Origin of the sequence: Streptomyces sp. CC228A, assembly GCF_021390935.1 — a bacterium.
Taxonomy (GTDB): domain Bacteria; phylum Actinomycetota; class Actinomycetes; order Streptomycetales; family Streptomycetaceae; genus Streptomyces.
In genome coordinates this window covers 575351-633021 of the sequence record NZ_JAJPUI010000002.1, presented here as the reverse complement: position 1 = coordinate 633021, position 57671 = coordinate 575351, and the positions used below count along the sequence as shown (strand labels likewise).

Genomic DNA, 57671 nt, shown 5'->3' with positions numbered 1-57671 from the left:
CCCCCGGCGCACGCCGGCGCGTGCACCCCGCCACCGTCCCCGACTACCTCGCCTTCGCCGACCGGCTCGAACGCGCCCTGCGCCCCCTGTCGCTCGACTGGTACGACCCCGCCGACGGGCTCGGCGCCGCCGACCTCTGCCACGCCGCCTCGGGCGGCACGGCAGCCCTGCCCGGGCTGGTGGCCAAACGCTTCTTCGGGACTCCACTGCTGGTCACCGAGTACGGCGTGCAGCTGCGCGCGCACTACCTGTCGGCCGCCGACGCCCGGCTCAGCCCGCCCGTACGCGCCCTGCTCGCCGCGTTCCAGCGCCGCCTCGCCACCGAGGTCTACCGCCGGGCCGACGCCGTCACCCCGGGCAGCAGCCACGCCCGGCGCTGGCAGGAGCGGTGCGGCGCGGACCGCTCCAAGATCCGCACCATCCACCCCGGCCTCGAAGCGGAACGGTTCGCCGCCGTCGGTGAGGCCGCACCCTCCGCGGGCGACGACCGCACCCTCGTGTGGGTCGGCCGCGTCGAACCCGGCAAGGACCTCGTCGGGCTCCTCCACGCCTTCGCCCAGGTCCACCGGGAGCTCCCGCACACCCGGCTGCGCGTCATCGCCGCGCCCGTACGGGACGCCGGGGCCCGCGGCTACCTCACCCACTGCGCGGCCCTCGCCGCCCAGCTCTTCCCCGACGAGGCCGCCGGGGCCCACGCCGTCGGCGAGAGCCCGGTGACCTTCGAGGAGATCGGCGGGCCTGAGGTCCCCGACCTGCCCTCCGCCTACGCCGCCGGATGCGTGAGCGTGCTGTCCAGCGTCGTCGAGGGCTTCCCCCTCGGCCTCGTCGAGGCCATGCTCTGCGCCCGCGCCACCGTGTCCACCGACGCCGGCGCGGTCGTGGAGGTCATCGGCGGCACCGGGCTCGTCGTCCCCCCGCGCAACCCGCGGGCGCTCGCCGGCGCCTGCCTGGCGCTGCTGCGCGACCCGGAGCGCAGGCAGCGGCTCGGCGCCGCGGCCCGCGCCCGCGCGCTGGAGCTCTTCACCGCCGAGCAGAACGTCGCCGCCTTCCACGCCCTCTACCTCGAACTGCTGTCCCTCGCACCCGTGCACCGCGAGAGCGAGGCGGTGGACACCCACGGAGATCCGGTGCCCTTCGCCCACCCGGCCGAGACCCGCGTACCCGTCCCCTGGACCGCCGCGGCCCCCGCCCGGCACCCGCCTGGGCCGCGCACCCCCGCCGCCGCGCCGCGCACCGCCGCGGCCCACGGCTGCCCGCCGCCCGCGCCGCACGCCCCCGCGGGCGCGGCCCCCTCGGGAGTGCCCGTGTCTGAGCGCACCGCCCCGGCACCCGCCCGCGGCCCCGCCGACCCCGTGAAGGTGCTGCTGCACCGCCACCGGGACCTGTGCGAGCGGGCCGTCGACCCCCTGGAGATCGCCGCCGGACTGGAGGCGCGCGGGCTCACCGACCGCACCGCCGCCCGCTTCCGCCACCGCGACGTCTTCTCCCTGGCGGAGGAGCTGTACGCGCGCGTCCCACGCGGCGGCGACGAACGCCCCCGCCCGGCAGGCGCCCGCGCGGCCGGCACGGCCCAGCCCGCCGCCCGATGGCTCCCGGCCGCCCTGCTGCCCGCCGCCGCGGCCGGCCTCACCGCGGCCGCCCACGCCGGCACCACCGGGCCGGTGCGGACCGCCGCCACGGCGGCCGGGCTGCTCGCCCTCGCCGCGGCGACCGGCGCCGCCCTGCGGCACGGCCCGCTGCGCGCCCCGGGACGCACGCCCTTCGGCCTGACCGGCTGGACCGTGCTCCTCCTCGCGTACGCCGCGTACGGCGACGGGCTGCTGGACCAGCTGGTCCGGGGCGGCCTCCACGAGCCGTGGCCCCCGCGACCGGGCCGCTCCTCGGGCTGGCCCTCGCCGTGCCGGCGGCGGCCGCCTGCGCCCGGCTGTTCGCCGTACGGGCCGGGCAGCGGCTCGCCGCCAGCCGCGGCCTGGACGACTTCGCCGCGCGGGCCAGGCCGCTGCTGCTCGCCGTGGTCGCGCTCCAGCTCGCCGCGGCCACCGGTCTCGCCGTGCTCGCCGGGCTCGTGCCGGGCACGGTCCCCGGGGCCCTCGCCCCGACCGTCGCGCTGGGCGTGCTGCTGTTCACGGCCCGGCTGCTGGCCGTCCACGGGTACGGCGAGGCCGCGGCGGCCGGGCTCGGAGCGGCCTGCGCCGCGGAGGGCTCGCCTGCGCGTCACTGCTGGCGGCCCGGCTGCCGCTGCCGGGGCTGGACGCCCTGGACCGGCCCGTGCGGGTGGCCGTCGCGACCTGGGGCACCGGCGCCGTACCCGCCGCGGCCTGCGGGGCGGCGGCGCTCGCCCTGCTGGCCCATGCCGCGGCCGTCCTGGCGCGCGCCTCCGCGCACGCCCGGCCGTGACGGCGCCCCGCACGCGTGGATGAGGCCGTGCGGGCCGCGCACGCGAGGGGCCGCGCAGGGGGCCCGCGCCGCCGCGGGCACGGACGCGCCCCCGCGCCGGGGCCACCACCCCGACCGACCGCCCAGGCGTCCCGCTGCCACCCCGCCACCGACCACCCGGCTTCCCTGCGACCGCCCCTGCAACACCCGGCCACCGACCACCACGGCTCCCCCGCGACCGCCTCGCAACGCCCACCGCAGTCCGCGCCCCGGACTACCCCGGGCTCCCACCGACCACCTCCGCCCCCCTGGCCGCCACCAGCCCCATGACCACCACCGGCCCCATGACCACCACCGGCCTTCTGACCACCACCGGCCTTCTGACCACCACCGGCCTTCTGACCACCACCGGCCTCCTGACCACCACCGGCCTCCTGACCACCACCGGCCTCCTGACCACCACCCGACCGATTGACCACCACCCGACCGACTGACCACCACGACACCCCCACCGACCAAGGAGACACAGGACATGACCCCCCAATCCCCGCAGACGGCCGACCGCCGGCGCGAAGGGGGCGCGCGATGAGGGTGCTGCTGCTCGGCGCCACGGGATTCATCGGCCGCTACGTCGCCGACCGGCTGCTCGCCGACCCGGCGGTGCACCTGACCGCCCTCGGCCGCCGCGACGACTCGGACGTCCGCTTCGACCTCGCCTCCGGCAGTCCCGGCGCCCTCACCCGGTTCCTGGACGCCGTCCACCCCGGCGTCGTCATCAACTGCGCGGGCGCCACCCGCGGCGGCGCCCGCGACCTGACCCGGCACAACACCGTCGCCGTCGCCACCGTCTGCGAGGCCCTGCGGCGCAGCCGCTGCGGCGCCCGCATGGTGCAGGTCGGCTGCGCCTCCGAGTACGGCCCCTCCCAGCCCGGCTCCTCCACGGCGGAGGACGCCGTGCCGCGCCCCGGCGGGCCGTACGGCGTGTCGAAGCTGGCCGCCACCGAGCTGGTGCTCGGCTCCGGGCTCGACGCGGTGGTCCTGCGGGTGTTCTCGCCGGTGGGACCCGGCACCCCCGCCGGCTCGCCGCTCGGGCGGCTCGCGGAGGCCATGCGGCGGGCCATGCAGTCCGGCGACGGCGAGCTCCGGCTCGGCGGCCTCGGAGTGCAGCGGGACTTCGTCGACGTACGGGACGTGGCGCGGGCCGTCCACGCGGCCTCGCTGTCCGCCGCCCAGGGCGTGGTGAACATCGGCACGGGCCGCGCCGTACGGCTCAGGGACGCCGCGGCCGTCCTGTCCCGTGTCGCCGGGTACACGGGCGCCCTGCACGAGCTGGACGGGCCCCCGTCGCGGCCGGCCATCGCCGCGCAGCGCGCCGACAGCCTCGGCGACCACGTGCCGCTCGGCGGTGGGGTGCCGGGCGCCCACCCGTACCCGGACGGCTGCGGGTCCTGGCAGCAGGCCGACGTGCGCACCGCCCGCGACCGGCTCGGCTGGCGGCCTCGGATCGGCCTGGAGGAGTCCTTGGCCGACATCTGGATGGAGGCGGCGTGCCGCATCTGACAACCGCGGGGACCGACCTGTCGGCGACCGGCGCCGAGCGGCTCGGGATCGGCATCCCCGGCTACGCGCACCCGCTGCTCGCGCCGGTGGAGTGGGCCGAGCTGACCCGGCCGGGGACGCCGCTGCACTGGGCCGTGCTGAACGTGTCGGACGGGCCGGGCACGCGGCCGGACCCGCACTGCCTGGAGGTCGCCGGCCGGCTCCGCCACGCGGGCGTCCGCGTGCTGGGCCACCTCGCGCTGCGGGACGGCGACCGGCCGCGGCCCTTCGGGGACGTCGTCTCCGACGCCCACCGGTACGCGGACTGGTACCGGGTGGCGGGTTACCTGCTGGACGGCTGTCCCACAGAGTGGGAAGCCCTGCCTGAGGTGCGGCGGCTGGCGGCGACGCTGGAGACCGTGCTGGACGACGCCGACGGCTGCCATCTGGTGCTGGGCCACGGCGCCCACCCCGACCCCGGCTACGCCGAGATCGGGGACCAGCTGGTGACCTTCTGCGGGCCGTGGACGGAATACCGCTGGTCACAGGCGGAGCAGTGGACCGCCGACCATCCGCCGGAGCGGTTCGTGCACCTGGTCCACGGGGTGCCCCGCAGTCATCTGGAGGAGGCCGTCCGGATCGCCCGCTGGCAGGGCGCGGGGACGATCTTCTTCACCGACCGCGGACAAAACGCCCCATTCACAGCCCTGCCCGGCTACTGGGACGAAATCGTCTCGCAGATCGGACCAGGTGTCTCGGAATGAGGAGGGCCGTGGCAGTGTTACGGGAACAGTAGTCCCCGCCAGAGCGGGGTAGTCCCGTACTGACATACGACCAACGGAGTCCCCGTGTCGCTGCCACCCCTGGTCGAGCCGGCCGCCGAGCTCACCGTAGACGAGGTCCGCAGGTACTCCCGCCATCTGATCATCCCCGACGTGGGGATGGACGGACAGAAGCGGCTGAAGAACGCCAAGGTGCTCTGCGTGGGCGCCGGCGGCCTCGGCTCGCCCGCCCTGATGTACCTGGCGGCGGCCGGTGTGGGCACGCTCGGCATCGTGGAGTTCGACGAGGTCGACGAGTCGAACCTGCAGCGCCAGATCATCCACAGCCAGTCGGACATCGGCCGCTCCAAGGCGGAGTCCGCCCGCGACTCCGTCCTCGGCATCAACCCGTATGTGAACGTGGTCCTCCACGAGGAGCGGCTCGAAGCCGACAACGTGATGGACATCTTCGGTCAGTACGACCTGATCGTCGACGGCACGGACAACTTCGCGACCCGCTACCTGGTCAACGACGCGTGCGTGCTGCTGAACAAGCCGTACGTCTGGGGCTCCATCTACCGCTTCGACGGCCAGGCGTCGGTCTTCTGGTCCGAGCACGGCCCCTGCTACCGCTGCCTCTACCCGGAGCCCCCGCCGCCGGGCATGGTCCCGTCCTGCGCCGAGGGCGGCGTGCTGGGCGTGCTCTGCGCGTCCATCGGCTCCATCCAGGTCACCGAGGCGATCAAGGTCCTCACCGGCGTGGGCGACCCGCTGGTCGGCCGCCTCATGATCTACGACGCCCTGGAGATGCAGTACCGCCAGGTCAAGGTCCGCAAGGACCCGAACTGCGCGGTCTGCGGGGACAACCCGACCGTCACCGAGCTCATCGACTACGAGGCGTTCTGCGGCGTCGTGTCGGAGGAGGCCCAGGCGGCGGCCGCCGACTCCACGATCACTCCGAAGCAGCTCAAGGAGTGGATCGACGACGGCGAGAACATCGACATCATCGACGTCCGCGAGGTCAACGAGTACGAGATCGTCTCGATCCCCGGCGCGCGCCTGATCCCGAAGAACGAGTTCCTGATGGGCAGCGCCCTCCAGGACCTGCCGCAGGACAAGAAGATCGTCCTGCATTGCAAGACGGGTGTCCGCAGTGCGGAAGTCCTCGCCGTGCTGAAGTCCGCGGGCTTCTCCGATGCGGTCCACGTCGGCGGCGGCGTCATCGGCTGGGTCAACCAGATCGAGCCCCACAAGCCGGTCTACTGAGCCAGGCGGACGACGGCGCCAGGCCCGGCCGCGGTGTGCGGCCCGGCCTGGCGTCGTGCGTTTCCGGTCTCCCCCGCGGCGCGCGCCGGGGGAGGGGGTCAGCCCTTGCAGGTGGTGCCGTCCGCCGGCACCTTGCCGCGCAGCAGGTAGTCGTCGATGACGCGGGTCGCGCAGGACGCCGACCCGTAGGCGCCGTGGCCCTCGCCCTCGTTGGTGACGAGGACGCCCACGCCCTCGCCGAGCTCCTCCGCCATGGTCCGGGCGCCCTCGTACGGCGTCGCCGAGTCGCCCGTCGTCCCGACCACCAGGATGGGGGCCGCGCCGGGGGCGCTCACCTCGACCGTGGCGCGCTCGCCCTTCGCGGGCCAGTCGGCGCACCAGCCGGCGGTGTCCCAGGCCAGCGCGGGCCCGAACACCGGGGAGACCCCGGCGAGGTCCCTCACCAGCGCCCGTGCCTCCCCCAGGGTGGGGCGCTCGCTGCTGTCGGCGCAGGAGATGGCGCGCTGGGCGTGCGTGGTGGTGCCGTAGCGGCCGTCCTCGCCCCGTTCGTTGTACCCGTCCGCGAGGGCCAGCAGCATGGTCCCGTCACCGCTCTCGGCGTCGTCCAGGCCCTGGGTCAGGTAGGGCCACATGTCCTCGGAGTACAGCGGGTAGATGATGCCCGTGACGCCGAGGCTCTGCGTCAGCTTCCGGCCGTCGCCCGCGGGCAGCGGCTGCTCGTCCAGCCGCTCCAGCAGCGCCGCCACGCGCGCGGTGCCCTCCTTCGGGTCCTCGCCCTGCTTGTGGAAGTAGTTGTTCAGCGCCCTCTGGAACCCGGTCGTCTGGTGGCGGGCGTGGGCCGCCGTGTCGGCGGTCGGGTCGACGACCGCGTCCAGCACGAGCCGGCCGACGTTCTTCGGGAAGAGGTGCGCGTACACGGCACCCAGCTGCGTGCCGTACGAGAAGCCGAGGTAGTGCAGCTTGTCGTCGCCCAGCACCTGCCGGAGGACGTCCATGTCCCGTGCGGTGTTCGACGTGGTCAGGTGCGGCAGCAGGTCCCCCGCCGCCCGGGCGCAGCCGGCCCCGAAGGAGCGGGCGTCCCGCATGTAGGCGGCCTCCTCGGCCGCCGTGTCGGGCGTGGAGTCGACCTCGGCCAGCGCCTTCTCCTGCTCCTTGTCGCCGCGGCACACCACGCCCGAGCTGCCGCCGACGCCGCGCGGGTCGAACGCCACCAGGTCGTAGCGGGCGTTGAGCCCGGCGTACTCGGTCTCGTAGGCCGGCAGGGTGGCGACGCCGGACGCGCCGGGCCCGCCGAAGTTGAACAGGAGCGAGCCGATGCGGTCCTTCCGGCTCGTCGCCTCCTTGCGGATCAGCGCGACGGACAGCGTCTCGCCGTCCGGGTCGGCGTAGTCGACGGGCACCTCCACGTCGGCGCAGCGCCACCCCTTGGACGGCCGCTCCCCGCCCCCGGGGGCCTCGCAGGCCCGCCAGTCCACGTCCTGGGCCGCGTACGGGCCGCCCGAGCCGGCGCCCTTGCCGTCACTCCGGCCCTCACTCCGGCCCGCACCCTCCGACTGGCAGCCGGCCACGGCCCCCGCCAGGAGCGCCGCGACCGCGGCCGCCGCGCCGGCCCGCACCCGTATGGAACGACGTCCGCCCATGCCCTGACCACCCCACGAATCCGACGAATGCGGCCATCCTAAGTCGTGGGACAGACCGTTCCGGAGGCCGGGACCTTCCCGTTCAGCAGGTACGCGTCGACGATCCGCTTGATGCACGCGTCGCCCGAGTTGTACGCGCCGTGCCCCTCGCCGCGGTAGGTGACCTCCACCCCGACGCCCTTGCCGAGGGCCGCGGCCATCGCCGCGGCGCCCTCGTACGGCGTGGCGGGGTCGCCCGTGGTGCCGATGACGAGGATCGGCGGCGCGTCCGGGGCGCTGACGACCGGGTTGTCCCAGGTGCCGGGGACCGGCCACTGGGAGCAGCCGAGCAGGCCCCAGGCGAACCACTCGCCGAGCACGGGGGACGCCTCGCGGAACTTCGGCAGGTGCTCCTCCACGTCCTCCCGTGTGAAGCGCTGCTTGGTGTCCACGCAGTTGATGGCCGCGTTCGCCGCCTGGAGGTTGTTGTAGCGGCCCGTCTCGTCGCGGCCGTTCAGGGAGTCCGACAGGGCGAGCAGCAGGGCGCCGTCGCCGCCGTCGGCCTCGTCCAAGGCCTGCTCCAGGTACGGCCAGTACTCCTTGGAGTACAGCGCCTGGATGATGCCGTTCGCCGCGTGGGTCTGCGTCAGCTCGCGGGTGCCGGCACCGTCGACGGGCTCCCGGTCGAGCCGGGCCAGCAGGTCCTGGATGAAGGACTTCACCTCGTCCGGGGTGCTGCCGGGCAGCAGGCACTCGTCGCCGCGCGAGACGCAGTCCCGCACGAAGTTGTCCAGCGCGAGCTGGAAGCCCCTGGCCTGACCGAGCGCGCCCTCCAGGGCGGTGCCGCCGGGGTCCACGACCGCGTCCAGCACGGCCCGGCCGACGTTCTTCGGGAAGAGGTGCGCGTAGACGGCGCCCAGCTCCGTGCCGTACGAGATGCCGAAGTAGTACAGCTTGCCGTCGCCGAGGACCTGCCGCATGAGGTCCATGTCACGGGCCGCGTTCTCCGTGCCGACGTGCGGCAGCAGCTCCCCGGAGTCCTCCTCGCAGGCCGACGCGTACTCCTCCAGGGAGTCGACCAGCGCCCGCTCCTCCGCCGGGCTGTCGGGCGTGGAGTCCTGGGCGAAGAACGCGTCCAGCTCGCTGTCGTCGAAGCAGCGCACGCCCTCGCTGCGGCCCACCCCGCGCGGGTCGAAGCTGACCAGGTCGTAGCGGCTGCGCAGGGCCTCGTAGTCCGGCGCGAAGGCGGGCAGGGCCGTGATGCCGGAGCCGCCCGGCCCGCCGAAGTTGAACAGCAGGGAGCCGATCCGGCGCGACGCGTCGCGGGCCTTGGCGCGGATGAGGCCCAGCTCGATGGTCTCGCCCCCGGTGGTGGAGTAGTCGAGCGGCACGTCCATGAACGCGCACTCCCAGAGCGTGCCGTCGGGGAGCGGGCTGGGCGCCGGCTGGTTGCCCTCCGAGACCGGGGAGGGGACGCACGGGCTCCAGGACAGCTCCTGCCGGGCGAGGTCGCCCAGCGCGCTCGGCGTGCCCTTGCGCGGGGCGTCGCCGTCTCCGCCCCCGCCGCAGCCCGCGGCGGCCGCTGCGAGGACGACCGCGGCGGCGAGGCCGACCGCGCGCCGGGGGACGCGGGCGGCGCGGAGCCGCCGGGGGCCCGGCGGCGCCGGGTGGGGCGGGTGAACGGCATGCGTCCATCGTCGGCGCGCCGACGGCCCACCGCCTGCGCGGGCGTCCATGCGGGTGGTGAGGGGACGTGCGTGGTTCCGCCCGGTGGTCCTTCCGGTACGTCACAGAGGGACGACGGTGATCTCGGTCGCCTTCACGCTGACCCACACCTCGGCACCCTCCGCCAGCCGCAGTTCCGCCACGGCCGCCGGGGTGACCTCCGCCACCACGTCCAGCCCGGGCGCCGGCGCGTCCGCGACCAGCACGCGCAGGCGCGCACCGTGCGCGGTGAGCTCCCGCACGGTGCCCCGCCAGACGTTGCGCGGGCTGCCGCCGGACGGGCGCGCCCGGTGCAGGGACACCGCCTCGGGGGCGACCACCGCGAGCGCCGCCGTCCCGTCCGGCGGAGCCGGGTCGGCGGCGGTGACCAGCCGCCCCCGCCGACCGGCTCCAGCCCCCCGTCCCGCACGGTGCCGGACCAGGCGTTCCGCCCGAGCATGCGGGCCACCCACGGGGAGCGTGGATGGCGGGCCACCTCACCGGGCTCCGCGTACTGGACGACACGGCCCTCCTCCAGCACCAGCACCCGGTCGGCGAGCGACACCGCCTCCACCGGGTCGTGCGTCACGATCAGGCACACCCCCGGGAAGCCGGCCAGGTGCTGCCGCAGGGTGTGCCGCACCCGCGCCCGGGTCGTCTGGTCCAGCGCTGCCAGCGGCTCGTCGAGCAGCAGCAGCCGGGGCCGCGCGGCGAGCGCCCGGGCCAGTGCCACCCGCTGCGCCTGGCCGCCCGACAGCTCACCCGGCCTGCGGTGGGCGAACCGCCCGACCCCGAGCCGCTCCAGCCGCTCCCGGGCCGCCACGCGCGCGTGCCGCCGGGGAACGCCCTGCGAGCGGAGCCCGTACGCGGTGTTGGCCAGCGCCGACAGGTGCGGGAACAGCGCCCCGTCCTGCGGCACCCACGCGACCCCCGCCGGTGCGGCGGCACCTGCGCGAGCTCGTCGTCGCCGAGCCGTACCGACGACGCGGTGGCGCGGGGGTGAGCCCGAGCAGGGCGCGCAGCAGCGTCGTCTTCCCGGCGCCGTTCGGCCCCACCACGGCGACGGTCGTCCCGGCGGGCACGTCCAGCTCCACGGTGACGGCCCCGGTGACGCGGGCGCTCAGCGGCCCCCGCCACCCGCCCCGCCGGCGTCCGCGTCCGCTGCGGCCCTCGCCTCCCCGGCGGCCGGGTGCGGGTCGCGGGGACCCGGCTGCGGCTCCTGCGCGTCCCCGTCCCGGGCCGCCGCAGCAGGGGTCCGGGAGGCCGCGGGCCCCAGCCAGCGGCCGCGCAGGGCGACCAGCACCGCCGTGGCCACCACGAGCAGCAGCAGGGAGACCGCGACCGCGCCCGCCGGGTCGTTCTGCAGCAGCAGGTACACCTGGAGGGGCAGGGTCTGGGTGGTGCCGGGGAGGTTCCCGGCGAAGGTGATCGTCGCCCCGAACTCCCCGAGGGCCCGCGCCCAGCACAGCGCCGCGCCCGCGACCAGCCCGGGGCCGACCATCGGCACCGTCACCGTGAAGAACGCGCGCAGCGGCGACGCGCCCAGGGACGCCGCGGTCTCCTCGTACCGCGGGTGCAGCCCCGCCAGCGCGCCTTCCAGACTGATCACCAGGAACGGCAGCGACACGAACGCCGCCGCCACGACGGCCCCCGCGGTCGAGAACGGCAGCGCCACCCCGAACCAGTCCTCCAGCGCACCGCCCAGCAGCCCCCGCCGCCCGAACCCCTGGAGCAGCGCCACACCCGCCACGGTCGGCGGCAGCACCATCGGCAGCATCACCAGGACCCGTACGAGGGGCTTCCCCGGGAAGTCCACCCGGGCCAGCACCCACGCCAGCGGTACGCCGAGCAGGAGGGACAGCAGCAGCGCCCACGCCGACACGACCACCGACAGGCCCAGCGCCTCGCGCACGGCGGGGGCCGTCAGGCGCCCGGCCAGGCTGCCCCACGGCGCGTGCGCCAGCACCCCTGCCAGAGGCACCAGCAGGAACGCCACGGCCACGGCGGCGGGCAGTGCGAGCGCCGCGGGGACCCGGCGCGGGGCGGTGCTCACGGTGCCTCGAATCCCGCCCGCTCCAGCAGCCCGCGCGCCTGCGCGGACCGCAGCCACGCCACGAAGGACCGGGCGCCCTGCTCGTTCTCCGCCGAGTCCAGCGCTGCCGCCGGGTAGGAGGCGACGGCGTTCTGCGCGTCCGGCACGGCGACGGCAGCGATCTCGCCGCCGGCCGCGGCGGCGTCCGTGGCGTACACGAGCCCCGCGTCCGCCTCGCCGAGCCGCACCTTGGCGAGGACGGCGCGGACGTTCGGCTCCTCCGACACGGGCCGTACCGCCGCACCCGCCCGGTCGAGGGCCTGCCGGCTGTAGCGCCCGACGGGCACCTCGGGGGCGGCGAGCACCACCTTGAGGTCGCTGCGGGCCAGGTCCTTCAGACCGGCGACGCCCTCCGGGTTGCCCGCGGCGGTGGCGATGACGAGCCGGTTCCGGGCGATGACGACGGGCTCGCGCGTCTCGCCCTCCAGGGAGTCCATCGTCGCCGCATCCGCCGTGACCAGGACGTCCGCCGGAGCCCCCTGGCGCACCTGCGAGGCCAGCTCCTGCGACCCGGCGAAGGAGAACGCGACCTCGGTGCCGGGGTGCTCCTTCTCGTACGCGGCGCCCACGTCCTCGAACACGTCGGTCAGCGACGCGGCGGCCAGCACGGTCAGCCTGCCGCCGCCGGCCTCGCCGCCGCCGGACGGGGCACCGCCGCACGCCGTGAGGGAGAGCAGCACCGCCCCCGCGCACACCGCCCCCGCCACACGACGGAACATCGCGACCTCCGGACGCTCAGACACGGTCGACGAGGACACTGGTGGACTTCACCCGCGCCACCGCTTCGACGCCGACCTCCAGGCCGAGTTCCTCCACGGCCTCCCGGGTGAGCAGCGACACCAGCCGGTGCGGTCCCGCCTGGATCTCCACCTGCGCGGCCACGTCGCCGAGCTTCACTGCCGTCACGATGCCCGCGAACGCGTTGCGGGCGCTGGTGTACGGCACGTCCCCGGCCTCGTCCGCCTGCTGCGCCAGCTCCACGGCGAAGGCGGCCAGGTCGGGCCCGTCGACGAGGCGCCTGCCCGTCTCGTCCCTGCGGGTCGGCAGCCTTCCGGCGTCGGCCCAGCGGCGAACGGTGTCGGCGCTCACGCCGAGGAGCCGCGCCGCCTGCTGAGTGGTATAGGACCGCATGTGCGGCAATCTAGGCCGGTAGTGCTCGCATCTGCAAGGGGAATCGGCTGATCCTCCTGGCGGCTGCGGTCAGTGCGGTGCGAAACTCCCATGCCGGGGGAGCGCGCTCGGGACCCCGCGTACGGGCCGTGTGGGCCCGAACGGCGACTGCCGGGACCGGCCGCGGGCCCCTGCGGAACCCGCCGGCCGGGCAGCCGCAGAGCGGCCGAAGCCGCCGACCGTACAGCAGGGGAACGCCTGCGGAGCCGTCGGCCGTACAGCGGGGGAACGCCCTGCGGAGCCGTCGGCCGTACAGCGGGGGAACGCCCTGCGGAGCCGCCCGGGAGGCGCCGGCGGACCTTCCGCGGGCGGGCCGCGCCCCGTCGGCCTAGAGCGAACCCTTCCGCGTCAGGTAGTTGAACGAGAACCAGCCCGGCAGCACCGGCAGCCACAGCGTCAGCAGCCGGTACAGCAGCACCGCCGGGGCCGCGACCTCCTTCGGCACCCCCGCGAGCAGCAGACCGCCCAGCAGCGCGCCCTCGACCGCGCCCACACCGCCCGGCGTCGGCGCGGCCGAGCCGATCGCGTTGCCCGCCAGGAACACCACGGCCAGACTCGCGTAGCTCAGCGGCTGCTCCCCGTCCGCGAAGGCGCGGATCGACGCGTCCAGGCACATCACGAACATCGCCGTGAGCAGCAGCATGCCGCCGATGCCCGTCAGCAGCTTCCCGGGCCGCTGCAGCACGTCCAGCATGCGCGGCACCACACCCGCGAACAGCGAGCGCAGCCGCGTCGACACGAACTTGCGCAGCACCGGGACCGCCGTCACCACCAGCACCAGCACCGCGATCGTCAGCAGACCCGCGATCACCGAACGGGACGGCGTCAGGTCGCCCTGCGACCGCTCCGTGCCCGTCAGATAGCCGAACGCCAGCAGCAGCAGGATGTGCGCGCCCAGGCCGAACAGCTGGGACGCGCCGACGCTCGCCACCGCCAGGCCCGGCCGTACGCCCGACCGCTGGAGGAACCGGGTGTTCAGCGCCACACCGCCGACCGCGGCCGGGGCGACGATCTTCACGAACGACCCCGCCACCTGGGCGGTCACCGTCCGCAGGAACGACACCCGCTCCGGGACGAAGCCCAGCAGGCTCATGGCCGCCGCCACGTACGTCAGCGCCGAGAAGACCGCCGCCGCCGTCACCCAGCCCCACGCCGCGTCGCTGATCGTCGACAGCGGGATGCTCGCGATCTGCGACAGCAGGAAGTACGCGGCGACCGCCCCGGCGATCAGGCTGATGAGCGTACGGGGCCTGATCCGCTCCAGGCGGACCGGCTCCACCGGCGCCTGCGGCCGGATCAGCAGCACCTGGCGGCGGATCTGCGCCAGCAGGTCCTCCTCGCGCGCCCCGTGCAGCGCGTCCTCCAGCGCCCGCTTCTCCGCCTGCTTCTCGGCGCGCTCCGCCTTGCGGTCCGCCTTGGCCTCCGCCGGCCCGCCGCCGCCCCCGGCCGCGGCGAGCCGCGCCTCCTTGGCGGCCTGCGAGGCCCGCAGCACGGCGTCCCGCTCCCGCTGCGACCGCTCCCGCGCCAGCCGCCGGAGCGTCGCCCGGCTCGACCGGCTCAGCGCGATCGGCTGCAGCAGCGGCAGGCAGTCGGCGACCTTGTCCGGGCCGAGCACCTCCACGGCCGCGGCCACCGCCCGCTCCGGGCCCACGCGCAGCCCCAGCGTCGTCAGCAGCTGCGCGATGTCCATCCGCAGCACCAGGTCGCCCGCCGCGATCTCCCCGCCCCGCAGGTCCGTGATGACCACGTTGCCGGAACGATCCACCAGCAGGGCGTCACCCGTCAGCCTGCGGTGCGCGATGCGCCGCGACTGCAGGGCCCTCACCTGCTCCCAGCAGCCCAGCACCACCCGGTCGGTGAGTTCCTCGTCCGCCAGGGCGTCCAGCGGGCGGCCCGCCCGGTGCTCGTACACCAGCATGACGGCGTCCGGCCCGAGCTCGGAGGTCGCGATCAGCTTGGGCGCGTTGGCGCCCGCCGCGATCGCCGCGTACGCCAGCAGCGCCTCCTGCTCCAGGGCCTGCCGCAGCGACTGGATGGACCGGCGGGTCGTGAAGCCGCGCAGCGTCAGCCGGCGCCACGCCCGGTAGAAGAAGCCGTGCGCCTGCTGCTCCCGGTCGACGACGGTGACGTCGAGCGGTGAGCCCTCCTCCAGGGTCACGATGTAGCGGCGGCCCCGGTCGCCCTGCTCGGCGGTCTCCGGTACCCCGGCCTCCGCGCGCCTCGCCGACACCGGGTGGAACCCGACGTGCCGCAGTCCGGCCAGCAGCGTCTGACCGGTGGGGCGGACGTTGGGCGACCCGACGGTGTAGAGCGTGCCGTACGCCACCGTGACACCGATGAGGACCGTCAGGATGATCGACAGCGGGGTCGTGTACCCGGCGACGAGCATGGTGAAGGCGTCGAGCAGCAGCACCACCCACAGGACGAACCGCCACCGCGGTCTCCTGGCCATGCCGACGGCCGACATGTACGCGATCACCGGCGCCAGGTAGCCGTGGACGGGGTCCGTGAGCCCGCCGCCGCTCTGCGGCTGGGTGAGCGCGTCCTGGATCGCGCTGGGCGCCGCCCGCGCCACCCACAGGTCCGTGGCGAGGGTCACCCCGTGCGCGAGCACGGCGGCGAGGACGCCGTCGGCGATGCGCAGGCCGTCCCGCTTGACGAGCCGCTCGATCGCGAACGCCACCGGGACCAGCAGCACGGCGATGCTGGACACCAGGCCGGCGAGCTTGACGAACACGTCGGGCGCCTGGCCGGTGCCCTTGCTGATGTCCTGCTCCAGGCCGGACGTCGTCCCGCTCGCGAACGCCGCGATGGCCAGGACGACGGCGATGGACAGCACGCCGACGAGCAGGCGCAGGAGGTCGGAGGGGCGGTGCACGCGGGCCGCGAGCAGCGGCTCGTCGCCGGACACGCGGTCGTGGTGCGCCGCTCCGGACGCACGGGCCCGCCGGCCGCCGCCGCCCGCGGCGGAACCGCTTCCGGCCGTTGGCCCGTCTGGTGGACCGGTCGGCGGGCCGGTCGGTGGACCGTGGGCCGCGGGTGCGCCGGCGGAGGAGTCGTGGGACGCCGGGGCGCCGGCGTCCCGTTCGGGCGGTGAGCCATGGGCGTGTGCGCCGCCGGTGCCCGCGTCGGCACCGGCGCCGGCGCCGGGGCCCGTAACGGCGTCGGTGGCGCCCCCGGTGGCGGCGGTCGCGTCGGCGGCGGCGGTGTCAGTGGGGTCGGTGGGGTCGGCGCTGCCGCCCGGGCCGTCGGCCGGCACCCGGCCGGAGCGGTCCTCGGCGGAGGCTGCCCCGGAGGTGCCGCCCGGGCGGTGCGCGGCGTCGTCAGGGCGCGGCTCGGCGTCGGGCGTGCTCGCCACATTCGAAGGCCGCACGTCCTGTCCCTTCGCGTTCGCTGTCTCTTCTTGGTCTCGTATCACCAGTCACCGCCCGGAAGATGGTGGCATGACCGGGAGGTACAGGGGGGCATCAGGGGGTGATGACCGCGCCGACCGCGTTGTCGGACCCGTGGTGCAGGATGGACCGGGTGGACCGGAAGACCGCCGAGGAGCACCCACCTGAGCAGACCGCGAAGCACCCCGACCGGCTGCCCGACTACGCGGAGCGCGTACTGGAGGTCGCGGAGCTCATCCCGCCTGGCAGGGTCATGACCTACGGGGACGTCGCCGAGTGGCTCGGTGCCGGCGGGCCCCGCCAGGTGGGCCGGGTGATGGCGCTGTACGGAGGCGCCGTGCCGTGGTGGCGGGTCGTCCGCGCCGACGGCAGGCTGCTGCCCGGCCACGAGTCGCGCGCCCTCGCCCACTACCGTGAGGAGGCCACGCCCCTGCGGGACGCCGCGCACGCCGACGCGACCCGTCTGCCGCGCATCGACATGCGGCGGGCCCGATGGGACGGCGGCACCGGGGGCGACGACGCCGGTGGTCCGTTGCCTCACAATTGACAGCTTCCGCCATACGGCGGGGCGGTGCCTCTCCACCACTGCTCCTCCACCCCCCAGCACACCCGTCAGGACCGGCGATCCACGTGAGCTCCTCCTCCAGCACCCGGCGAGCGCCGCACCAGGGGCACGAACCGGCGCGGCACCGGACCCCCGGCGCGTACCGGCTGGTGCGCACCCCGCCGGCCCCCGTCACCCCTCCCTCCCTGGACGCAGCGCAGCGGACGGTGGTTGACCACGCCGACGGACCCCTCCTCGTGCTGGCCGGGCCCGGCACCGGCAAGACCACCACCCTGGTGGAGGCGGTGGCGGCCCGCATCGAGCAGGGCGCCGACCCGGAGCGGCTGCTCGTCCTCACCTTCAGCCGCAAGGCCGCGGTCGAGCTCCGCGACCGCATGGCGGCCCGGCTCGGCGGCGCCCGCGCCCCGCAGGCCACCACCTTCCACTCGTACTGCTACGCCCTCGTCCGAGCCCACCAGGACGCCGACCTCTTCGCCGAGCCGCTGCGCCTGCTGTCCGGGCCCGAGCAGGACGTCACCGTCCGCGAGCTGCTGGCCGGCCAGCCGGAACTGGAGCGGGCCGGTCTCGCCCGGGTCCGCTGGCCCGACGAGCTCCGGGCCTGCCTCACCACCCGCGGCTTCGCCGACGAGGTGCGGGCCGTGCTCGCGCGCTCCCGCGAGCTCGGGCTGGGCCCGCGCGCGCTCGCCGACTTCGCGGAGCGCACCGGGCGGCGCGACTGGTCGGCGGCCGCGCAGTTCCTGGCCGAGTACCTGGACGTCCTCGACCTCCAGGGCGTCCTGGACTACGCGGAGCTGGTGCACCGGGCCGTGCTCCTCTCCCAGGAGGCGGAGCTGCCCTCGTACGACGCGGTCTTCGTCGACGAGTACCAGGACACGGACCCGGCCCAGGTCCGGCTGCTGCAGGCGCTCGCCGGGCGGGGCAGGACCCTGTACGCCTTCGGGGACCCCGACCAGTCCGTCTACGCGTTCCGGGGCGCCGACGTGAACGGCATCCTGGAGTTCCCCCGCACGTTCCGCCGCGCCGACGGCCGCCCCGCGCCCGTCGCCGTGCTGACCGCGTCCCGCCGCTCGTCGGCGCGGCTGCTGGCCGCGACGCGGCTCCTCACGCAGCGGATGCCGCTGTCCCGGCTGCCCGCCGACGCGGTGCGCGCGCACCGTGCGCTCACGCCCGTACGGGAGGGCGGCCGGGTGGAGGCGTACACCTTCCCCACGGCGTCGACGGAGCTCGACAACATCGCGGACATCCTGCGCCGGGCCCACCTGGAGGAGGGGGTGCCCTGGAACGAGATGGCCGTCCTCGTGCGCGCGGGCGGCCGCTCCCTGCCGCCCCTGCGGCGGGCCCTCACGGCGGCGGGTGTGCCCCTCGACATCGACGGCGCGGACGTCCCCCTCCGCCACGAGCCCGCCGTGGCGCCGCTGCTGACCGCCCTGCGCGCGACGGCCACAGCCGCCCTGCGCGCCACCGCCGCCTCCGCGCCGGCGGTACCGCCTGCGCCGCCTGTACCGGCGGTAGCGCCTGCTTCGGCTGTCCCGCCTGTACCTGCGGTACCTCCTGCTTCGGCTGCGCCGGCTGTCCCGCCTGTACCTGCGGTACCGCCTGCCTCGGCTGTCCCGCCTGCTCCGGCGGATGGCATGGACCCCGATGCCCCAGGCGAGGCCCCGCAGCCGACGGCCGTCCCCCCCGCCGACGCCCCCGATCCGGGTACCGACACCACTCACGGTGACGCCGCCGCCCACGGGGACCCCGCCCACGGTGAGGCCGCCGCTCACGGTGACCCCGCCCACGGCGACCCCGCCGTCCACGGGGACCCCGCCCACGCTCATGCAGACGCCGCCCACGGGGACCCCGCTCACGGGGACCCCGTCCACGGGGACCCCGTCCACGGGGACCCCGCCCACGGCGACACCGCCGCTCACGGCGACCCCGCGGGCGGGTCCGCCGGGGCGTCGGCCGCCGGCAGCGGCCGGCTCGACACCGAGACCGCGCTCACCCTGCTCGCCTCGCCCCTCGGCGGTATGGACGCCGCCGACCTGCGGCGCCTCGGACGCGCACTGCGCGACGAGGAGAGGGCGGCCGGCACCAAGGTGCCCGAGCCCTCCGACGTGCTGATCGCGCGCGCCCTCGCCGAACCCGAGCGGCTCGTGGTCCACGACCCCGCCTACGCGCGCGGAGCGCAGAACCTGGGCCGCCTCCTGCGCAAGACGCAGGAACTCCTCCTGGGCGGCGGCACCGCGGAAGAAGCCCTGTGGGAGCTGTGGAACGGCACCAACTGGCCCCACCGCCTCCACAGCGCGGCCCTCCGCGGAGGCGCCGCGGGCCGCAACGCCGACCGCGACCTGGACGCCGTCTGCGCGCTCTTCGACGCCGCCGCCCGCGCCGAGAAGCGCACCGGCGGGCGCGGCGCCCTGAACTTCCTCGAAGAGCTCGAAGCGCAGGACATCGCGGCCGACACCCTCGCCAAGCGGCGGCCCGTCCGCCCCGACGCCGTACGGCTCATGACGGCCCACCGCGCGAAGGGCCTGGAATGGAGCCTCGTCGTCGTGGCGGGCGTGCAGGAGGGGCTCTGGCCCGACCTGCGGCGCCGCGGCTCCCTCCTCGAAGCGGACCGCATCGGCCGCGACGGCCTGGCCGAGCCGCTGCCGCAGTCGGCCCTGCTCGCCGAGGAACGCCGGCTCTTCTACGTGGCCGCCACGCGCGCGAAGCACCGGCTCGTGGTCACCGCCGTGAAGGCGCCCGCGGAGGACGGCGACCAGCCCAGCCGCTTCCTCACCGAGCTCGGGGTCGAACCGGAGGACGTCACCGCCCGCCCGCGCCGCCCCCTCGCGGTCGCCGCGCTCGTCGCGGAACTGCGCGCCACCACCGTCGACCCGGACGCCTCGCCCGCCCTGCGGGACGCCGCCGCCCGCCGTCTCGCACGGCTCGCCGCGCTGACCGACCAGGACGGGCAGATGCTCGTCCCCGCCGCCCATCCGCACCGCTGGTGGGGACTCGACGAGCCCACGCGGTCCGCCGCGCCCCTCCGCGACCGCGACCGGCCCGTCACCCTGTCCGGCAGCGCCCTGGACCAGCTCGTCAACACCTGCTCCCTCCAGTGGTTCCTGGGCCGCGAGGTACGGGCGGACGCGCCCGCCACCGCCGCGCAGGGCTTCGGCAACGTCGTCCACGTCCTCGCCGACGAGGTCGCCTCCGGCCGCACCCCCGCCGATCTGGCCGTCCTCATGGAGCGCCTCGACCGCGTCTGGGGCGCCCTCGCCTTCGACGCCCCCTGGAAGTCCGAGCAGGAGAAGGCGCACGCCCGCGAGGCGCTGGAGCGCTTCCTGCGCTGGCACGTGTCGGACCGCGGCGGCCGCACCACCGCCGCCACGGAGCACGGCTTCGACCTCACCCTGGGGGCGGGGGAGTACCAGGTGCGGATCCGCGGCTCCATGGACCGCGTCGAACGCGACGAGCACGGCCGCGCGTACGTCGTCGACTTCAAGACCGGCAAGCAGACCCCCACCAAGGACGAGGTGGCCCGCCACCCGCAGCTCGCCGTCTACCAGCTCGCCGTCCGCGAGGGCGCCGTCGACGACGTCTTCGGCGGCGACCGTCCGGAGCCCGGCGGCGCCGAGCTCGTCCACCTGCGCCAGCCCGCCCCCAAGAAGGAGGGCGGCGACGCCCTCCCGCGCGTCCAACCGCAGGAACCGCCGTCCGGCGACTGGGTCGCGGACCTCCTCACCACCGCCGCCGGCCGCGTCCTCGACGAGCGCTTCACCCCCACCCCCGGCCAGCACTGCGCGAACTGCGCCTTCCGCTCCTCCTGCACGGCCCGCCCCGAGGGCCGCCACATCGTCGAGTAGCGCCCGGCTGTGACGTACCGCACGGACTGACCGGACGCCGAGCAGAACGAGCGCGGCCTCACCAAGGGCGAGGTCACCCAGGTCGGCGGCGCGCCCGCGCTCGCCCTCAGCAAGAAGAAGGGCGACCGGACCCTCACGTACTACGGGGCCGCCGAGGGCGACCCGTACCTGCTGAAGTACTCCGCCGAAGGCGGAAGGGAGCCCGGCTTCGTCGAGCTCTCCGCGTTCGGCACCGAGATCACGATCGTGGCGCCGCCGGTGGACGAGGTCGTCGACCCGGCGAAGCTCGGCGGCTGACGCTCCGCGCGTCCCCGCCCCGACCCCGCTCCGGGGCGTGACGGGGGCCGCTGTCAGCGGCCCCCGTTAGCCTTCTCCGGGTGACCGCGCGCATCACCGACCCCGAGCAGCTCAAAGAACTGCTCGGCATCCCCTTCACCCCGGAGCAGACGGCCTGCATCACGGCGCCGCCCGCCCCGCAGGTCATCGTGGCCGGAGCCGGCTCGGGCAAGACCACGGTGATGGCCGCACGGGTGGTGTGGCTGGTCGGGACGGGCCAGGTCGCGCCCGAGCAGGTCCTGGGCCTCACCTTCACCAACAAGGCCGCGGGCGAGCTCGCGGAGCGCGTCCGCACCGCCCTCGTCCGCGCCGGCGTCACCGACCCCGACCCGGCCGGCCCCGGCGACCCCCCCGGCGAGCCGCGGATCTCCACGTACCACGCCTTCGCCGGGCAGCTCCTCACCGACCACGGCCTGCGGATCGGCCTCGAACCCACCGCCCGCCTCCTCGCCGACGCCACCCGCTACCAGCTCGCCGCCCGGGTCCTGCGCGAGGCCCCCGGCCCGTACCCGGCGCTGACCCGCTCCTTCCCCACCCTCGTCAGCGACCTCCTGGCGCTCGACGCCGAGCTCTCCGAGCACCTCGTACGCCCCGAGGACCTCCTCGCCCACGACTCCGCGCTCCTCGCCGCCCTGGAAGCCACCCGCCTCGGCAACGCCGACCTCCGCAAGGTGCCCGAAGCCGCCGCGGCCCGCCGGGAACTCCTCGACCTCGCCGTCCGCTACCGCGCCGCGAAACGCGAGCGCGACCTGCTCGACTTCGGCGACCAGATCGCCCTGTCCGCCGAGCTCGCCCGCACCCGCCCCGAAGTGGGCGCGCTGCTGCGCGACGAGTTCCGTGTGGTGCTCCTCGACGAGTACCAGGACACCTCCGTCGCCCAGCGGATCCTGCTGTCCGGCCTCTTCGGCGGCGGCACCGGCCACCCCGTCACCGCCGTCGGCGACCCCTGCCAGGCCATCTACGGGTGGCGCGGCGCCTCCGTCGCCAACCTCGACGACTTCCCCGAGCACTTCCCCCACGGCGACGGCCGCCCGGCCACCCGCTTCGCCCTCAGCGAGAACCGCCGCAGCGGCGGCCGCCTCCTCCGGCTCGCCAACGGACTCGCCGCGCCCCTGCGCGCCCGCCACGCGGGCGTGGAAGCCCTCCGCCCCGCGCCCGGCGCCGAACGCGACGGCACCGTCCGCATCGCCCTGCTGCCCACCCACGCCGAGGAGATCGCCTGGCTCGCGGACTCCGTCGCCCACCTGGTGCGCACCGGCAAGGCGCCCGGCGAGATCGCCGTCCTGTGCCGCACCGCCACCGACTTCCCCGAGATCCAGGCCGCCCTCGTCGCCCGCGACGTCCCCGTGGAGGTCGTCGGACTGTCCGGGCTCCTGCACCTGCCCGAGGTGGCGGACCTCGTCGCCGTCTGCGAGGTGCTCCAGGACCCCGGCGCCAACGCCTCCCTCGTACGGCTCCTCACCGGGCCCCGGTGGCGCATCGGCGCCCGCGACCTCGCCCTCCTGGGCCGCCGCGCACGCCTCCTCGTGCACCGGGACGCGGAGGGCCCCGCCGACCCCGACGAGCGGCTCGCGGCCGCCGTGGAGGGCGTCGACCCGTCCGAGGTGGTGTCCCTCGCGGACGCCCTCGACACGTTCCTGGACTCGGGCGGGCACGACGACGGGCTGCCGTTCTCCGCCGCGGCCCGCGTCCGCTTCGCACGCCTCGCCGCGGAGCTGCGCGACCTGCGCCGCGGCCTGGCCGACCCCCTCATGGACGTCCTGCACCGCATCCTCGCCACCACCGGCCTGGAGGTGGAGCTGTCGGCGTCCCCCCACGCCCTCGCCGCCCGCCGCCGCGAGACCCTGTCGAACTTCCTCGACGTCGCGGCCCGCTTCGCGTCCCTCGACGGCGACGCGAGCCTCCTCGCCTTCCTCGGCTTCCTCCGCACCGCCGCCCAGTACGAGAAGGGCCTCGACAACGCCCTGCCCGGCGCCGGGAACACCGTCAAGGTGCTCACCGCGCACAAGTCCAAGGGCCTGGAGTGGGACGTCGTCGCCGTCCCCGGACTCGTCGCCGGCCAGTTCCCCAGCAGCAGGGCCCGCGAGGCATGGACCGCCCAGCCGCAGGTCCTCCCGCACGCCCTGCGCGGCGACGCCGACACCCTGCCCGCCATCGACACGTGGGACGCCCCGTCGCTCAGGGCCTTCAAGGAGGCCATGAAGGACCACCAGCACACGGAGGAGCTGCGGCTCGGGTACGTGACGTTCACCCGCCCCCGCAGCCTGCTGCTGGCGTCCGCCCACTGGTGGGGGCCCTCCCAGAAGCGCCGCCGCGGCCCGTCCGACTTCCTCCACGCGCTGTACGACCACTGCGCGGCCGGCCACGGCGAGATCGAGGCGTGGGCGGAGGAACCGGAGGAGGACGCGGAGAACCCGGCGCTCACCGCCGCCACCGCCGACCGGGTCTGGCCCCTGCCCCTGGACCCCGAGTCGCTGGCCCGCCGCCGCGCGGCCCGCGACACCGTGCTCGCCCACCTGGAAGAACTCCGCGACCAGCCGTACGACCGGGCGGCCCCCCCGCAGGGCGGCGCCGCGGCCGCCGACGGGGATGCCTGCTCGGACCGAGGCCCGTACCCCTGCCCGGATGCGGACGATGCCGCCGCGGCCCGCGCCCGGAGGAGCACCGCAGGGACCCGGCGCCGGGCCGTGGCCCCGCTGCGGAACCCGACACCGTCCTGTGGCCGGACGACCTCGACGACCCGTGGCCCGAGGAGGAGCCGTGGCCCGAGGACGCACCGGCATGGCCGGACGCCGACCACCCGGACACGCACCGCCCCGGGTACGAACCGCTGCACGGGGCGGGGCGAGGTGAGGAGACCCCTCCGCAGACGACCCTCCGGGCACGGTGACACGCTCGGGTGAGGCGGCCCCTCCGGGCACGGGGACACGCTCGGGTGAGGCGGCCCCGCCGGGCACGGTGACACGCCCCGGTGAGGCGGCCCGCCCCGGCACCGCGCCCCCGGACGGACCCCGAGCCGCCGCTGCCGGCCCCGCGCCCCGGGGCATGTCCCCGCACGCCCTGCCCCACCAGCGGGACCCGCAGTCGCCCGAGGAGGCAGCGGCAGCCGACGCCCCCGTTCCGGGCGGCGTCCCGGCCGCAGCCCTCACCCCTGCCCCGGCACAGCACGGAGCCGCCCCCGACGGCTCCCCGGTGCCTGCGCCGGTCCCGGAGGGCGGCGCACGACCGGCCGACGCCGCCGCGCCGTCCCGTGCTCCGGCACCCCGCCGCCACCGCACCCCGTCCGGCGCCGAGCCCCTCACCCCCGAGGAGGCCCGCACCGTCGCCTCCTGGGACCGGGACCTGGACGCACTCGCCGGCGAGCTGCTGCGCGCCCGCGCCACCACCCGTGACGTACCGCTGCCCGCGTCCCTCTCCGCGTCGCAGCTGCTGAGACTCGCCGCTGACCCCGACGGCTTCGCCGCCGAGCTGGCCCGCCCCATGCCGCAGCCCCCGCAGCCCGCGGCCCGGCGCGGCACCCGCTTCCACGCGTGGGTGGAGTCCCGCTTCGAGGAGCTGCCGCTGCCCCTGCTCGGGCCGGACGAGCTGCCGGGCGGCGACGTGTGGGCCGACGAGCCGGAGATCGCCGACGAACGGGACCTGGCCGCGCTCAAGGAGGCGTTCTCCCGCACCCCGTACGCCCGCCGGACCCCCCACCGGGTGGAGGCGCCGTTCCAGCTGACCCTGGCGGGCCGGGTGGTCCGCGGGCGGATCGACGCCGTCTACCGCGACCCGGGCACCGGTGCGTACGAGATCGTCGACTGGAAGACCGGCCGGCGGCGCACCGGCGACCCCCTCCAGCTCGCCGTGTACCGCCTGGCCTGGGCCGAGCAGCACGGGCTGCCGCCGGACGCGGTCACCGCCGCCTTCGTCTACGTGCGGACGGGTGAGGTCGTACGCCCCGCGCACCTGCCCGTCCGCGACGAGCTGGAACGCATCCTGCTCGGTGAGACGGCACCCGGGGCACCCTCCGGCGCCGGATAGGCTCAGGAGCATGAGCGACACCCCGGACAGCGCCGTCCAGACCGTACGGAAGTACATAGAGCAGCACCGCGCCGCCTTCCTCGGCGACCTCACGGACTGGCTGCGCATCCCCTCCGTGTCCGCGCAGCCCGAGCACGCCCCGGACGTGCGGCGCAGCGCCGAGTGGCTCGCGGCCCAGCTCAAGGCGACCGGCTTCCCCGTCGCCGAGGTCTGGGAGACCGACCCGGCGGGCGGCGGCGCCCCCGCGGTGTTCGCGCACTGGCCCTCCGACGACCCGGACGCGCCGACCGTCCTCGTCTACGGCCACCACGACGTGCAGCCGGCCGCCCGCGCGGACGGCTGGCACACCGACCCCTTCGAGCCCGTCGTCCGCGGCGGCCGGCTCCACGCGCGCGGGGCCGCCGACGACAAGGGCCAGGTGTTCTTCCACACCCTGGGCGTACGCGCCCACCTCGCGCTCACCGGCCGCACCGCCCCCGCCGTCAACCTCAAGCTGCTCGTCGAGGGTGAAGAGGAATCGGGATCGGTGCACTTCAGGGCGCTCGTCGAACGGGAACGCGCCCGGCTCGCCGCCGACGCCGTGATCGTCTCCGACACCGGCATGTGGAGCGAGACCACCCCCACCGTCTGCACCGGCATGCGCGGGGTCGCGGACTGCGAGATCGAGCTGTACGGGCCGGACCAGGACATCCACTCCGGGTCCTTCGGAGGGGCCGTCCCCAACCCCGCCACCGTCGCCGCCCGCATCGCCGCGGCCCTCCACGACGACGCCGAACGCGTCACCGTCCCCGGCTTCTACGACGGCATCGCCGAGCTCACCGACGACGAGCGCGCCCTGATCGCCGAGCTGCCCTTCGACGAGGCGGCGTGGCTGGCGACGGCCCGCTCCCACGGCACCCTCGGTGAAGCCGGATACTCCACGCTGGAACGCGTCTGGGCCCGCCCGACCGCCGAGGTCAACGGCATCGGCGGCGGCTACCAGGGGCCCGGCGGCAAGACGATCATCCCGGCCTCTGCCCGGCTGAAGCTGTCCTTCCGGCTGGTCGCCGGACAGGACCCGGCCCGCGTCGAGGCCGCCGTACGGGACTGGGTCGCCGCCCGCATCCCCGCCGGCATCCGCCACAAGACCACTTTCGGGGCGCCCACCCGGCCCTGCCTCACCCCGCTCGACCACCCCGGGCTCCAGGCGGTCACCCGCGCCATGAGCACGGCCTTCGACGGGGCGAAGATCCGCTACACGCGCGAAGGCGGCTCAGGGCCCGCCGCGGACCTCCAGGACGTGCTGGGCGCACCCGTGCTGTTCCTCGGCATCTCCGTACCGTCCGACGGCTGGCACGCACCGAACGAGAAGGTGGAGCTGGACCTCCTGCTCAAAGGCGCCGAGGCGAGCGCCCACCTGTGGGGCGAGCTCGCCGCCGCCCTGCGGTGAAGCCGCCCGCCGCGAGGGACTCCGCCGCGAGGGACTCCGCCGCGGTGCCGGAGCCCGGTACAGCGTTGAAGCCCGCCTCGGTGGAGGAGTCCGCGCCGGTGGCAGAGTCCGCCTCGGTTACGGAGTACGCCCCGGCGGAGGAGTCCGGCGCCCCACCGGGGCCCACCTCCCCACCGGAGCCCGCCACCGCGCCGGGTCCCACCACCGCACCGGGGCCCGCCACCGCACCGGAAACCGCCGCCGGCGGGGCACCCGCTGACGACCACGCCGACACACACACCCAGACACCGGGGGAGTTGGACGCACCAGTGAGCATCATCAGCAACGAGGCCGCTACCCGCCCGATCGGCCTCGCCGCCCCGAGCGGCATCGACCGCGCGGCCCACCACCGCCTCGACGAGGCGTGGCTGGCAGCGGCGTGGAGCCACCCCACCACCCGTGTCTTCGTGGTGTCCGGCGGCCAGGCACTCGTCGACGACATGCCGGACGGGCGCACCGAGCTCGTCATGACCCCGTCCTTCGAGGCGCCGCTCACCGAGACGCACCGCTACTTCCTCGGCCGGGACGCCGAAGGGGTCAGCTACTTCGCCCTCCAGAAGGACGCCCTCCCCGGCCGCATGGACCAGTCGGCACGCCCCGCCGGCCTGCGCGAGGCGGGGCTGCTGCTGTCCGCCCGGGACGCCGGGCTGATGGCGCACGCCGTCGCCCTGGAGAACTGGCAGCGGCTCCACCGCTTCTGCTCCCGCTGCGGCGAGCGCACCGTCATCGCCGCGGCGGGCCACATCCGCCGCTGCCCCGCCTGCGGAGCCGAGCACTACCCGCGCACCGACCCGGCCGTGATCATGCTCGTCACGGACGAGCAGGACCGTGCCCTCCTCGGCCGCCAGGTCCACTGGCCCGAGGGGCGCTTCTCGACGCTCGCGGGCTTCGTGGAACCCGGCGAGTCCATCGAGCAGTCCGTGGTCCGCGAGGTGTACGAGGAGGCCGGCGTGACGGTGGGCGAGGTCGCGTACGTGGCCAGCCAGCCGTGGCCCTTCCCCTCCAGCCTCATGCTGGGCTTCATGGCCCGCGCCACGTCCTCCGAGATCAACGTGGACGGCGACGAGATCGAAGAGGCCCGCTGGTTCTCCCGCGAGGAGCTGGCCGCCGCCTTCGAGACGGGCGAGGTCCTCCCGCCGTACGGCATCTCCATCGCGTCCCACCTGCTGGAGCTCTGGTACGGCAGGCCCCTGCCCCGCCCCGGCAGCCTGGGCTGAGCCCACCTGGGCTGAGCACGCCGCCCCGCAACGGCACAAGGCGTCGCGGCGCCACGCGAAAGCCCCCCGGCGGCCATGCTGCGCGGCATGGTCGTCAGGGGGCTTTTCCGCGTGTCCGGCACGCGCGGGCCGACCGGGGTCAGCTGACCAGTGCCTGCTGCACCTGCGCCAGGCTCGGGTTGGTCATGACCACGTCGTCATTGCCGCTGTGCGGCTTCACGAGCACGGTCGGCACCGTCTGGTTGCCGCGGTTGACCTTCTCCACGAAGGCAGCGGACTCAGGGTCCTGCTCGATGTTGATCTCCGTGTACGCGATGCCCTGTCGGTCCATCTGGCTCTTCAGCCGCCGGCAGTAGCCGCACCACGTCGTGCTGTACATCGTCACGGTTCCCTGCATGTGTCTACCGCTCCTCCGGGTCAGGGCGAGCGCCCGGGCCGGGGAATGGCCGGGAATCGCTCGGTTCGCTTGATCGCATACGGGGAACGCTCGCGCACCTGCGCCCCATTCCCGCGGCAGGTATCGAGGATTCCGATGGCCCCGCGCGCCGCGTGCCTCTCACGCCCCATGCAGCACACCGCCCGCACGCAGCACACCGCCCGCGCGCAGCACACCGTCCGCACGCAGCACACCGCCCGCGCGCCGCAGGCCGCCCGCACACCGCACGAGCGCCCCGCACGGCACAGGTACACCGCGCACCACACCTACCACTGCACGGCGCACACAGGACACCGCCCAGGCCGCACCAGTGAGGCCCGCACACCGCCCAACCGGACCCTCGCTCGCTGCTCGCTGCTCGCTGCTCGCTGCTCGCTGCTCGCAGCACGCCGCTCGTATGGCCGCCCGCGCCCGCGTCTACCGCGCCCCCGGCCCCCGCCGCCCGTGTACCGTGACCGCGCCCACCGCCCCCGCCGGCGAAAGGCCAGGCTTCACCGCCCTCCGCCCAGCGGCCGCCGCACGTCTCATATGACGAATACCGCACCCCTGTGGACAGCGGACTCTGCGGCCTCCGGCGACCTGGCAGCATGGCAGGGTGACAGCAGCAACGCACACCACCCTCTTCCCGCAGGTGCCCCAGGACGCCGACGCCGTGCTCGACGGGCTCGACCCCGAGCAGCGCGAGGTCGCGACCGCCCTGCACGGACCGGTGTGCGTCCTCGCGGGCGCCGGGACGGGCAAGACCCGCGCCATCACCCACCGCATCGCCTACGGCGTGCGCGCCGGCATCCTCCAGCCGTCCAGCGTGCTCGCCGTCACCTTCACCAACCGCGCCGCGGGCGAGATGCGCGGGCGGCTCCGGCAGCTCGGCGCCGCCGGAGTGCAGGCCCGCACCTTCCACTCCGCCGCCCTGCGCCAGCTCCAGTACTTCTGGCCGAAAGCCGTCGGCGGCGACCTGCCCCGCCTCCTCGACCGCAAGGCCCAGCTCGTCGCCGACGCGGCCCTCCGCTGCCGCCTCCGCCTCGACCGCACCGAGCTGCGCGACGTCACCGCCGAGATCGAATGGGCCAAGGTGACCCAGACCGTCCCCACCGACTACCCGGCGGCTCTTGCCAAAGCCCTGCGCGAAGCCCCTCGCGACCCCGCCGAGATCAGCCAGATCTATGCCATGTACGAGGAGGTCAAGCGGGAGCGCGATGTCCTCGACTTCGAAGACGTCCTCCTGCTCATGGTCGGCATCCTCCAGGACCGCCACGACATCGCGGAGCAGGTCCGCCGCCAGTACCAGCACTTCGTCGTGGACGAGTACCAGGACGTCTCCCCCCTGCAGCAGCGCCTGCTGGAGCTGTGGCTAGGCGACCGCGACACCCTCTGCGTCGTCGGGGACGCCAGCCAGACGATCTACTCCTTCACCGGTGCCACCCCCGACCACCTGCTCGACTTCCGCGTCCGGCACCCCCACGCCACCGTGGTCAAACTGGTCCGCGACTACCGTTCCACCCCGCAGGTCGTCCACCTCGCCAACGGCATCCTCGGACAGGCCCGCGGCCGCGCCGCCGACCACCGGCTGGAGCTGGTCTCCCAGCGCGAACCGGGCCCCGAACCGGCCTACACCGCGTACGGCGACGAACCCGCCGAGGCGGAGGGAACGGCCCGCCGCATCCGCGACCTCATCGCCTCCGGCACCCCCGCCGCTGAGATCGCCGTCCTCTACCGCATCAACGCCCAGTCCGAGATCTACGAGCAGGCCCTCGCCGACGCGGGCGTCCCCTACCAGTTGCGCGGTGCGGAGCGCTTCTTCGAGCGTCAGGAAGTACGGGAAGCCGGCGCCGCCCTGCGCGGTGCCGCCCGCTTCGGCGCCAACGACCGCCTCCTCGACGACGTGGTCGACCTGCCCTCCCAGGTGCGCGCCGTCCTCTCCGCCAAGGGCTGGAGCTCCACGCCCCCCGCCGGCTCCGGCGCCGCCCGCGACCGGTGGGAGTCCCTCGCCGCTCTCGTTCGGCTCGCCGAGGACCTCGCCCGCGCCCGCCCGGACGCCACCCTCGCCGACCTCGTCGCCGAACTCGACGAACGCGCCGCCGCCCAGCACGCCCCCACCGTGCAGGGCGTCACCCTCGCCTCCCTGCACGCGGCGAAGGGCCTCGAATGGGACGCCGTCTTCCTGGTCGGCCTCACCGACGGCATGCTGCCCATCACCTACGCCAGGACGGACGAGCAGGTCGAGGAGGAGCGCCGGCTGCTGTATGTCGGCGTGACACGCGCCCGGCGCCACCTGTCCCTGTCGTGGTCGCTGTCCCGCACGCCGGGCGGCCGCGCCCACCGCGAACCCTCCCGCTTCCTCACCGGCCTGCGGCCCGGCACCACCCCCGTCGCCGGCCGCACCCCGGCCGCCGCGGGCAGCGCGGGAACCGCCGCACCCGGCGCCGCCCGGTCCCGCCGCAACCGCGGTCCCGTGCGCTGCCGGGTCTGCGGGACCACGCTCACCGCCGCCGGCGAGATGAAGCTGATGCGCTGCGAGGACTGCCCCTCCGACATGGACGAGGCCCTCTACGGCCGACTCCTCGACTGGCGGTCCGGGCAGGCCCGGCAGCTCGGCCAGCCCGACTACTGCGTCTTCACGGAGAAGACCCTCATGGCCATCGCGGAAGCGGTCCCCTCCACCGACGCGGAGCTCGCCGCCATCCCCGGGGTGGGCATCCGCAAGCTGAACCGTTTCGGGACCGATGTCCTCGCCATCTGCGCAGGTCGGCAACTCCCTGACGGGGACGGCGAAGACTGAGACGAACTCGTCGGAAAAATAGTTTGCGCCCGCCCCAGGGAGCCCCATAGGTTCTTAACCACGCGAACGGCGACTTCTCTGAAGCGCTGTCGTCGTGCTGTACTTATCCGAATACCCGTGGGAACGGCTCTGCCCGATCCCCCCGAGACGCCGAGAGGAGGCGAGCCCAGTGATCAGCATCAACACCAGCACCATCAGCTTCGTCAGCACCGCCAAAATGACCGATCGCTCGGTCGCCTCCGCCTGCTCGCTCGGCATGTCCGGCCTGTCCGGCCGTACCCGCTCCGCGTTCACCGCCACCGGTCTGTCCGGCTGCCGGGCCGTCCGTCCGTCGTTCCTCCTGCCTGAGTTCCCCGTCGCCGAGGGTCTCCTGGCCGATGAGCGACCGACCAAGGCACTGGAAGCAGGAGTAGCAGTGGCAGAGGCCCCGGCCTATGTCATCGCGGCGACCGGTGCCGGCAACCAGAAGCAGACGCAGCAGCACCACACGATGTGGGCCTTCCGCGGGCTCGAACCCTGGAGTGATCCAGCCTGATCCAGCATCAGGCCGGCGCCTTCAGGGCCGCGGAACCCCACCCGGGATCCGCGGCCCTTCTGTTTTCCCCGCACGGGGCGAACGCAGAGAAGGCGCCTCGGGACCAAGCAGTACCCGGTACCAGCCCACCGGCCGACCGGCCGGACCGACCAGACGAGGAAAACACCACCGTGCAACTCGAAGCGCACGCCCCGTCCGTACCGCCCTCCGAAACGATCCCCCCGCTCGGCCTCCCGAAGGACCACGACGTGACCGCCCTCACCGCGCTCACCGCGCTCGACGACGCCATCGAGAACCTCGGCGTACCCGTACCCTGCCGTTCCTACGACCCGGAGGTCTTCTTCGCCGAGTCGCCGGCCGACGTGGAGTACGCCAAGTCCCTCTGCCGCACCTGCCCCCTGATGGCCGCCTGCCTCGCGGGTGCCAAGGAGCGGCGCGAGCCGTGGGGCGTCTGGGGCGGTGAGCTGTTCGTCCAGGGCGTCGTCGTCGCCCGCAAGCGGCCCCGCGGCCGCCCGCGCAAGAACCCGGTCACGGCATGAACACCACCGGAACGATCGATCGCCCCCTCACGCACGACCCCCAGAAGCAGGCCCCGATGACCTCTTCCACCCGCGAGCCCATGGGCTCCGCGACCCCTGACGTCACCACCCTCGGCGCCCACGCCGCGCGCCAGAACAGGACCCGAGAAATGCAACTCATCCCAGAAGCCCTGGCCCGTGCCCATATGCACGAGCGCCTGCGCGAAGCCGAGCAGCGACGCCCGGGCTCACGCCTGATCGCCGCCCGGCGGATGCAGCGCCGCGCCGAGCGCGCCTCCCTGCGCGCCCGCCGCGCCCTGGCCATGGCCGTCATGCAGTAAGCACCGCACCAGCCACCGCGGGGGCCGTCCGAACGGACCGGCCCCCGCGGTGCGTTGTACCCGGAACGGGCCACACCGGGAGTTATCGTCTCGTGGTGAACGACCAGACCCCCGAACCCCCGCCGCCCCGCCCGAACACCGTCACCTGCACCCGCTGCGGCCGGACCGCCGAAGGCGTCCCCCTCACCTGGACGTGCTCCGTCGAGAACGGCACCAGGCTCTACTTCTGCGAGACCTGCGCCCGCACCCACCTCAGAGCCATCGAGAGCCGCCTCGACTCCTCCTGGTGGTGACCCCAGGAGGGGGCTGCCGCGGGCCCGCGGGGCTCACGGAAGCAGCCGGGCACCCCACGGAACACCCGGCCCGGGAGCCCGCCCCGCGGGGGCCGGGCCCTCGTCCTCGCGGTGCCCCTGCCCGAGCCGTCAGGAGGCGCCTCCCGTCGGGGCGGCCGCGGGCTGCCCGTCCCCGGCGAAGCCCGGCAACCAGGTCTCCAGTTCGTCTCTCAGGCGCACCGTGGCGTTCAGCTGGCACAGGACGCCTATCGTGCTGAGGGTCACCCGGTGGATCAGCAGGTAGGAAGGCGGCAGGTTCAGGCGCTTGCCCAGCTGGTGCGCGGGGGAGCGGGGGTCGGCGATCCTGGCCGCCTGGGTGCGCAGCCAGTCCCGCGTGAACGTGAACTCCTCCGCCCCCGCGGGCTCGATGATGGGCAGCAGGTAGTCGAGCACCTCGTCGGGATCGAGGTCGATCGACTCCCTCACGAACCCCTCGTCGCGCAGCAGCGCGTACACGGTGTCCGCCTCGCCTGCCAGCGCCGTCCGCAGGCAGGTGCCGATGGTCTCCGGCAGGCCGCCCGGCAGCCGGTCGACCGTACCGAAGTCCAGAACGCCCAGGCGGAGGTCGCCGTCGCCTTCGCCGGGCAGGAGCCGGAAGTTGCCCGGGTGCGGGTCGGCGTGGAGCAGCCCCGTCCGGGCGGGGCCGGAGAACAGGAACCGTGCCAGCAACTGGCCCGCCCGGTCCCGCTGCTCGGCCGTGCCCTCCGCGATGATCTCCGAGAGAGGTGTCCCGTCGATCCACTCCGTCACCAGGACCTGCTCCGACTGGTGCACCACGTCCGGCACGACCACGTGCGGGTCGTCGGCGAACTCGGCGGCGTGCAACTGCTGGGACCGCGCCTCCAGCCCGTAGTCCAGCTCCTCCGCCACCCGGTCCCGCAACTCGGTGATCAGCGGTTTGATGTCCATGCCCGGCACCAGCGGTCCCAGCAGGCGGGCGAAGCGGCCGAGCTGCGCCAGGTCGGAGAGGAGAGCCTCGCCCGCCCCCGGGTACTGCACCTTCACCGCGACATCGCGTCCGTCGTGCCACACCGCCCGGTGCACCTGGCCTATCGACGCGGCGGCCGCCGGCTTGTCGTCGAACTCCGGGAGCAGCTCCCGCCAGTCCGCTCCGAGCCGCTCCTCCAGGACCGCGTGCACGGTGCTCGTCGGCATCGGCGGCGCAGCTTCCTGGAGCTTCGTCAGGGCCGCCCGGTACGGTCCTGCGACCTCCTCGGGCAGGGCGGACTCGAAAACGGACAGCGCCTGGCCCAGCTTCATCGCCCCGCCCTTGAGCTCGCCGAGCACCTTGAACAGCTGCTCGGCGGTCCGCTGCTGCAGTTCCCGCGCCACGATCTCGGCGGACTTGCCTCCGATCCGCTTGCCCAGCCCCCAGGTGGCCCTACCGGCGAACCCCAAGGGCAACGCTGCCAACTTGGCGGTCCGGGTGACCGCCTTCCGCGGAAGATCCGACATGCGCCCCTCCAAATCCCTGGAAGCCGAGCCGTGTTCGTCCCGATGGCGCCACGGACGGCCGTTACCCCGCCATTGTGGCCTGCTCCTCTCCGGCGCCGACGGCCGCTCCACACCGGCAGTCGGAGTGCGGCGCCACCTGCTCCGACCGCCATGCCAGCAGCGGCGACGCCACCTCCCACCGCGCCCCGGCGCTCGCGGGCGCCTCCCCGTCGAGGAAGGCCAGGGCGTGCGCCGCCGCCAGCCCCGCCACAGCGGACGCCAGCGCCACATCCCCGGCCGGCCCGGGCCGCCGCCGACCGGACCGCCACTGCGCCGTCAGCCGCGGCCACGCCGGATCACGGTCCGTGCGGTGCAGGTCCACGCAGCGGGCGCACGCCGTGCCGCCGGGGAGGACCAGCGGCCCCACCACGCCAGTCGCCTCCAGCACCCCGGCGAACAGGTGCGGTGTCCCCGTCTCCACCCACTGGTCCGCCGTCACCGGATCCGGGGCGTACGCCTCCAGGCCGTCCCGCGGCGCCACCAGCACCAGCGACAGCGCCGGCTCCGCCCGCCCCCTGCCTGCCCCGTGCGACGCGGCCCGGCGGACGAGCGCCCCCGGCACCGGGGGCCGCGCGGCACACCAGCCCGCGCGCCGACACGTCACGGCGCTCACCCACCGACTCGGCGGGCAGTCCGCCCGGCGCCACGTCCCACGGCTCCACGCACCCGCCGTCCCGCACCTCCACCCGGCCCACGCCAGCCGCCGACAGCAGCGCCGCGGCGGCCGCCCCCACCCGGCCCGCGCCCCGCACCTGCACCCGCATCCCGGCCCGCGCCGCGAGCCGCCGTATCGCCCCGCCCGGCTCCCTGTGCACCACCGACAGCGACGCCAGGTCCGCCCGCAGGCGGTCGAGGGCCCCCTGCCGCCGCCGCACCGGCTCCACCGCCGGATCCCCGGCCGCCGTGTCGTCGAGCAGCCCCGCGGCCGCCAACCGGGCGAGGAGGCCGTCCAGCCGTTCGTCCGGCACACCGAGGGCGCGCGCCTCCTCCCGCAGCAGCCCGATCCCTCGCGTCCCGTCGAGCAGGCCCAGGAGGCTGCCCGTCGTCGTGTCCACCGGGCCCACCACCACCGCGTGCGCGGGCGCCACCCCGCACTGCACGTACTGCAGGTCCCGCCACGCCTGCCGCAGCGCCGGCTTCACCATCGGATGCATGCTCCGGTCACCCCGTTCCGTCTCCGACCGCCCTCCGCTGACATCCGCAGCATGGCGGAGGAGACCGAGTCCGCGCCGAGCGCCGTCCACAGGGCCGCCCACCGGTCATACGAATGGTGCGCGGTTGTGGACGGGGCGTGCGCGGGCCCGGGAGGTGGGGGACTTCCCCGCACCCAGCGGGTACCGTCGGGGCGTGTCCGCCCAGCCCCCGCACCGACCGACCAGCGCTCCGCCCGCCGGACGCGGCACGTCCGCCGTGGAAGTACGCAGGAGCACCCGGCGCCGCAGGACCGTGTCCGCCTACCGCGAGGGCGACCGCACCGTCGTGCTCATCCCGGCCCGCATGTCGGAGGCCGAGGAGCGACGCTGGGTCACCGTGATGCTCGACAGGCTCGCGGCTCAGGAACGCAGGCGCCTCCTCGGCGACTCGGAGCTCGCCGAACGGGCCGCGCGCCTCTCGGACCAGTACCTCGACGGGCGCGCCCGCCCGGCGTCCGTGCGCTGGGTGACCAACCAGAACACCCGATGGGGGTCGTGCACCCCCGCCGAGGGCAGCATCCGGCTGTCCCACCGCCTTCAGGGCATGCCCGAGTACGTGGTCGACTACGTGCTCCTCCACGAGCTCGCCCACCTGCTCGTCCCCGGCCACGGGCCGCGCTTCTGGCGGCTGCTGGAGTCCTACCCGCGCACCGAGCGCGCCCGCGGCTACCTGGAGGGAGTGGTCGCCGCCGCCCGGCTGCCCCACCCGCCCGGTCCGCCCGCCGAGTGAGCGGAAGCCGTCCTGTTCCGCCCGCCGAGTGAGCGGGAGCCGCCCTGGTCCGCCCGCCGAGTGAGCGGAAGCCGTCCTGGTCCGCCCGCCGAGTGAGCGGAAGCCGCCCTGTACCGACTCCGTACCAGTCGACGCCCGCGGCGCCCCGGGGCGTGGTCGCCGTCGTACCCAGCCGTTAGCCTGGCGCGACGCACACACCATCCGGGATGGGGGACGGTCGTTACGCATGGCCAGGGAATTCCAACGGGGCCACAAGGCCCGGATCAGTGATCTGACCGCCGGCACCGATCTGTACGTCGGCGTGCAGATCGCGGCTCCGGGGCTGACCTTCGACATCAGCTGCTTCGGTCTCGACGCCGACGAGCGGCTCTCGGACGACCGCTACTTCGTCTTCTTCAACCAGCCGAAGTCGCCCGAGGAGTCCATCCAGCTGCTCGGCGCGCAGGCCGGTGACACCGAGTCCTTCCGCGTCACCCTCGACCGGGTGCCGGAGGGCATCCACAAGCTGGCCTTCACCGCCACGATCGACGGCGCCGGTCAGATGTCCCAGGTCGGGCCGGGCTACCTGCGGATCGTCGCCGGCGGCGAGGAGGTCGCCCGCTACGCGTTCAGCGGCGCGGAGTTTAGCACCGAGCGGGCCGTGATGCTCGGCGACTTCTACCGGAAGGACGGATGGCGCTTCGCCGCCGTCGGCCAGGGCTTCGACGGCGGCCTCGAAGCGCTGCTCCGCAACTTCGGCGGCGAGGTCCTCGACGAGGACCCGCAGCCGCAGCCGCAGCAGGCGCCGCAGGGTGCGGCCCCCGGGTTCGCCCCGCCGCCCGGCCCGGCCCAGCCGGCACCCGCACCCGCACCCGCACCCGCGCCGGCGTTCGGCGCCCCGCAGGCCCCCGCACCGCCCGCGCCCGCCCCCGCGCCCGCCCCGGCCGTGCCGCCGCAGCAGCCCGTGCACACCGCGCCCACCATGGTGGCCCCGCTGGCGCCGCAGGCCCCCGCGCCGACCCCGCCCGCCCCGCCGGCCGCCCCGTCGCCGTACGGGCCTCCGCAGCCCGCGCCGCACGGCCACCTGCCCGGCCAGACCCCGCCGCACGGCGCCCCTGCCCCGTACGGCCACACGCCGCCCCACGGGGGCCCGCCCCGTACGGCCATCCGGCCGCCCACGGCCACACACCGCCCCCGTCGCACCCGTCCCGCACGGCCAGGCCGCCCCGTACGGGCAGCCCCCGCGGCTCCCGCCGCACCCGTCCCGCCCGGGCCGTACGGCCGGCCCGCCCCCTACGGGCAGCCCGCGGTCGGCGCCCCGCCGCACGCCGTGCCCGGCGCCCCGGTCGCCGCGCAGGGGCCCGGCCTCGCCGCCGCGCTGCAGAAGTACCGGGAGGCACCCACCGGCCAGCGCTGGACACCGCAGAACCCGCAGCTGGTGCGCGTGGACCTCGCCATCGGGCAGACACCCGTCCTGGCCCGCCAGGGCAGCATGGTCATGTACCAGGGCAAGGTCGAGTTCGGCTACAAGGGCGCCGGATTCGCCGGGCGGATCGTCGGCAACGCCACCGGTCAGGAGATGCAGCTGATGCGCTGCTCCGGCCGCGGCCAGGTCTTCCTCGCCGAGGAAGGCACCCACCTGCACCCCATCGAGCTGCAGGGCGACGGCATCTGCGTGTCCGCCGAGAACGTCCTCGCCTTCGACGAGTCGCTGCACCACGAGGTGCGCCGCATCGAGGGCCACGGCATACCCGGCGGCGCCCTCTTCACGATGCTGTTCCAGGGCACCGGCACCGTCGTCGTGAAGACGCACGGCGTGCCCGTCGTCCTGCCGGTCACCCCCACCACCTTCGCCGACAGCAACGCCGTCGTGGCCTGGTCCGCGGCCTCCCAGGTGGTGCTGTCCAGCCAGGTCAGGCTGCGCAGGAACGCTTTCCCCGGCCACAGCGGGGAGACCGTGAACCTGCAGTTCCGCGGGGCGCCCGGGAACTTCATCGTCGTCCAGCCGTACGAGGTCTGAGGGGGACCCGACACATGAACCAGCAACTCGCGGGCTACGCCCCGACCCCTGCCGCGGCCCGTATGGAGAACCACGGCAACGCCATGCTGAAGGTCGCCATGGCCACCGGGCAGGACCTGTTCGCCCGCACCGGCTCCGTCGTCGCGTACGAGGGCTTCATCCAGTACGAGCCGAACCCGCCTGCGGTCCGGCAGATCGCCTCCTCCTGGGTCACCGGTGAGGGCGCGCCCCTGATGAAGTGCTCCGGCGACGGGCTGCTCTACCTCGCCGACTACGGCGCCGACGTCGTCGTCGTGAACCTGGACAACGACGCCCTGTCCCTCAACGGCACGAACGTCCTCGCGTTCGACGCGCACCTCCAGTGGGGTGTCGAACGGGTCAAGGGCATGGCCAAGTTCGCGGGTCAGGGCCTGTGGAACGTGCAGATCTCCGGCACCGGCTGGGTCGCGCTCACCTCGCGCGGCACACCGATCGTCGTCGACTGCGGGCGCGGCGAGGACGAGACGTACGTGGACCCGGACGCGCTCGTCGCCTGGTCGCCGTCGCTGAAGGTGAAGGGCAAGCGCAGTTTCAAGGCCGGCTCCCTGATCGGGAGGGGCAGCGGCGAGGCCTACCAGATGGCCTTCTCCGGCCAGGGCATCGTCGTCGTCCAGCCGAGCGAGGACAGTACGGACCGCATGCGGGTCCGGAACTGAGACCAGGGGGAGCGAGAACACCCATGCAGAGCCCGCTTTTCGCGTACACGGAGCAGCAGAGCCAGGACCGGTACACCGTGCAGAACCCGCAGCTGCTGCGGGTCGCGCTCACGGGGCACGACGACGTGCTCGCCCGCAAGGGCGCCATGGTCGCCTACCAGGGGCTGGTCGACTTCGACGGCGAGTACCAGACCGGCAGCCAGCGCACCGCGCGCGCCCGCACCGGGGAGGGACTCGACCTGATGCGCTGCTCCGGGCAGGGCACGGTCTACTTCGCCAACCTCGCCCAGTACGTCCACGTCGTCGACGTGGACCAGGACGGACTGACCGTCGACAGCGCGTACGTGCTGGCGCTCGACTCGGCCCTGCACACCGAGGTCATCGCCGTGGACAGCCAGTACGGCATCTCCGGCTCCGGCAAGTACCAGCTGAACATCTCCGGCCGCGGCAAGGTCGCCCTGATGACGTCGGGCCGGCCCCTGATGATGCAGGTGACCCCGGACAAGTACGTCAGCGCCGACGCCGACGCGATCGTCGCCTGGTCCTCGTCGCTGCGCGTCCAGATGCAGGCCCAGACGCACTCCGCCGGGGTCCTGCGCAGGCGCGGCAGCACCGGCGAGGGCTGGGAGCTCAGCTTCCTCGGCCAGGGCTTCGCCCTCGTGCAGCCCAGCGAGGTCATGCCGCCGCAGCACGCGCAGATCGGGTCCGGGGTCGGCGCCCAGTTCGGCGTCGGCCAGCAGGGCGCGCACGGCCGCAACCAGGGCAACGCCTGGAGCTGACACCGGCCCGAGCGCCAGGGGGGCGGCCCACCGCGGTGGGCCGCCCCCCCTGCGCGTCCCGCTACAGCCGGGCCAGGGTGCGCTCCATGAGCCGTACGACCGAGTCGTCCGCGACGCCCGCCACCTCGTCGTACGGGAACCACCGCAGGTCCAGCGACTCGTCGCTGATGGCCTCCACCGCGCCCGCCGGCGCCAGCGCGGCGTACTGCACGTCCAGGTGCCACGCGCACGGCGTCGCGTGCCGGTCCAGCCGGACGGGCCCGCCCGGCAGCAGCGACAGCCCGGCGATGCCCGACTCCTCCGTGGCCTCCCGCAGGGCCGCCTGCGCGAGCACGGCGTCCCCCGGCTCGCAGTGCCCGCCCATCTGCAGCCACATCCGCAGCTTCCGGTGCAGGGTCAGCAGCACCCGGCCCCGCTCCGGGTCGACCACCAGCGCGCTCGCCGTCAGATGGCCGGCCGTGCAGGACTTCCACATCGCGTCCGGCCCGTGCGCCGCGAGATGGTCCAGGTACGTCCTGCGCAGCTCGTCCTGGCCGTCCTCGTACGCCTTCAGTACCAGGACGGCGTCCTCGTGCAGGCTCACTCGGCGGGACCGCCCTTGCGGTCCTCGTCGCCCTTGCCGTCCCCGTCGTCCCCGTCGTGGCGCTCCCGGGAGGTGCCGCCCGCGGCCTCGCCCAGCATCTTGTCCAGCTCGGAGAAGTCCAGGTGCTCCCGGTGCACGAAACCGTCCGGATCGTCCAGGTCCGAGGCCGTCGGCAGCATGTCGGGGTGCTCCCACAGCGCGTCGCGCCCGTCGACGCCCCGCGCGTCGCCGAGCAGCGCCCACAGCCGGGAAGCGTCCCGCAGCCGCCGGGGCCGCAGCTCCAGGCCGATCAGCGTCGCGAAGGTCTGCTCCGCAGGCCCGCCCGACGCGCGGCGCCGCCGCAGCGTCTCGCGCAGCGCGTCCGCCGAGGTCAGACGGGACCCCGCGGCCGCGTGCACGACCGCGTCCACCCAGCCCTCCACCAGCGCCAGGGCCGTCTCCAGCCGGGCCAGCGCCGCCTTCTGCTCGGGCGTGTCCTCCGGCTGGAACATGCCCTGCTGAAGCGCCTCCTGCAGCTGCTCCGGGTTGCTCGGGTCGAGCTGGGAGACCGCGTCCTCCAGCCGGGACGTGTCGACCTTGATGCCCCGCGCGTACCCCTCGACCGCGCCGAACAGGTGCGAGCGCAGCCACGGCACATGGGCGAAGAGCCGCTGGTGGGCGGCCTCCCGCAGGGCCAGGTACAGCCGCACCTCGTCCTGCGGCACGCTCAGGTCGCGGCCGAAGGCCGCCACGTTCAGCGGCAGCAGCGCCGCCTTCCCGGGCGGGCCCAGCGGCAGCCCGACGTCCGTCGAGCCGACCACCTCGCCGGCCAGGGCGCCCACGGCGTGCCCGATCTGCTGGCCGAACATGGCACCGCCCATGGAGCGCATCATGCCGATCAGCGGCCCCGCCATGGCCTGCATCTCCTGCGGCAGCACATCCCCCATGGCGGTGCCGACCCGCTCGGCCACCGGGTCGACCAGCTGCCGCCACGCAGGGAGGGTCGCCTCGACCCACTCCGCGCGGCTCCACGCCACGGCCGTGCCCGCGCCCGACGGCAGCGACGTCGCCCCGTCCAGCCACAGGTCCGCCAGGCGCACCGCCTCCTCCACGGCCGTCCGCTCGGCCGGGCCCACACTGGCGTCCTTGGTGCCGTCGGAGGTGCCCTGAGCGACGGTCTGGCGGGCGATCTGCTGGGCCATGTCCCAGTTCACGGGACCGCCCTCGTAGCTCAGCATCTGGCCGAGCTGCTGGAAGGCGGCACCCAGATCCGCCGGGTTGAAGTTGCCGAACATCGCGGCGAACGGGTTGTCGCCGCCCTGACCGCCTCCGGGCAGCCCGCCGAACCCGAACGGGTCCGCACCACCCTGGGGCTTCTTCTTGCCTTCGTCGCCGTCGTCCGGCTCCTCCGGCGGAAGGCCGAATCCGAATGGGGTGTCGCTCACGGGGTTCCTCGGCTGGTAGGGCCGCCGGCCTTGTGCCGACGGCGGTGGCCCGACATCACACCCAGCGTAGACATCCGGGCCGGTCTGGGGCTCGGTGCTCCACTGACGCAGCGCCTGCGGCAGGATGGACGCCACCTGGTACGCACGCGTTGTCGCGCGTACGTACTGAAGACAACCGCTGGAGACGCCTGGTGAGTTCCCCAGATCCGCAGGTTCGCGCAGCGCGAAACCACTCAACCCCGCCCGCCGCACGAGGTCCCGTCGTGGCGGTCACGGGCGCCGCCTCCGGGGTCGGCGCCCTGCTGACCCGGCGCCTCGTCGCGTCCGAGGAGATCAAGCAGGTCATCGCGATCGACGAGCGCCGCGGCGAGGTGGCCGAGGCGCAGTGGCACATCCTCGACGTCCGCGACCCGGCCATCGCCGACAAGCTGCGGGGCGCCGACGTCGTGGTCCACCTCGCGCTCGACCTCGACCTGGAGTCCGACGCCGCCGCCCGCACCGCCTACAACGTCCGCGGCACCCAGACCGTCCTCACGGCCGCCGCGGCCGCGGGCGTGCGCCGGGCCGTGCTGTGCACGTCCGCCATGGTCTACGGCGCCCTGCCCGACAACGACATCCCGCTCTCCGAGGACGCCGAGCTGCGCGCCACCGCCGAGGCCACCGGCGTCGGCGACCTGATGGAGATCGAGCGGCTGGCCCGCCGCGCGCCCCGCGCCCACCCGGGGCTGCACATCACCGTGGTCCGCCCCGCCGTCCTCGTCGGCGGCACCGACACGGCGCTGACGCGCTACTTCGAGTCCCCGCGGCTCCTCGTGGTCGCCGGGTCCCGGCCCGCCTGGCAGTTCTGCCACGTCGAGGACCTGGCCAGCGCCCTGGAGTACGCGGCCCTGGAGAAGGTCGACGGGGAGTTCGCCGTCGGCTGCGACGGCTGGCTGGAGCAGGAGGAGGTCGAGGAGCTCAGCGGCATCCGGCGCATGGAGCTGCCCTCCGCGGTGGCGCTCGGCGCCGCGACCCGCCTGCACCGGATCGGCCTCACCCCGTCGCCGGCCGGCGACCTCGCCTACACCATGCACCCGTGGGTCGTGAGCGTCGGCCGCCTCCACGACGCCGGGTGGCGCCCCCAGTGGACCAACGAGGAGGTGCTCGCCGCCCTCCTCGACGAGGTCAAGGGCCGGCACACCGTCGCGGGCCGCCGCCTCGGCCGCAAGGACGCCACCGCCGCCGGCGCCGCGGGAGCCACAGTCGCCCTGCTCGGCACGGCCGCCCTCGTACGCCGCGCCCGCCGCCGCCGCGGCCTGTGAGCGGCGCCAGGCCCCTGGCGCCGCCCCCGCGACGGGGGTGAGCACCGGGGCGCTGTACACCGGGGCGCTGTACGAGGCTCCAACGCGCGCGTACGTCCGCGGGGCGAACAAGCAATACCGCGGAGGCGGGCCCGTACGGCACGATGGGGCCATGGCTTCCACGAACGACCACCCCGGCGAGCGCGCGGCCACCGACCCGATCCGGCTGCTGGCGATCCGCGACACCCCGCTCTCCCTCGACGAGGTCTTCCGCGCCGTCGGCGACGACGCCGCCGGCGGGACCGCGCTCTTCGTCGGCACCGTGCGCAACCACGACGGTGGCGCCGACGTGGACTCCCTCGGCTACTCCAGCCACCCCACCGCCGAGGCGGAGCTGCGCCGGGTCGCCGAGAAGGTCGCCGCCGACTTCCCGGTGCGGGCCCTGGCCGCCGTGCACCGCGTGGGGGACCTCGCCGTCGGGGACCTCGCCGTCGTCGTGGCGGTGTCGTGCCCGCACCGCGCCGAGGCCTTCCAGGCGTGCCGCAGGCTGATCGACGACCTGAAGCACGAGGTGCCGATCTGGAAGCACCAGCGCTTCTCGGACGGCGCCGAGGAGTGGGTGGGGGCCTGCTGAGGCCGCCCCCCTCCGAGGCCCTGCCTGCCGGGTGCCCCGGCGAGGAGGAGGTGCCGCGGCGGGCCCCATGGGCTGCTGCTGAGGGCTCCCGGCACCGAGGGCGCCCCCACGGAGCCCGCCTGTGCGGCGGCGTCCGGGCCCCGGGCGAGGCGCGGCCGCCCCGTGGTGGTCCCGTGTTCTGCTGCCGCGCCGATTTGCGAAACTTCGTCCCTGCCACGAGCGTTGAGAATGCGGACGGTTAATCTTCTGATCGGCCAGTCGCTTTCGATCTTGGGGATGGGAGGTCGCGATGGCAGTGCTCGCCTGGTTGCTGATCCCGCTGTTCGCTGCCGTCGGTGCGGCGATATGGGGAGGCTGGGCCTCCCGGGACCGCACCACTGGGGACATCGCGGAACTGACGGGCTACGCGAGGTTCCGTGAGGCGATGGACAAGACCCACTCCGGCAGCGGCCCCGCCTGAGCCGCGCCGCGCGCACCGCCTCCGCCGCCGGAGGGATCATCGTCTGATCGCATCGGACGGGCCGCCCAGGCAGTGCACGGGAGGGCCCGTCCCGTACTGTCGTTCCATGCCACGCCGCACCGCGACGATGCTCGCTTCCGCTCTCGTCCTGATCGCGCTGATCTGCGCGGGGCTGTTCATCCCGGTTCCCTACGCGGAGATGAGCCCGGGGCCGACCGTCAACACGCTCGGCACGTCCGGCGGCCAGCCCGTCATCAAGATCTCCGGCCGCAACACCTACCGGACCTCAGGGCACCTCAACATGACGACGGTCCGCGTCACCGGCGCGGAGTACCGGATGGGCCTGGTCGAGGCCCTCACCGGGTGGCTCTCCGACGACAGCGTCGTCGTCCCCCACGACACCCTCTACCCGGAGGGCACGACGGAGGAGGAGTCCACCCAGGAGAACGCCGAGGAGTTCTCGCAGTCGCAGAAGAGCGCCCGCGTCGCCGCCCTGCGGCAGCTCGGCATCCCGGTGACGTCCCGGGTGATCGTCGCCTCCGTCGTCAAGGACAGCCCTGCCCAGGGCAAGCTCCACGCCGGCGACGTGATCAGGGCGGTCGACGGCACCCCCGTCAAGGCGCCGCAGGACGTGGCGGCCGTCGTCACCAAGCGGCAGCCCGGTCAGCCCGTGGACTTCACCGTCGTCCCCGCCGAGGAGGCGGCCGCCGCGGAGAAGGCAGGCCGGGAGCCGACCGCCACACGGAAGGTCACCATCACCACCAGGCGGGCGGACGACGGCGACCGCGCCGTCGTCGGCATCCAGGCGGGCACGGACCACACGTTCCCGTTCGAGATCGACATCCGGCTGGAAGACGTCGGCGGGCCGAGCGCAGGGCTCATGTTCGCCCTGGGCATCGTCGACAAGCTCTCCCCCGGGGAGCTGACCGGCGGCGCGTTCGTCGCGGGCACCGGCACCATCGACGACGCCGGCAAGGTCGGCCCGATCGGCGGCATCGAGATGAAGCTCGTCGGGGCGCGCGACGCCGGAGCGTCCTACTTCCTCACCCCGGCCGCCAACTGCGCCGCCGCGGCCTCCGACCCCCCGGAGGGCCTGACCCTGATCAAGGTCGACACGATCAAGGACGCCGTGGCGTCCCTGGAGAAGGTCAGCCGCGGCGACACGTCCTCCCTGCCGACCTGCTCGGCAGGCTGACCGCGCACGTCCCCGCGCGGGCCCGCGGCGCTCGCCCCCGCGGGCACGCCGCCGGCGCACGCCGGGGCGTACCGCGGCCGGGCGGTCCGCGACGGGCGAGCCGGCAGCGGAGCCGCCGGACCCGCCGGGGCGGGTGCCGCCCGACGGCAGGGCAGGCTCCGCGACGGGCGGGCCGACCCGTCACGCCGACCCGTCACGCCGACCCGTCACGCCGACCCGTCACGTCAGCCCTCGAAGGTGGCGGCCAGCGCGTCCGCGAGGTTCGGGACCAGGTCCGTACCGGTGAGGACCTCCGTCGGGGAGTCCTTCTCCCGCAGGCGCAGGGCCGACTCCCGGGCGCCGTCGCGCAGCACCGCCACCGTCATGCGGACCTCGCGCCGCTCCGGGTGCTCGGCGACCCAGCGGGCCAGGGCCGCCTCGTCCAGGGCGTCCGGCACGGAGCCCTCCGCGGACGGCGGCAGCATCAGCCGCTCCACGGTCAGGGCGCAGCCGACCACCGCGTCGGGCCAGGCGATGGTGGCGAGGAACTCGTCGAGCGGGGCGCCCGCCGGCAGCTCGTCCTGCTCGATCGGGGTGAGGGGGGCCGCGGCCTCGTCGCCGTCGAGCCCGAGCTGGGCGGCCAGCTCCGGCTCCTGCGCGCGCATCAGCGCGGTGTCGACCAGGGCGAACAGCCGCGCGGGCTGGTCCCAGCCGAGGCCCGACGCGTACTCGTCGATCTCCAGTACGGCGCGGGTGAGGGGGCTTGCGGCCATCGGGGGGCCGGAGGGGGAAACGTTGGACATGGTCAATATCCTGCCTCCTCTCGACCCGGGGACGGGAACTAGGTAAAGCTTCAGTAAGTTGCATCAGTGGGCCCTACGATCGCTGGGCCCGCAGGCAACACATCGACCGCGAACTTCGAGGGGCGCACGTTGGCTTTCCAGATGCCGGACCGCGGCGGAGGCCCGACCGGGCCACGGATCAGAGTCGGCCGGCCGTCGCGGCGGGCCCGGACCCTGCTCATGACACTGGGAGTGGTGGCCGTCCTGGCCATGCTCTTCGTGATGTTCTCCGGGTTCTGGACGGACTGGCTCTGGTACCGGTCCGTGCAGTACTCGTCCGTGTTCACCACCACGCTGTGGACCAAGATCGGCATGTTCGCCGTCTTCGGTCTGCTGATGGCCCTGGCCGTCGGGTTCAACATCTGGCTGGCCCACCGCATGCGGCCCCCGCTGAGCGCCATGTCGCTGGAGCAGCAGAGCCTGGACCGCTACCGCATGGGCGTGGCCCCGTACAAGAAGTGGGTGCTCCTCGGGGTCGCCGCGCTCGTCGGGCTCATCGCGGGCGCCTCCGCCTCCGGGCAGTGGCGCACGTGGCTGATGTGGGTCAACGGCGTGCCCTTCGGCGAGAAGGACCCGCAGTTCCGGATGGACGTGGCGTTCTACGCCTTCGACCTGCCCTGGTACCGGTTCCTGCTCGGCTTCGGCTTCGCGGCCGCCGTGCTGTCCCTGATCGCCGCCGCCCTCACGCACTACCTGTACGGCGGGCTGCGCGTGACCAGCCCCGGTGCCCGCGCCACCGCGGCGGCCACCGGGCACCTGTCCGTGCTGCTCGGCGTCTTCGTCTCGCTGAAGGCGGTCGCGTACTGGCTCGACCGGTACGGGCTCGCCGTGAAGTCCAGCGACTTCAAGGCGGCGGGCAACTGGACCGGCCTGCGGTTTGTGGACGCCAACGCCTACCTGCCGGCGAAGACCATCCTGTTCTGCATCGCGGTCATCTGCGCCCTGCTGTTCTTCGCGACGCTGTGGCGCCGCACCTGGCAGCTGCCCGTCATCGGCTTCGGCCTGATGGTCCTGTCGGCGATCCTGATCGGCGGCCTCTATCCGGCCATCGTGCAGAAGTTCCAGGTCGACCCGAACGAGCAGGCCAAGGAAGCGCCGTACATCGCCAAGAACATCGAGGCGACCCGCAAGGCGTACGCCATCGACGACACGAAGCCCGAGAACTACTCCGGCGAGCAGACCGGCAAGTCGAACGAGCAGATCCGCAAGGACGCCGACGAGGCCGCCAGCTACCGCCTGCTGGACCCGAACATCGTCTCGCCGACGTTCCAGCAGCTGGAGCAGAAGCGCAAGTACTACCAGTTCCCGATGACGCTGGACGTCGACCGGTACGACGGCAAGGACACCGTCGTCGGTCTGCGTGAGCTGAACATCCGGGGCATCCCGAAGCGGAACTGGATCAACGACCACTTCACCTACACCCACGGCTACGGCGCGATCATGGCCGCGGGCACCGCGGTGGACCGCACGGGCGCCCCCGTCTTCACCGAGAAGGGCCTGCCCACCACCGGTGAGCTCGGGACGTACCAGCAGCGGATCTACTACGGCGAGAAGACCGAGCAGTACTCGATCGTGGGCGGCCCGCAGAAGGAGCTCGACTACGAGGCGAACGGCGAGAAGACGACGAGCTTCGAGGGCAAGAGCGGCGTCAGCCTCGGCAACGCCTTCAACCGCGCCGCGTACGCCGTCGCCTTCAGCGAGCCGCAGATCCTGTACTCGGGGGCCATCGGCGAGGGGTCGCGGATCCTGTACAACCGCACCCCCAAGGAGCGTGTCGAGGCGGTCGCCCCGTGGCTGACCATCGACGGCGACGCCTACCCTGCCGTCGTGGACGGGCGCATCCAGTGGATCGTCGACGCCTACACGACGACGAACGGCTACCCGTACGCCTCCCGCACGACCCTCGGCGACACCACGACCGACTCGCTCACGGCGGGCAACCAGACGCGGGCGGTCGTCGCGCAGCAGAACCAGGTCAACTACATCCGCAACTCGGTCAAGGCGACCGTCGACGCGTACGACGGCTCGGTCAAGCTGTACCAGTGGGACACCAAGGACCCGGTCCTCAAGACCTGGATGAAGGCGTTCCCCGGCACGGTCCTGCCGAAGGCGGAGATCAAGGGCGAGCTGAAGGAGCACCTGCGGTACCCGCAGGACATGTTCAAGGTCCAGCGCGAGCTGCTGACCCGCTACCACGTCCTGGACCCGGCGCAGTTCTACAGCGGCAGTGACGCCTGGCAGGTGCCGGCCGACCCGACGAACAAGGAGGGCAACGCCGTCCCGCCGTACTACCTGAGCATGAAGATGCCCGGGGACACGCAGCAGCGGTTCTCGCTGACGACGACGTTCACGCCCAACGGCCGCCCGAACCTCGGCGGGTTCATGGCGGTCGACGCGGACGCCACCAGCGAGGATTACGGGAAGATAAGGCTGCTGAGGGTCACGTCGGACGTGCCGGGCCCGGCGCAGGTGCAGAGCAAGCTCAACAGCCTCCCGGACGTCGCCACCTTCGTCCGCGACCTGAAGGGCGCCGACTCGGAGATCCAGTACGGCAACCTGCTCACCGTGCCGCTCGACGGCGGGTTCCTGTACGTGGAGCCGGTCTATGCCCAGGGCCGCAGCGCGCTCTACCCGCTGCTGAAGAAGGTGGCGGTCTCGTACGTCGAGGCCAACCCCAAGGAGGGCGAGAGCGCCAAGGAGACCACCGTCTTCGAGAACTCGCTGGGCGAGGCGCTCAACGCGGTGTTCGGGGTGGACGGCGAGACGCCGACGACCCCGCCGCCGGGCGACCAGCCGACGGAGCCCACGCAGCCGCCGGCCACCGGTGACGCCGCCCTCCAGCAGGCCATCGCGGACGCCCAGAAGGCCTACGCGGCGGGTGAGGCGGCCCTGCAGAAGGGCGACTGGACGGCGTACGGCAAGGCCCAGCAGGACCTCGCCGACGCGCTGAGGCGGGCCGCCGAGGCCGACGCCCAGCGCGAGACCCCCGACCAGCCGGCCCAGCAGGACCAGCCCGGCGGATCGGCCGAGCAGGACGGCGGTGACGGCAGCTAGCCGGAACCAGGGGGAAAGCTCCTCCCGCGCCGTGATAGCGTGTACAACACAACGTCGCGGGGTGGAGCAGCTCGGTAGCTCGCTGGGCTCATAACCCAGAGGTCGCAGGTTCAAATCCTGTCCCCGCTACTGAAAGCCAGGGCCCGGATCCTCAAGGATCCGGGCCCTGGTCATGTGTGCGGACGCCCAAGGGTCATGTCGATGGGGGGACTTGGCGGGCCTCGTGTTTGACTTGTCTCTCTGTGGGCATGTCGACAAAACGCCGAAGTGACCTCACTGGCTGCGGTATACCAAGGTGTACGCAGGTTGCGGGTGGTGCGACGATGGAACATATGGGGGACAGGGCAACGCTCTTGGATACCTGGCGTTTTGACCGGCACACGGTGCGGGCCGCGGACGCGATCGACCAGACCGACGCCCCGTTCGACTGCACGGAGGCCGCAGACGCCGTCGAGGCCGAGGCGCGGCACCGCCGCGCGGCCGACAGCGGGGACACCGCGGCGATGAGCGTCCTCGGCGCCATGCTGCTGCGCCGGGGCGACCTCGACGGAGCCGAGCCCTACCTCCGCGCCGCCACCACCGACGGCGACCGCGCCGCCGCCAACAACCTGGGCGTCCTCCTCCACCAGCGGGGCTACCCCGACGAGGCGGCCGGCTGGTGGCGGGTCGCCGCGGTCGCCGGATCCGCCGCAGCCGCCCACGCGCTGGGCCGCCACCACCGCGAGCGCGGCGACGAACCCGCCGCCGAGTACTGGCTGCGCCAGTCCGCGGAGCAGGGGCACGCCCTGGGAGCGTACGCCCTGGCCGACCTCATGGAGCACCGGGGACACCGGGGCCGAGCGCTGGCTGCGCGTCGCCGCCGAACAGGGCCACCGGGAGGCCGCCTACCGGCTGGCCCGCGCCCTGGAGCGCAGGGAGCAGGAGCGCAGGGCCGCCGGGCGGGAGCCCCTGGAGCGGGCCGGCGCCCTGGACGGCCCCGCCCTCGACCGCTTCGACCCGGACGGCCCGTCGCCCGACCGCAGGGTGCCGGGCCGCCCCATCGCGGACCGCGCCCACCCCGACGGCCCCGGATCGGGTGCCCCGGCGCAGGCCCGCGCCGCCGTCCCGGCAGCACGCACCGGCCGGCCGGCGGGCCCGGCGGCCGGCGGCGGCGCGGCCGGCGGTGCCGAGCACGCGGCCGACGGGGCCGACAGCGCCGAGCAGTGGTACCGCCGCGCGGCCGCGCGCGGACACCGCCGCGCCGCCCTGCACCTCGGGGCGATCCTGGAGAAGCGCGGCGAGCTCAAGGAGGCCGGCCGCTGGTACCTGACGTCCGCCAAGGACGGCGAACCCCGCGCGGCCTGCGCCCTCGGGTTCCTGCTGCGCGACGCGGGCGACGAGGAGAGCGCCGCCGTGTGGTGGCTGCGCGCCGCACAGGAGGGCGACGGGAACGCCGCCAACGCGCTCGGCGCCCTGCACGCCGCCCGCGGCGAGTACCAGACCGCCGAGCGCTGGTACCGCCAGGCCACCGACGCCGGGGACGTCAACGGCGCCTACAACCTCGGGCTGCTCTTCGCCGCCCAGGGGCAGACGTCCAAGGCCGAGCAGTGGTACCGCCGCGCTGCCTACGCCGGTCACCGCGAGGCCGCCAACGCCCTCGCCATCCTGCTCCTCCAGGCCGGCGACACCCACGGCGCGGAGCCCTGGTTCTCCAAGGCCGCCGAGGCCGGCAGTGTGGACGCCGCCTTCAACCTCGGCATCCTCCACGCCGGGCGCGACGACGACCGTACCGCCCTGCGCTGGTACGAGCGGGCCGCGGCCGCCGGCCACACCGAGGCGGCCCTGCAGGTCGGCATCGCCAAGCTCCGCGAGGGCGACGAGCAGGAGGCCGAGCGGCACCTGCGCACCGCCGCGGGCGGCGGCAGCGCCGAGGCGGCGTTCCGGCTCGCCACCGTCCTCGACGCCCGGCAGCCCGTGCAGGGCCCGCCCGCCCTGGGCCGCCGCAGGCGCCGACGACCGAGTGCGAGGAGTGGTACGAGCGGGCCGCCGTCCAGGGGCACCGCCGCGCCCAGGTGCGCGTCGGCATGCTCGCGGCCGCCCGCGGCGACGTGGCCCGCGCCGCCCGCTGGTACCGCGAGGCCGCCGAGGCGGGCAGCCGCAACGGCGCCTTCAACCTCGGGCTGCTGCTCGCCAGGGACGGCAACGAGCGCGAGGCCGCCCTCTGGTGGGCGCGCGCCGCCCGCGCCGGCCACGGCCGCGCCGCGCTGCGCCTCGCCCTGCTGGCCGCCCGGCGCGGCGAACTCGCGGAGGGCCGCCACTGGTGCGCCCGCGCCGTCGAGCTGGGGCCGGCCGAGGTCGCCGAGCGGGCGGCGCGGCTCAGTGAGGCGCTGCACCAGGAGCTCACGGCGTAGGGCCGATTTGCACGCGCACGCTTCGGTCCCGTAAGGTGGTGTTCACCGACGCGGGGTGGAGCAGCTCGGTAGCTCGCTGGGCTCATAACCCAGAGGTCGCAGGTTCAAATCCTGTCCCCGCTACTGAAAGCCGAAGGCCCGGATCCTCAAGGATCCGGGCCTTCGGTGCGTCATGCCCGGCGGCGGTCGCAGGGATGGCCGGAAGCAGCCTTGCGGAGCCGGGCCGCCTTCCCTCAGGCGCCGTCGTGCCAGGCGGGTGGCCGGCCGGGTGCCGCCGTGCTGCGCGGGGCCGGCTCAAGGGCCGCGGACGGACGGGGCCGCGAGGCGGGTACGGGTGAGCCCCCGGGTGCCAGGGCGGCGCACCGGGGGCTCGTCGTCGTGGGGTGTCCTGTCAGGCGCCCGAGCAGCCGGGGCAGATCCCGCGGTACGTGACCTCCACGTCCGAGACCGCGAAGCCGAAGCGCTCCGACTCGGGGAGGTCCGCCAGCGGGTTGCCGATCGGGTGGACGTCCCGTATTGCGCCGCAGCGGGCGCACACCAGGTGGTGGTGGGGGCGGTGGGCGTTCGGGTCGTACCGCTTGGCGCGGCGGTCCGTCGAGACCTCGAGGATCTCGCCCAGGCTGACCAGCTCACCGAGCGTGTTGTACACGGTCGCGCGGGAGATCTCCGGAAGCCGCTCCGCCGCACGGGCGTGGACCTCGTCGGCGGTCAGGTGGACGTGGTCTCCATCGAGGACCTCAGCCACGACGCGGCGCTGCGCGGTCATCCGCCAGCCGCGGCCGCGCAGGCGTTCCAACAGGTCACTCATGAAATTCAGCCTAACAGGCGGGGGAACTCAGTCCCGAACGGGTGTGGGTTTGGAAGCGCGCTTGACTTAGACAAAGTCCATTGTAGGATCGGCTACGGCTTTGGCCAAGGGACAGGACTTCACGCAGAGACGCAGGAGGCGCACTGTGACGCAGGGACCCCTCACCACGGAGGCCGGCGCGCCGGTCTCCGACAACCAGAACAGCGAGACGGCGGGTGTCGGCGGTCCGGTTCTGGTCCAGGACCAGCTCCTGCTGGAGAAGCTCGCGCACTTCAACCGCGAGCGCATCCCGGAGCGCGTCGTGCACGCCCGGGGCGCCGGCGCGTACGGCACCTTCACCGTGACGGCCGACGTCACCCCGTACACGCGGGCCAAGTTCCTCTCCGAGATCGGCAAGCAGACCGAGGTCTTCCTGCGGTTCTCGACGGTCGCCGGCAACCTCGGCGCGCCCGACGCGGTGCGCGACCCCCGCGGGTTCGCGCTGAAGTTCTACACCGAGGAGGGCAACTACGACCTCGTCGGCAACAACACCCCGGTGTTCTTCATCCGGGACGCGATCAAGTTCCCCGACTTCATCCACACCCAGAAGCGCGACCCCTACACCGGGTCGACCGAGGCGGACAACGTCTGGGACTTCTGGAGCCTGTCCCCGGAGTCGACGCACCAGGTGACCTGGCTGTTCGGCGACCGCGGCATCCCGGCCTCGTACCGCCACATGAACGGCTACGGCTCGCACACGTACCAGTGGAACAACGAGGCCGGCGAGGCCTTCTGGGTCAAGTACCACTTCAAGACCGACCAGGGCATCAAGAACCTCACCCAGGACGAGGCCAACAAGCTGGCCGGTGAGGACCCCGACTCGCACCAGCGCGACCTGCGTGAGGCCATCGAGCGCGGCGAGTTCCCGTCCTGGACCGTCCAGGTGCAGATCATGCCGGCGGCGGACGCGGCCACGTACCGCTTCAACCCGTTCGACCTCACCAAGGTGTGGCCGCACGCGGACTACCCGCCGATCGAGATCGGCAAGCTGGAGCTGAACCGCAACCCGGAGAACATCTTCGCCGAGGTCGAGCAGTCGATCTTCTCGCCCGCCCACTTCGTGCCGGGCATCGGCCCCTCGCCCGACAAGATGCTCCAGGGCCGCCTCTTCGCGTACGGCGACGCCCACCGCTACCGCGTCGGCATCAACGCCGACCACCTGCCGGTGAACCGCCCGCACGCCACCGAGGCGCGCACCAACAGCCGTGACGGCTACCTGTACGACGGCCGCCACAAGGGCGCCAAGAACTACGAGCCGAACAGCTTCGGCGGACCGGTCCAGACGGACCGCCCGCTGTGGCAGCCGCTGCCGGTGACGGGCAGCACCGGGGAGACGGTCACCCCCGTCCACGCCGAGGACGACGACTTCGTCCAGGCGGGCGCCCTCTACCGGCTGATGGCGGAGGACGAGAAGGAGCGCCTGGTCCAGAACCTGGCGGGCTTCATCTCCAAGGTCTCGCGCGTCGACATCGCCGAGCGCGCGATCAACAACTTCCGTCAGGCCGACGGAGACTTCGGCAAGCGGCTGGAGGCCGCGGTCCAGGCCCTGCGCGGCTGACGCCAGCACTGGATCGCTTGCCGTAGGAGGAGGGCCGGTTCCCGTTCGCGGGGCCGGCCCTCCGGCATGCGGAGCGCGTCCGCCGGCTCAGCCCACCGCCGGCACGGCCGCAGGAGCCCGGCGCCCGGCCGGCACCCAGCAGCGGATGATGTCGCGGACGGACACGACCCCGGCCGGGCCGTCCCCGTCCAGGACGATGAGGTGGCGGAAGCCGCCGTGCGTCATGGCCTCGGCCGCCTCCTCCAGGGTCCAGCCCGGCGCCGCGAACACGACGTCGGTGGTGGTGTGGGCGCCCGCCATCTCCAGGTCCGGGTTCTGGCCGGCGCCGACGGAGACCAGGATGTCGCGTTCGGTGAGGATGCCGAGCTGGCTGCTGTCGTGGTCGAGGACGACGGCCGCGCCCACGCGGCGGGCCGCCATCAGCGCGGCGGCCTGGCGGAGTGTGTGGGCGGGGCCGATGGTGAGGATCAGGGTGCTCATGGCGTCGCGGACGTACATGAAGGGAACCACCTCCTCCTGGTGAACCCCTCAACGAGGAGGGGTTCACAAGCGCACAAGTGGGGGGATCCTCAGAGTGGCAGGGTGAAGTGGCCCCGACAAGAGGGCGCGTGCGCCCGAACGCTGGGCGCGGGACGTGGTGGGGGGCGCGTGCCGCTGACCGGCGGGCGCGGGCCGCGTTCCCGGATCGGTGGGCGCGGGCCGCGGTGCGGGCGCGTGCCGCTGATCGACGGGTGCGGGACGCGGTCGGGCGCGTGCCGCTGATCGCCGGGTGCGCGCACCCGCGCGGGTGCGCGCACCCGCGCAGGGCGACCACCCGCGCAGCGCCAGCGCATGCGCAGGGCGAGCCCATGCGCAGGGCGAGCGCCGTCCTCCCCCTGCGCCCTCGCCCGCCCGCCCGCCTGCGCTCTCGCCCGTCAGTACTTCTGCGCCCCCCACCGGCCGTCCGCCTGTGGCCCCTCCCAGGCGCCGGCCGAGGCGCGGGGGCCGCCGGTCAGCCCTCCTGCGGGCCTCCGGTGCGCCCTGCCGCCCGGTCAGTCCTTCTTCGGCGCCAGGTACGCCAGCAGGTCCTCGTGCAGCAGCCCGTTCGACGCGGCCGCGTCACCGCTGTGCGGGCCGGGCCGGCCGTCGAGGCCCGTGAAGGTGCCGCCGGCCTCCTGCACCACGATGACGTTGGCGGCCATGTCCCACAGCGACAGCTCCGGCTCCGCGCACATGTCCACGGCCCCCTCCGCGACCATCATGTACGGCCAGAAGTCGCCGTACGCGCGCGTGCGCCAGCAGGCCCGCGTCAGGTCGAGGAAGCCGTCGAGCCGGTCGCGCTCCTCCCAGCCGCTCAGCGAGGAGTACGCGAACGACGCGTCCGCGAGCCGGGCCACCTGCGACACGTGGATGCGGGTGGCGGAGGTCAGCCCCCGGCCCGTGTACGCGCCGAGCCCCTTGGCCGCCCACCACCGGCGGTTCAGCGCGGGGGCCGACACGACGCCGACCACCGGCTCGTACGTGCCGTCCTCGCCGGCCTCCATCAGCGCGATCAGCGTGGCCCACACGGGCACCCCGCGCACGTAGTTCTTCGTGCCGTCGATGGGGTCGATCACCCAGCGGCGCGGGCCCGTGCCCTCCACGCCGTACTCCTCGCCGAGGATCGCGTCCCGGGGCCGAGCCCGCTTGAGGTGCCCGCGGATCACCTCCTCCGCGGCCCGGTCCGCCTCGCTCACCGGCGTCATGTCGGGCTTCGTCTCGACCTTGAGGTCCAGCGCCTTGAACCGGTCCATCGTGGCGGCGTCCGCGGCGTCCGCGAGAACATGGGCGAAGCGCAGGTCATCGTGGTAATCGGCCATGCGCCCGACTCTATCGGGGCTCCGACCGCCCCCCGCACCGGCCCGACGCGCCCCGGTCGCCCCCCCCGTCCACGCGGTTCAGGGGGAGCACCCCGGCAGCCGGAGTCCCGCAGACCGGCCGTGCCCGCGGCGCCGGTGTCCCGTCCGCCCCGCGTGTGCCGGGCCCCTGTCCAGCTGCCGCAGCGACACCGGTGAGCGGGCCGAAGCCGCCCGGGGCGAACGCCGCGAAGGCGATCGCCGGTCACCGCCGGGTGGAGCCGTGCGAGGGCTTCGCGCACCCGGCGAAGCGGGACGGGTCAGTCGCCCTCGTGCCGCTCCCGCGCCGCCAGCAGCCGCCGCAGGGAGAACAGCCGGGCCGGGTCGGCGTGCCCCTCCGCCACCCACGCGTCCAGCGCGCAGTCCGGCTCGTCGTGGCTGCACGCCCGGGGGCACTGCTCCGTGCCCGGCTCCAGGTCCGGGAACGCGTGGATGACCCGGCCGGGATCCACGTGGTTCAGGCCGAACGACCGGACGCCGGGCGTGTCGATCACCCAGCCCTCCGCGTCCCCGGCCAGCGGCAGCGCCAGCGCGGACGTCGTGGTGTGGCGGCCGCGGCCCGTCACGGCGTTGACGACCCCGGTCACCCGCCGCCGGTCCTCCGGCACCAGCGCGTTCACCAGCGTCGTCTTGCCGACGCCGGAATGCCCGACGAAGGCCGTCGTCCGCCCCACCAGGTGCTCCCGCACCACCTCCGCCGCATGCCCGTCGTACAGGTCCTCGCGGTTCGTCACCACGTACGGGATGTCCAGCGCGCCGTACAGCTCCAGCAGCGCCGAGGCGGGCGCCAGGTCCGACTTGGTGAGGACCAGCAGCGGTTCGAGGCCGCCGTCGAACGCCGCCACCAGGCAGCGGTCGATCAGGCGCGGCCGCGGCTCCGGGTCCGCCAGGGCCGTGACGATGGCCAGCTGGTCGGCGTTGGCCACGACCACCCGCTCGTACGGGTCGTCGTCGTCGGCCGTGCGGCGCAGCACCGACGCCCGCTCCCCGATCCGCACGATGCGGGCCAGCGTGTCCTTCTCTCCCGACAGGTCGCCGACGAGCGCCACCCGGTCACCCACGACCGCCGCCTTGCGGCCCAGCTCCCGCGCCTTCATCGCCATGACCACCCGGCCCTCGACCAGGCACGTCAGCCGGCCGCGGTCCACGGTGAGCACCATGCCCTCCGCGGCGTCCTCGTGCTTGGGGCGGATGCTGGTACGGGGGCGGTTGCCCTTGCGGTTGGGGCGGACGCGGATGTCGTCCTCGTCGGCGTTCCTGCCGTAGCGGCGCATGTCGGTCAGGCCTCGATCGCGAGCATCTCGGTCCACATCTGCGGGAAGTCGGGCAGCGTCTTGGCGGTCGTCGCCACGTCCTCGATCTCCACCCCCGGCACGGCCAGGCCGATGATCGCGCCCGCCGTCGCCATGCGGTGGTCGTGGTACGTGTGGAAGACGCCGCCGTGCAGCGGGCGCGGCCGGATGTGCAGCCCGTCCTCCGTCTCGGTGACGTCGCCGCCGAGCCCGTTGATCTCCTTGGTCAGCGCGGCCAGCCGGTCCGTCTCGTGCAGCCGCAGGTGCGCCACCCCCCGCAGGGTCGACGGCGAGTCCGCCAGCGCGGCCACCGCCGCGATGCCGGGGGTCAGCTCGCCGACCTCGCCGAGGTCCACGTCGATACCCCGGATACGACCCGAACCGGTGAACGTCAGACCGGCCTCAGACAGCTCGCAGGAGCCACCCATCTCGGTGAAGATCTCCCGCAGCGCGTCCCCGGGCTGAGTCGTCCGCGACGGCCAGTCCGGGATGGTGACCCGCCCGCCGGTGACCAGCGCCGCCGCCAGGAACGGCTGGGCGTTCGACAGGTCGGGCTCGATCACCAGATCGCGGCCCAGCAGCGCGGACGGCGAGACCCGCCACACGTTCGGCTCGCCGCCCGTCTCCGGCTCGTCGACCTGCGCGCCCACCGCGCGCAGCATGTCGACGGTCATCCGGATGTGCGGCATCGACGGCAGCCGCGGGCCGGTGTGCCGTACCTCCACCCCCTGGTTGAAGCGCGGCGCCGACAGCAGCAGGGCGCTGACGAACTGCGACGACGAGGAGGCGTCGATGTCGACCTTGCCGCCGTCCAGCGCGCCGCCGCCGTGCACGGTCATCGGCAGCGCGCCGCGCCCGCCGTCGTCGATCCGGGCACCCAGCACGCGCAGCGCGTCGATCACGCCGTGCAGCGGACGCTCGTGCGACCGGGGGTCGCCGTCGAAGCGGACCGGCCCGTCGGCCAGCGCCGCCACGGGCGGCAGGAACCGCATCACGGTGCCCGCGTTGCCCACGTCCACCTGCGCCGGGCCGTGCAGCCCCGCGGGGATCACCCGCCACGC

The 57671-nt window shown here is 74.6% G+C and carries 38 protein-coding genes, 2 tRNA genes and 5 pseudogenes (2 of these 45 running past the window's edge); 28 read left to right on the top strand and 17 right to left on the bottom strand.

Going from position 1 to position 57671, the window contains the following annotated elements:
- From L6E17_RS31385 to moeZ, 5 genes and pseudogenes are all read left to right on the top strand, one after another.
- Positions 1 to 1256, top strand: a pseudogene (locus L6E17_RS31385) (DUF3492 domain-containing protein); its annotated part reaches 498 nt to the left of the window's first position; the annotation flags it as partial.
- A 1464-nt stretch (positions 1257 to 2720) separates the two neighbouring features.
- Positions 2721 to 2870 carry a hypothetical protein gene (locus L6E17_RS08130; protein ID WP_236240075.1) on the top strand — a complete coding sequence of 50 codons (150 nt, stop codon included), beginning with the start codon at positions 2721 to 2723 and terminating at the stop codon, positions 2868 to 2870.
- Positions 2871 to 2961: 91 nt separating this feature from the next.
- Positions 2962 to 3936 (top strand): NAD-dependent epimerase/dehydratase family protein, encoded by a 975-nt coding sequence (locus L6E17_RS08125; RefSeq protein WP_236240074.1) that lies wholly within the window; start codon positions 2962 to 2964, stop codon positions 3934 to 3936.
- Positions 3924 to 4679 (top strand): spherulation-specific family 4 protein, encoded by a 756-nt coding sequence (locus L6E17_RS08120; RefSeq protein ID WP_236240073.1) that lies wholly within the window; start codon positions 3924 to 3926, stop codon positions 4677 to 4679. The genes L6E17_RS08125 and L6E17_RS08120 overlap by 13 nt, the downstream gene beginning before the upstream one ends.
- 84 nt (positions 4680 to 4763) lie before the next feature.
- Positions 4764 to 5942, top strand: a complete 1179-nt coding sequence (moeZ, locus tag L6E17_RS08115; protein ID WP_236240072.1) for an adenylyltransferase/sulfurtransferase MoeZ — start codon at positions 4764 to 4766, stop codon at positions 5940 to 5942.
- 98 nt (positions 5943 to 6040) lie between these two features.
- Here the strand turns inward: moeZ and L6E17_RS08110 are convergent, their stop codons facing one another.
- The 6 genes and pseudogenes from L6E17_RS08110 to L6E17_RS08085 all read right to left on the bottom strand — a co-directional run bounded on the left by L6E17_RS08110 (position 6041) and on the right by L6E17_RS08085 (position 15438).
- Positions 6041 to 7582, bottom strand: coding sequence for an alpha/beta hydrolase (locus L6E17_RS08110; protein WP_236240071.1), 1542 nt, complete (start codon positions 7580 to 7582; stop codon positions 6041 to 6043).
- Positions 7583 to 7620: 38 nt separating this feature from the next.
- On the bottom strand, positions 7621 to 9297 hold the full coding sequence (locus L6E17_RS08105) for an alpha/beta hydrolase (protein ID WP_236240070.1): 1677 nt from the start codon (positions 9295 to 9297) through the stop codon (positions 7621 to 7623).
- A gap of 51 nt (positions 9298 to 9348) precedes the next feature.
- Positions 9349 to 11318, bottom strand: a pseudogene (locus tag L6E17_RS08100) (ABC transporter permease).
- Positions 11315 to 12076, bottom strand: coding sequence for a molybdate ABC transporter substrate-binding protein (gene modA, locus L6E17_RS08095; RefSeq protein WP_236240403.1), 762 nt, complete (start codon positions 12074 to 12076; stop codon positions 11315 to 11317). The pseudogene L6E17_RS08100 and the gene modA overlap by 4 nt, the downstream one beginning before the upstream one ends.
- 16 nt (positions 12077 to 12092) lie before the next feature.
- On the bottom strand, positions 12093 to 12488 hold the full coding sequence (locus L6E17_RS08090; protein WP_236240069.1) for a molybdopterin-binding protein: 396 nt from the start codon (positions 12486 to 12488) through the stop codon (positions 12093 to 12095).
- A gap of 367 nt (positions 12489 to 12855) precedes the next feature.
- Complete coding sequence (locus tag L6E17_RS08085; protein WP_236240068.1) at positions 12856 to 15438, bottom strand: lysylphosphatidylglycerol synthase transmembrane domain-containing protein; 2583 nt, start codon at positions 15436 to 15438, stop codon at positions 12856 to 12858.
- Between the two features lie 605 nt (positions 15439 to 16043).
- On the opposite strand from L6E17_RS08085, the gene L6E17_RS08080 reads away from it, so the two are divergent.
- The 5 genes and pseudogenes from L6E17_RS08080 to nudC all read left to right on the top strand — a co-directional run bounded on the left by L6E17_RS08080 (position 16044) and on the right by nudC (position 27367).
- Positions 16044 to 16466 carry an MGMT family protein gene (locus tag L6E17_RS08080; protein WP_308315859.1) on the top strand — a complete coding sequence of 141 codons (423 nt, stop codon included), beginning with the start codon at positions 16044 to 16046 and terminating at the stop codon, positions 16464 to 16466.
- 83 nt (positions 16467 to 16549) lie between these two features.
- On the top strand, positions 16550 to 20323 hold the full coding sequence (locus L6E17_RS08075; protein WP_236240066.1) for an ATP-dependent DNA helicase: 3774 nt from the start codon (positions 16550 to 16552) through the stop codon (positions 20321 to 20323).
- Positions 20324 to 20700: 377 nt separating this feature from the next.
- Positions 20701 to 24682 (top strand): annotated as a pseudogene (locus L6E17_RS08070) (UvrD-helicase domain-containing protein).
- A gap of 10 nt (positions 24683 to 24692) precedes the next feature.
- Positions 24693 to 26111 carry a dipeptidase gene (locus tag L6E17_RS08065; protein WP_236240065.1) on the top strand — a complete coding sequence of 473 codons (1419 nt, stop codon included), beginning with the start codon at positions 24693 to 24695 and terminating at the stop codon, positions 26109 to 26111.
- A 308-nt stretch (positions 26112 to 26419) separates the two neighbouring features.
- Positions 26420 to 27367: an NAD(+) diphosphatase gene (nudC, locus tag L6E17_RS08060; RefSeq protein ID WP_236240064.1), complete on the top strand. Its 948-nt coding sequence runs from the start codon at positions 26420 to 26422 to the stop codon at positions 27365 to 27367.
- Positions 27368 to 27506: 139 nt separating this feature from the next.
- On the opposite strand, the gene L6E17_RS08055 is transcribed toward nudC, so the two are convergent.
- On the bottom strand, positions 27507 to 27764 hold the full coding sequence (locus L6E17_RS08055) for a mycoredoxin (RefSeq protein ID WP_236240063.1): 258 nt from the start codon (positions 27762 to 27764) through the stop codon (positions 27507 to 27509).
- 634 nt (positions 27765 to 28398) lie between these two features.
- Here L6E17_RS08055 and L6E17_RS08050 point away from each other — a divergent pair.
- The 5 genes from L6E17_RS08050 to L6E17_RS08030 all read left to right on the top strand — a co-directional run bounded on the left by L6E17_RS08050 (position 28399) and on the right by L6E17_RS08030 (position 32269).
- The gene (locus L6E17_RS08050) at positions 28399 to 30582 is read left to right on the top strand and encodes an ATP-dependent DNA helicase UvrD2 (protein WP_308315843.1); all 2184 of its coding nucleotides are present in this window, start codon (positions 28399 to 28401) and stop codon (positions 30580 to 30582) included.
- A 169-nt stretch (positions 30583 to 30751) separates the two neighbouring features.
- Positions 30752 to 31117, top strand: a complete 366-nt coding sequence (locus tag L6E17_RS08045) for a hypothetical protein (protein ID WP_236240062.1) — start codon at positions 30752 to 30754, stop codon at positions 31115 to 31117.
- Positions 31118 to 31287: 170 nt separating this feature from the next.
- Entirely contained in the window at positions 31288 to 31656 is a 369-nt protein-coding gene (locus L6E17_RS08040; RefSeq protein WP_236240061.1) for a WhiB family transcriptional regulator, read from the top strand.
- Positions 31653 to 31976: a hypothetical protein gene (locus tag L6E17_RS08035; RefSeq protein ID WP_236240060.1), complete on the top strand. Its 324-nt coding sequence runs from the start codon at positions 31653 to 31655 to the stop codon at positions 31974 to 31976. Before L6E17_RS08040 ends, L6E17_RS08035 begins: the two co-directional genes overlap by 4 nt.
- A gap of 95 nt (positions 31977 to 32071) precedes the next feature.
- Positions 32072 to 32269 (top strand): hypothetical protein, encoded by a 198-nt coding sequence (locus L6E17_RS08030; protein WP_236240059.1) that lies wholly within the window; start codon positions 32072 to 32074, stop codon positions 32267 to 32269.
- A gap of 129 nt (positions 32270 to 32398) precedes the next feature.
- On the opposite strand, the gene L6E17_RS08025 is transcribed toward L6E17_RS08030, so the two are convergent.
- A complete protein-coding gene (locus tag L6E17_RS08025) occupies positions 32399 to 33763 on the bottom strand; it encodes an AarF/ABC1/UbiB kinase family protein (protein ID WP_236240058.1) in 1365 nt (454 codons plus the stop codon).
- A 61-nt stretch (positions 33764 to 33824) separates the two neighbouring features.
- A pseudogene (locus L6E17_RS08020) lies at positions 33825 to 34956 on the bottom strand (ThiF family adenylyltransferase).
- 193 nt (positions 34957 to 35149) lie between these two features.
- Here L6E17_RS08020 and L6E17_RS08015 point away from each other — a divergent pair.
- The 4 genes from L6E17_RS08015 (at position 35150) to L6E17_RS08000 (ending at position 39198) form a co-directional block, all read left to right on the top strand.
- On the top strand, positions 35150 to 35725 hold the full coding sequence (locus L6E17_RS08015) for a M48 family metallopeptidase (RefSeq protein WP_236240057.1): 576 nt from the start codon (positions 35150 to 35152) through the stop codon (positions 35723 to 35725).
- A 226-nt stretch (positions 35726 to 35951) separates the two neighbouring features.
- Positions 35952 to 37724, top strand: coding sequence for a TerD family protein (locus tag L6E17_RS08010; protein ID WP_236240056.1), 1773 nt, complete (start codon positions 35952 to 35954; stop codon positions 37722 to 37724).
- A gap of 14 nt (positions 37725 to 37738) precedes the next feature.
- Positions 37739 to 38419 (top strand): AIM24 family protein, encoded by a 681-nt coding sequence (locus L6E17_RS08005; protein WP_236240055.1) that lies wholly within the window; start codon positions 37739 to 37741, stop codon positions 38417 to 38419.
- A 23-nt stretch (positions 38420 to 38442) separates the two neighbouring features.
- Positions 38443 to 39198 (top strand): AIM24 family protein, encoded by a 756-nt coding sequence (locus L6E17_RS08000; protein ID WP_236240054.1) that lies wholly within the window; start codon positions 38443 to 38445, stop codon positions 39196 to 39198.
- A gap of 61 nt (positions 39199 to 39259) precedes the next feature.
- Here the strand turns inward: L6E17_RS08000 and L6E17_RS07995 are convergent, their stop codons facing one another.
- Positions 39260 to 39781 carry an NUDIX hydrolase gene (locus L6E17_RS07995; RefSeq protein ID WP_236240053.1) on the bottom strand — a complete coding sequence of 174 codons (522 nt, stop codon included), beginning with the start codon at positions 39779 to 39781 and terminating at the stop codon, positions 39260 to 39262.
- Positions 39778 to 41205, bottom strand: coding sequence for a zinc-dependent metalloprotease (locus L6E17_RS07990; protein ID WP_236240052.1), 1428 nt, complete (start codon positions 41203 to 41205; stop codon positions 39778 to 39780). Before L6E17_RS07990 ends, L6E17_RS07995 begins: the two co-directional genes overlap by 4 nt.
- Before the next feature lie 191 nt (positions 41206 to 41396).
- Between L6E17_RS07990 and L6E17_RS07985 the strand changes: the two genes are divergently transcribed.
- The 4 genes from L6E17_RS07985 to L6E17_RS07970 all read left to right on the top strand — a co-directional run bounded on the left by L6E17_RS07985 (position 41397) and on the right by L6E17_RS07970 (position 44774).
- Positions 41397 to 42506 (top strand): SDR family oxidoreductase, encoded by a 1110-nt coding sequence (locus tag L6E17_RS07985; RefSeq protein WP_236240051.1) that lies wholly within the window; start codon positions 41397 to 41399, stop codon positions 42504 to 42506.
- 151 nt (positions 42507 to 42657) lie between these two features.
- On the top strand, positions 42658 to 43119 hold the full coding sequence (locus L6E17_RS07980; protein WP_236240050.1) for a molybdenum cofactor biosynthesis protein MoaE: 462 nt from the start codon (positions 42658 to 42660) through the stop codon (positions 43117 to 43119).
- A gap of 289 nt (positions 43120 to 43408) precedes the next feature.
- The gene (locus L6E17_RS07975; RefSeq protein ID WP_236240049.1) at positions 43409 to 43579 is read left to right on the top strand and encodes a hypothetical protein; all 171 of its coding nucleotides are present in this window, start codon (positions 43409 to 43411) and stop codon (positions 43577 to 43579) included.
- A 106-nt stretch (positions 43580 to 43685) separates the two neighbouring features.
- Positions 43686 to 44774, top strand: a complete 1089-nt coding sequence (locus L6E17_RS07970) for a PDZ domain-containing protein (protein WP_236240048.1) — start codon at positions 43686 to 43688, stop codon at positions 44772 to 44774.
- Positions 44775 to 44998: 224 nt separating this feature from the next.
- Here the strand turns inward: L6E17_RS07970 and L6E17_RS07965 are convergent, their stop codons facing one another.
- Positions 44999 to 45556, bottom strand: a complete 558-nt coding sequence (locus L6E17_RS07965; protein WP_236240047.1) for a PPA1309 family protein — start codon at positions 45554 to 45556, stop codon at positions 44999 to 45001.
- A 141-nt stretch (positions 45557 to 45697) separates the two neighbouring features.
- On the opposite strand from L6E17_RS07965, the gene L6E17_RS07960 reads away from it, so the two are divergent.
- The 4 genes and pseudogenes from L6E17_RS07960 to L6E17_RS07940 all read left to right on the top strand — a co-directional run bounded on the left by L6E17_RS07960 (position 45698) and on the right by L6E17_RS07940 (position 51162).
- Positions 45698 to 48649: a UPF0182 family protein gene (locus tag L6E17_RS07960; protein WP_236240401.1), complete on the top strand. Its 2952-nt coding sequence runs from the start codon at positions 45698 to 45700 to the stop codon at positions 48647 to 48649.
- 55 nt (positions 48650 to 48704) lie between these two features.
- Positions 48705 to 48778 (top strand) — tRNA-Met (locus L6E17_RS07955).
- A gap of 194 nt (positions 48779 to 48972) precedes the next feature.
- Positions 48973 to 51039, top strand: a pseudogene (locus L6E17_RS30895) (tetratricopeptide repeat protein).
- Positions 51040 to 51088: 49 nt separating this feature from the next.
- Positions 51089 to 51162: transfer RNA gene (locus L6E17_RS07940), tRNA-Met, on the top strand.
- A 268-nt stretch (positions 51163 to 51430) separates the two neighbouring features.
- On the opposite strand, the gene L6E17_RS07935 is transcribed toward L6E17_RS07940, so the two are convergent.
- The gene (locus tag L6E17_RS07935; protein ID WP_236240046.1) at positions 51431 to 51847 is read right to left on the bottom strand and encodes a Fur family transcriptional regulator; all 417 of its coding nucleotides are present in this window, start codon (positions 51845 to 51847) and stop codon (positions 51431 to 51433) included.
- 145 nt (positions 51848 to 51992) lie between these two features.
- Between L6E17_RS07935 and L6E17_RS07930 the strand changes: the two genes are divergently transcribed.
- Positions 51993 to 53444 carry a catalase gene (locus tag L6E17_RS07930; protein ID WP_236240045.1) on the top strand — a complete coding sequence of 484 codons (1452 nt, stop codon included), beginning with the start codon at positions 51993 to 51995 and terminating at the stop codon, positions 53442 to 53444.
- 87 nt (positions 53445 to 53531) lie between these two features.
- On the opposite strand, the gene L6E17_RS07925 is transcribed toward L6E17_RS07930, so the two are convergent.
- The 4 genes from L6E17_RS07925 to aroA all read right to left on the bottom strand — a co-directional run.
- Positions 53532 to 53942 carry a cyclic nucleotide-binding/CBS domain-containing protein gene (locus tag L6E17_RS07925; protein WP_236240044.1) on the bottom strand — a complete coding sequence of 137 codons (411 nt, stop codon included), beginning with the start codon at positions 53940 to 53942 and terminating at the stop codon, positions 53532 to 53534.
- Positions 53943 to 54475: 533 nt separating this feature from the next.
- The gene (gene hisN, locus L6E17_RS07920) at positions 54476 to 55282 is read right to left on the bottom strand and encodes a histidinol-phosphatase (protein WP_236240043.1); all 807 of its coding nucleotides are present in this window, start codon (positions 55280 to 55282) and stop codon (positions 54476 to 54478) included.
- Positions 55283 to 55578: 296 nt separating this feature from the next.
- A complete protein-coding gene (gene rsgA / locus L6E17_RS07915) occupies positions 55579 to 56592 on the bottom strand; it encodes a ribosome small subunit-dependent GTPase A (protein WP_236240042.1) in 1014 nt (337 codons plus the stop codon).
- A 5-nt stretch (positions 56593 to 56597) separates the two neighbouring features.
- Positions 56598 to 57671, bottom strand: the 3' portion of a protein-coding gene (gene aroA, locus L6E17_RS07910) for a 3-phosphoshikimate 1-carboxyvinyltransferase (RefSeq protein ID WP_236240041.1). Its footprint extends 273 nt past the window's final position; only the last 1074 of its 1347 coding nucleotides appear in the window; its start codon lies beyond the right edge, outside the window; the stop codon is at positions 56598 to 56600.

What these genes read in the sequence shown, in the direction of transcription:
- L6E17_RS08130 (WP_236240075.1), top strand. Translation starts at nt 2,721, where the DNA reads ATGACCACCACCGGCCTTCTGACCACCACCGGCCTTCTGACCACCACC.
- L6E17_RS08125 (WP_236240074.1), top strand. Translation starts at nt 2,962, where the DNA reads ATGAGGGTGCTGCTGCTCGGCGCCACGGGATTCATCGGCCGCTACGTC.
- L6E17_RS08110 (WP_236240071.1), bottom strand. Translation starts at nt 7,582, where the DNA reads ATGGGCGGACGTCGTTCCATACGGGTGCGGGCCGGCGCGGCGGCCGCG.
- L6E17_RS08105 (WP_236240070.1), bottom strand. Translation starts at nt 9,297, where the DNA reads ATGGACGCCCGCGCAGGCGGTGGGCCGTCGGCGCGCCGACGATGGACG.
- modA (WP_236240403.1), bottom strand. Translation starts at nt 12,076, where the DNA reads ATGTTCCGTCGTGTGGCGGGGGCGGTGTGCGCGGGGGCGGTGCTGCTC.
- L6E17_RS08090 (WP_236240069.1), bottom strand. Translation starts at nt 12,488, where the DNA reads ATGCGGTCCTATACCACTCAGCAGGCGGCGCGGCTCCTCGGCGTGAGC.
- L6E17_RS08080 (WP_308315859.1), top strand. Translation starts at nt 16,044, where the DNA reads ATGGACCGGGTGGACCGGAAGACCGCCGAGGAGCACCCACCTGAGCAG.
- L6E17_RS08065 (WP_236240065.1), top strand. Translation starts at nt 24,693, where the DNA reads ATGAGCGACACCCCGGACAGCGCCGTCCAGACCGTACGGAAGTACATA.
- L6E17_RS08055 (WP_236240063.1), bottom strand. Translation starts at nt 27,764, where the DNA reads ATGCAGGGAACCGTGACGATGTACAGCACGACGTGGTGCGGCTACTGC.
- L6E17_RS08035 (WP_236240060.1), top strand. Translation starts at nt 31,653, where the DNA reads ATGAACACCACCGGAACGATCGATCGCCCCCTCACGCACGACCCCCAG.
- L6E17_RS08025 (WP_236240058.1), bottom strand. Translation starts at nt 33,763, where the DNA reads ATGTCGGATCTTCCGCGGAAGGCGGTCACCCGGACCGCCAAGTTGGCA.
- L6E17_RS08010 (WP_236240056.1), top strand. Translation starts at nt 35,952, where the DNA reads ATGGCCAGGGAATTCCAACGGGGCCACAAGGCCCGGATCAGTGATCTG.
- L6E17_RS08005 (WP_236240055.1), top strand. Translation starts at nt 37,739, where the DNA reads ATGAACCAGCAACTCGCGGGCTACGCCCCGACCCCTGCCGCGGCCCGT.
- L6E17_RS08000 (WP_236240054.1), top strand. Translation starts at nt 38,443, where the DNA reads ATGCAGAGCCCGCTTTTCGCGTACACGGAGCAGCAGAGCCAGGACCGG.
- L6E17_RS07980 (WP_236240050.1), top strand. Translation starts at nt 42,658, where the DNA reads ATGGCTTCCACGAACGACCACCCCGGCGAGCGCGCGGCCACCGACCCG.
- L6E17_RS07975 (WP_236240049.1), top strand. Translation starts at nt 43,409, where the DNA reads ATGGCAGTGCTCGCCTGGTTGCTGATCCCGCTGTTCGCTGCCGTCGGT.
- L6E17_RS07970 (WP_236240048.1), top strand. Translation starts at nt 43,686, where the DNA reads ATGCCACGCCGCACCGCGACGATGCTCGCTTCCGCTCTCGTCCTGATC.
- L6E17_RS07965 (WP_236240047.1), bottom strand. Translation starts at nt 45,556, where the DNA reads ATGTCCAACGTTTCCCCCTCCGGCCCCCCGATGGCCGCAAGCCCCCTC.
- L6E17_RS07960 (WP_236240401.1), top strand. Translation starts at nt 45,698, where the DNA reads ATGCCGGACCGCGGCGGAGGCCCGACCGGGCCACGGATCAGAGTCGGC.
- L6E17_RS07935 (WP_236240046.1), bottom strand. Translation starts at nt 51,847, where the DNA reads ATGAGTGACCTGTTGGAACGCCTGCGCGGCCGCGGCTGGCGGATGACC.
- L6E17_RS07925 (WP_236240044.1), bottom strand. Translation starts at nt 53,942, where the DNA reads ATGTACGTCCGCGACGCCATGAGCACCCTGATCCTCACCATCGGCCCC.
- hisN (WP_236240043.1), bottom strand. Translation starts at nt 55,282, where the DNA reads ATGGCCGATTACCACGATGACCTGCGCTTCGCCCATGTTCTCGCGGAC.
- rsgA (WP_236240042.1), bottom strand. Translation starts at nt 56,592, where the DNA reads ATGCGCCGCTACGGCAGGAACGCCGACGAGGACGACATCCGCGTCCGC.